This window comes from Bartonella sp. AA97HXZ (genome assembly GCF_042196985.1).
In the GTDB taxonomy this organism is placed as follows: Bacteria; Pseudomonadota; Alphaproteobacteria; order Rhizobiales; family Rhizobiaceae; genus Bartonella.
Genome location: NZ_JBHIRC010000005.1, coordinates 57,672 through 115,342, shown reverse-complemented (window position 1 = coordinate 115,342; position 57,671 = coordinate 57,672). Strand labels below are relative to the sequence as shown.

At 37.9% G+C, this 57,671-nt stretch carries 50 protein-coding genes and 1 other RNA gene (2 of these 51 cut by a window edge); 33 read left to right on the top strand and 18 right to left on the bottom strand.

The features are described 5' to 3' along the window. The 11 genes from ACFINE_RS04580 to gshB all read right to left on the bottom strand — a co-directional run. Positions 1-839, bottom strand: the 5' portion of a protein-coding gene (locus ACFINE_RS04580) for a M20/M25/M40 family metallo-hydrolase (protein WP_375611787.1). Its footprint begins 556 nt before the window's first position; only the first 839 of its 1,395 coding nucleotides appear in the window; its start codon is at positions 837-839; the stop codon falls past the left edge of the window. A gap of 84 nt (positions 840-923) precedes the next feature. After that, positions 924-1,799 carry a bifunctional DNA-formamidopyrimidine glycosylase/DNA-(apurinic or apyrimidinic site) lyase gene (gene mutM, locus ACFINE_RS04575; protein ID WP_375621213.1) on the bottom strand — a complete coding sequence of 292 codons (876 nt, stop codon included), beginning with the start codon at positions 1,797-1,799 and terminating at the stop codon, positions 924-926. A 271-nt stretch (positions 1,800-2,070) separates the two neighbouring features. Then, the gene (locus ACFINE_RS04570; RefSeq protein WP_375621212.1) at positions 2,071-3,318 is read right to left on the bottom strand and encodes an aminopeptidase; all 1,248 of its coding nucleotides are present in this window, start codon (positions 3,316-3,318) and stop codon (positions 2,071-2,073) included. 177 nt (positions 3,319-3,495) lie between these two features. Next, positions 3,496-4,329 (bottom strand): cell wall hydrolase, encoded by an 834-nt coding sequence (locus ACFINE_RS04565; protein ID WP_375621211.1) that lies wholly within the window; start codon positions 4,327-4,329, stop codon positions 3,496-3,498. Positions 4,330-4,558: 229 nt separating this feature from the next. Then, entirely contained in the window at positions 4,559-4,789 is a 231-nt protein-coding gene (locus tag ACFINE_RS04560) for a hypothetical protein (protein WP_375621210.1), read from the bottom strand. A gap of 87 nt (positions 4,790-4,876) precedes the next feature. Then, entirely contained in the window at positions 4,877-5,599 is a 723-nt protein-coding gene (gene phoU, locus ACFINE_RS04555; RefSeq protein WP_375621209.1) for a phosphate signaling complex protein PhoU, read from the bottom strand. A 21-nt stretch (positions 5,600-5,620) separates the two neighbouring features. Continuing rightward, on the bottom strand, positions 5,621-6,379 hold the full coding sequence (gene pstB / locus ACFINE_RS04550; protein WP_375621208.1) for a phosphate ABC transporter ATP-binding protein PstB: 759 nt from the start codon (positions 6,377-6,379) through the stop codon (positions 5,621-5,623). 51 nt (positions 6,380-6,430) lie between these two features. After that, positions 6,431-7,720, bottom strand: coding sequence for a phosphate ABC transporter permease PstA (pstA, locus tag ACFINE_RS04545; protein ID WP_375611793.1), 1,290 nt, complete (start codon positions 7,718-7,720; stop codon positions 6,431-6,433). Continuing rightward, positions 7,717-9,177 (bottom strand): phosphate ABC transporter permease subunit PstC, encoded by a 1,461-nt coding sequence (pstC, locus tag ACFINE_RS04540; RefSeq protein WP_375621207.1) that lies wholly within the window; start codon positions 9,175-9,177, stop codon positions 7,717-7,719. Before pstC ends, pstA begins: the two co-directional genes overlap by 4 nt. A 75-nt stretch (positions 9,178-9,252) precedes the next feature. Further along, entirely contained in the window at positions 9,253-10,299 is a 1,047-nt protein-coding gene (locus tag ACFINE_RS04535) for a substrate-binding domain-containing protein (protein WP_375613323.1), read from the bottom strand. A 133-nt stretch (positions 10,300-10,432) separates the two neighbouring features. Further along, the gene (gshB, locus tag ACFINE_RS04530) at positions 10,433-11,380 is read right to left on the bottom strand and encodes a glutathione synthase (RefSeq protein ID WP_375621206.1); all 948 of its coding nucleotides are present in this window, start codon (positions 11,378-11,380) and stop codon (positions 10,433-10,435) included. Between the two features lie 87 nt (positions 11,381-11,467). Between gshB and ACFINE_RS04525 the strand changes: the two genes are divergently transcribed. Continuing rightward, positions 11,468-12,262: a molybdopterin-synthase adenylyltransferase MoeB gene (locus tag ACFINE_RS04525; RefSeq protein ID WP_375621205.1), complete on the top strand. Its 795-nt coding sequence runs from the start codon at positions 11,468-11,470 to the stop codon at positions 12,260-12,262. Between the two features lie 925 nt (positions 12,263-13,187). On the opposite strand, the gene ACFINE_RS04520 is transcribed toward ACFINE_RS04525, so the two are convergent. Next, on the bottom strand, positions 13,188-13,751 hold the full coding sequence (locus ACFINE_RS04520) for a c-type cytochrome (RefSeq protein WP_375611798.1): 564 nt from the start codon (positions 13,749-13,751) through the stop codon (positions 13,188-13,190). Between the two features lie 125 nt (positions 13,752-13,876). Here ACFINE_RS04520 and ACFINE_RS04515 point away from each other — a divergent pair, with 125 nt between their 5' ends. The 24 genes from ACFINE_RS04515 to truB all read left to right on the top strand — a co-directional run bounded on the left by ACFINE_RS04515 (position 13,877) and on the right by truB (position 39,898). Continuing rightward, a complete protein-coding gene (locus ACFINE_RS04515) occupies positions 13,877-14,608 on the top strand; it encodes a 3-deoxy-manno-octulosonate cytidylyltransferase (protein ID WP_375611799.1) in 732 nt (243 codons plus the stop codon). After that, a complete protein-coding gene (locus tag ACFINE_RS04510; protein WP_375611800.1) occupies positions 14,605-15,468 on the top strand; it encodes a prephenate dehydratase in 864 nt (287 codons plus the stop codon). Before ACFINE_RS04515 ends, ACFINE_RS04510 begins: the two co-directional genes overlap by 4 nt. A gap of 537 nt (positions 15,469-16,005) precedes the next feature. Next, positions 16,006-16,413: a hypothetical protein gene (locus ACFINE_RS04505; protein WP_375621204.1), complete on the top strand. Its 408-nt coding sequence runs from the start codon at positions 16,006-16,008 to the stop codon at positions 16,411-16,413. Positions 16,414-17,999: 1,586 nt separating this feature from the next. Further along, positions 18,000-18,097: signal recognition particle sRNA small type (gene ffs, locus ACFINE_RS04500), an RNA gene on the top strand. A gap of 223 nt (positions 18,098-18,320) precedes the next feature. Next, the gene (locus ACFINE_RS04495) at positions 18,321-20,261 is read left to right on the top strand and encodes a DNA polymerase III subunit gamma/tau (RefSeq protein ID WP_375621203.1); all 1,941 of its coding nucleotides are present in this window, start codon (positions 18,321-18,323) and stop codon (positions 20,259-20,261) included. A 14-nt stretch (positions 20,262-20,275) separates the two neighbouring features. Then, on the top strand, positions 20,276-20,599 hold the full coding sequence (locus ACFINE_RS04490; protein ID WP_375621202.1) for a YbaB/EbfC family nucleoid-associated protein: 324 nt from the start codon (positions 20,276-20,278) through the stop codon (positions 20,597-20,599). Positions 20,600-20,629: 30 nt separating this feature from the next. Beyond that, on the top strand, positions 20,630-21,235 hold the full coding sequence (recR, locus tag ACFINE_RS04485; RefSeq protein WP_375621201.1) for a recombination mediator RecR: 606 nt from the start codon (positions 20,630-20,632) through the stop codon (positions 21,233-21,235). Between the two features lie 69 nt (positions 21,236-21,304). Further along, complete coding sequence (locus tag ACFINE_RS04480) at positions 21,305-22,333, top strand: YeiH family protein (protein ID WP_375621200.1); 1,029 nt, start codon at positions 21,305-21,307, stop codon at positions 22,331-22,333. 735 nt (positions 22,334-23,068) lie between these two features. Next, positions 23,069-23,755 (top strand): tRNA (adenosine(37)-N6)-threonylcarbamoyltransferase complex dimerization subunit type 1 TsaB, encoded by a 687-nt coding sequence (tsaB, locus tag ACFINE_RS04475; protein ID WP_375621199.1) that lies wholly within the window; start codon positions 23,069-23,071, stop codon positions 23,753-23,755. Then, on the top strand, positions 23,755-24,246 hold the full coding sequence (gene rimI / locus ACFINE_RS04470) for a ribosomal protein S18-alanine N-acetyltransferase (RefSeq protein WP_375611805.1): 492 nt from the start codon (positions 23,755-23,757) through the stop codon (positions 24,244-24,246). The genes tsaB and rimI overlap by 1 nt, the downstream gene beginning before the upstream one ends. Positions 24,247-24,277: 31 nt before the next feature. After that, the gene (gene miaB / locus ACFINE_RS04465; RefSeq protein ID WP_375621198.1) at positions 24,278-25,654 is read left to right on the top strand and encodes a tRNA (N6-isopentenyl adenosine(37)-C2)-methylthiotransferase MiaB; all 1,377 of its coding nucleotides are present in this window, start codon (positions 24,278-24,280) and stop codon (positions 25,652-25,654) included. A gap of 159 nt (positions 25,655-25,813) precedes the next feature. Further along, positions 25,814-26,938, top strand: a complete 1,125-nt coding sequence (locus ACFINE_RS04460) for a PhoH family protein (protein ID WP_375621222.1) — start codon at positions 25,814-25,816, stop codon at positions 26,936-26,938. Further along, on the top strand, positions 26,935-27,402 hold the full coding sequence (gene ybeY / locus ACFINE_RS04455; protein WP_375621197.1) for an rRNA maturation RNase YbeY: 468 nt from the start codon (positions 26,935-26,937) through the stop codon (positions 27,400-27,402). Before ACFINE_RS04460 ends, ybeY begins: the two co-directional genes overlap by 4 nt. Positions 27,403-27,511: 109 nt before the next feature. After that, complete coding sequence (locus ACFINE_RS04450) at positions 27,512-28,537, top strand: hemolysin family protein (protein WP_375621196.1); 1,026 nt, start codon at positions 27,512-27,514, stop codon at positions 28,535-28,537. Then, positions 28,500-30,134: an apolipoprotein N-acyltransferase gene (gene lnt / locus ACFINE_RS04445; protein WP_375621195.1), complete on the top strand. Its 1,635-nt coding sequence runs from the start codon at positions 28,500-28,502 to the stop codon at positions 30,132-30,134. Before ACFINE_RS04450 ends, lnt begins: the two co-directional genes overlap by 38 nt. A 148-nt stretch (positions 30,135-30,282) precedes the next feature. Beyond that, the gene (locus ACFINE_RS04440) at positions 30,283-30,696 is read left to right on the top strand and encodes a helix-turn-helix domain-containing protein (protein ID WP_375611810.1); all 414 of its coding nucleotides are present in this window, start codon (positions 30,283-30,285) and stop codon (positions 30,694-30,696) included. A gap of 130 nt (positions 30,697-30,826) precedes the next feature. Further along, positions 30,827-32,095, top strand: a complete 1,269-nt coding sequence (gene metK, locus ACFINE_RS04435; protein WP_375613312.1) for a methionine adenosyltransferase — start codon at positions 30,827-30,829, stop codon at positions 32,093-32,095. Then, positions 32,092-32,793, top strand: coding sequence for a tRNA (guanine(46)-N(7))-methyltransferase TrmB (locus ACFINE_RS04430; protein WP_375611812.1), 702 nt, complete (start codon positions 32,092-32,094; stop codon positions 32,791-32,793). The genes metK and ACFINE_RS04430 overlap by 4 nt, the downstream gene beginning before the upstream one ends. A gap of 127 nt (positions 32,794-32,920) precedes the next feature. Further along, positions 32,921-33,571, top strand: a complete 651-nt coding sequence (gene rimP, locus ACFINE_RS04425; RefSeq protein ID WP_375611870.1) for a ribosome maturation factor RimP — start codon at positions 32,921-32,923, stop codon at positions 33,569-33,571. Between the two features lie 47 nt (positions 33,572-33,618). Then, a complete protein-coding gene (nusA, locus tag ACFINE_RS04420) occupies positions 33,619-35,250 on the top strand; it encodes a transcription termination factor NusA (protein ID WP_375621194.1) in 1,632 nt (543 codons plus the stop codon). Beyond that, a complete protein-coding gene (locus ACFINE_RS04415; RefSeq protein ID WP_375611814.1) occupies positions 35,251-35,886 on the top strand; it encodes an RNA-binding protein in 636 nt (211 codons plus the stop codon). Next, complete coding sequence (gene infB / locus ACFINE_RS04410; protein ID WP_375621193.1) at positions 35,883-38,402, top strand: translation initiation factor IF-2; 2,520 nt, start codon at positions 35,883-35,885, stop codon at positions 38,400-38,402. The genes ACFINE_RS04415 and infB overlap by 4 nt, the downstream gene beginning before the upstream one ends. Positions 38,403-38,523: 121 nt before the next feature. Next, positions 38,524-38,931, top strand: a complete 408-nt coding sequence (gene rbfA / locus ACFINE_RS04405; RefSeq protein WP_375613309.1) for a 30S ribosome-binding factor RbfA — start codon at positions 38,524-38,526, stop codon at positions 38,929-38,931. Positions 38,932-38,935: 4 nt separating this feature from the next. Beyond that, positions 38,936-39,898 (top strand): tRNA pseudouridine(55) synthase TruB, encoded by a 963-nt coding sequence (truB, locus tag ACFINE_RS04400; RefSeq protein WP_375621221.1) that lies wholly within the window; start codon positions 38,936-38,938, stop codon positions 39,896-39,898. A 459-nt stretch (positions 39,899-40,357) separates the two neighbouring features. Here truB and ACFINE_RS04395 read toward each other — a convergent pair whose 3' ends face one another. Next, on the bottom strand, positions 40,358-41,986 hold the full coding sequence (locus ACFINE_RS04395) for an MFS transporter (RefSeq protein WP_375621192.1): 1,629 nt from the start codon (positions 41,984-41,986) through the stop codon (positions 40,358-40,360). A gap of 314 nt (positions 41,987-42,300) precedes the next feature. On the opposite strand from ACFINE_RS04395, the gene rpsO reads away from it, so the two are divergent. The 3 genes from rpsO (at position 42,301) to ACFINE_RS04380 (ending at position 46,079) form a co-directional block, all read left to right on the top strand. Further along, entirely contained in the window at positions 42,301-42,570 is a 270-nt protein-coding gene (gene rpsO / locus ACFINE_RS04390; RefSeq protein WP_375611819.1) for a 30S ribosomal protein S15, read from the top strand. Positions 42,571-42,818: 248 nt separating this feature from the next. Continuing rightward, the gene (gene pnp / locus ACFINE_RS04385) at positions 42,819-45,011 is read left to right on the top strand and encodes a polyribonucleotide nucleotidyltransferase (RefSeq protein ID WP_375621191.1); all 2,193 of its coding nucleotides are present in this window, start codon (positions 42,819-42,821) and stop codon (positions 45,009-45,011) included. Between the two features lie 72 nt (positions 45,012-45,083). After that, positions 45,084-46,079, top strand: coding sequence for a class I SAM-dependent methyltransferase (locus tag ACFINE_RS04380; RefSeq protein ID WP_375621190.1), 996 nt, complete (start codon positions 45,084-45,086; stop codon positions 46,077-46,079). Positions 46,080-46,098: 19 nt separating this feature from the next. On the opposite strand, the gene hslU is transcribed toward ACFINE_RS04380, so the two are convergent. Together hslU and hslV are read right to left on the bottom strand one after the other, a co-directional pair. Further along, positions 46,099-47,409: an ATP-dependent protease ATPase subunit HslU gene (hslU, locus tag ACFINE_RS04375; protein ID WP_375611822.1), complete on the bottom strand. Its 1,311-nt coding sequence runs from the start codon at positions 47,407-47,409 to the stop codon at positions 46,099-46,101. Beyond that, the gene (gene hslV, locus ACFINE_RS04370) at positions 47,410-47,991 is read right to left on the bottom strand and encodes an ATP-dependent protease subunit HslV (protein WP_375611823.1); all 582 of its coding nucleotides are present in this window, start codon (positions 47,989-47,991) and stop codon (positions 47,410-47,412) included. Between the two features lie 221 nt (positions 47,992-48,212). On the opposite strand from hslV, the gene ACFINE_RS04365 reads away from it, so the two are divergent. From ACFINE_RS04365 to ACFINE_RS04350, 4 genes are all read left to right on the top strand, one after another. After that, on the top strand, positions 48,213-49,202 hold the full coding sequence (locus tag ACFINE_RS04365; protein ID WP_375621189.1) for an asparaginase: 990 nt from the start codon (positions 48,213-48,215) through the stop codon (positions 49,200-49,202). A gap of 122 nt (positions 49,203-49,324) precedes the next feature. Beyond that, positions 49,325-50,323, top strand: a complete 999-nt coding sequence (gene coaA, locus ACFINE_RS04360) for a type I pantothenate kinase (RefSeq protein WP_273790598.1) — start codon at positions 49,325-49,327, stop codon at positions 50,321-50,323. A 13-nt stretch (positions 50,324-50,336) separates the two neighbouring features. After that, complete coding sequence (locus tag ACFINE_RS04355; protein ID WP_375621188.1) at positions 50,337-51,707, top strand: M17 family metallopeptidase; 1,371 nt, start codon at positions 50,337-50,339, stop codon at positions 51,705-51,707. Between the two features lie 152 nt (positions 51,708-51,859). Continuing rightward, a complete protein-coding gene (locus tag ACFINE_RS04350) occupies positions 51,860-52,747 on the top strand; it encodes an NlpC/P60 family protein (RefSeq protein WP_375621220.1) in 888 nt (295 codons plus the stop codon). An 887-nt stretch (positions 52,748-53,634) separates the two neighbouring features. On the opposite strand, the gene mutT is transcribed toward ACFINE_RS04350, so the two are convergent. The 3 genes from mutT to ACFINE_RS04335 form a co-directional block, all read right to left on the bottom strand. Beyond that, on the bottom strand, positions 53,635-54,048 hold the full coding sequence (gene mutT, locus ACFINE_RS04345; RefSeq protein WP_375621187.1) for an 8-oxo-dGTP diphosphatase MutT: 414 nt from the start codon (positions 54,046-54,048) through the stop codon (positions 53,635-53,637). A 125-nt stretch (positions 54,049-54,173) separates the two neighbouring features. Further along, positions 54,174-55,406, bottom strand: coding sequence for a bifunctional glutamate N-acetyltransferase/amino-acid acetyltransferase ArgJ (gene argJ, locus ACFINE_RS04340; RefSeq protein WP_375621186.1), 1,233 nt, complete (start codon positions 55,404-55,406; stop codon positions 54,174-54,176). 129 nt (positions 55,407-55,535) lie between these two features. After that, entirely contained in the window at positions 55,536-56,489 is a 954-nt protein-coding gene (locus tag ACFINE_RS04335; protein WP_375621185.1) for a peptidylprolyl isomerase, read from the bottom strand. 435 nt (positions 56,490-56,924) lie between these two features. Here ACFINE_RS04335 and secA point away from each other — a divergent pair, with 435 nt between their 5' ends. Further along, a protein-coding gene (gene secA / locus ACFINE_RS04330) for a preprotein translocase subunit SecA (RefSeq protein WP_375621184.1) crosses the window boundary here: on the top strand, positions 56,925-57,671 show its beginning. It continues 1,971 nt past the right edge of the window; 747 of the gene's 2,718 nt are visible here — the first part of the coding sequence; its start codon is at positions 56,925-56,927; its stop codon lies beyond the right edge, outside the window.

The following is a 57,671-nucleotide window of genomic DNA, read 5'->3' as shown; positions in this document are numbered from 1 at the left end:
GGACCAAGAAAATTTTCAGCAGTACAATTAAGTGCATTCCATGATTGTAAAATCTGTGGAGGTGTTTCTTCTACGCCATCATAAAAACCAGGAAGTGTTGCCCTATTATTTTCATCGTGAAGTCCTGCTAAGATTTTCGTTAAAATACGAATGGGGTTAGCTGCTACTCCTCCAAAATAACCAGAATGCAAATCACGATTCGCTGCTGTGATAATAATCTCTTCTGCCATAATTCCCCGAAGAGAAAGAGCAATAGATGGTGTATCCGCATCCCACATTGACGTGTCACAAACCAATGCATAATCTGCCTTAAGTTCATCTGTATTTGCTTTTAAAAAAGGAATAAGGGAAGGAGAAGCACATTCTTCTTCTCCCTCAAATAAAACAGTAACTTTAATAGGAAGCTGCCCTGTTTCTTTCTTAAATGCACGACATGCTTCAATAAAAGTCATCAACTGACCTTTGTCATCTGAAGCTCCACGAGCACAAATAACTTTCTCTCCATCTCTCTCTTTTAAAGAAGGTGTAAATGGATCATCCTCCCATAAACTCAATGGATCAACAGGTTGAACATCATAATGTCCGTAAAACAACACATGCAAACAATCATCTGAAGGTCCAGGATGATGCCCAACAACCATTGGATGCCCCGGCGTATCACGGCGTGAAGCCTCAAAACCGATGCTTTTTAAATCCTCTACTAACCAATCAGCTGCTTTACGACATGCATCCTTGTAAGCCGAGTCTGTAGAAATCGATTGAAAACGTAAAAGAGAAAAAAGGCGTTCAAGGCTCTTCTCTATATTTCCATCAAGATGTGTTAGTACTTTATTCAGCATAAAAAAAACCTTTCAAGCCTTGTGTAATTATATTATAGATGCGATGACTTTAAGCCTCTTGTAAGATTTTGCAAGACACCTTATTCATTTTTGACATTGTGAGCAGTAAAAACTTGAACGTCCAGCCTGTAAAATGCGCATAATAGGCGCTCCACATTCCAAACATTGCTTGCCTTCTCGTCCATAAACTGAAAAAGCATGCTGAAAATAACCAAGCGAACCATCTATATGCATATAATCACGTAAAGAAGAGCCACCAGACAAAATGGCTTCAGAAATCACATTGCGTATATTTTGTGCTAAAGAATCTGCAAATTCACGTGCACGTGCCGTTTTTGATGCCAATGTAAATGCACCACGTTGTGGAGACAAACGACTCCGCCAAAGTGCTTCACAAACATAAATATTCCCAAGACCTGCAACAATAGACTGATCAAGTAAAACACCCTTGAGAGACATTTTTTTATTAACAAAAGCCTTTTGTAAATAACGACCAGAAAACGAATTACTCATAGGTTCAAGACCTAGCTTATTTAAAAGTGGATGTTCATAAAGCTTATCCGTATCGACTAAAAGCATAAACCCAAAGCGACGCACATCATTATAAATAAGACGATAAACGTCACCATTCTTTGTCTGAATATCCATGACAAAATGATCATGTTTAACTAATTTACTTGACGCTGAACAAGCTTTTCTTAAAAAATCATTCTCTATACGCCATGAACCAGACATTCCTAAATGGCTTAAAATCGTTTCATCCTGAGAAAGATGAAATAATAAATATTTCGCACGCCGACCAAGTTCTATAATTGTTCTGCCAATAAGGCGCTCAGAAAAAGCCTCAGGAAAAGGAAAGCGCAAATCTCTACGATTAAGTTTGACAGATACTATCTTTGCATCAGTTACAACGGACTCAAGTCCACGACGAACTGTCTCTACTTCAGGAAGCTCAGGCATTACTCTTCTTTAATAATTATACACTTTCCAATCGTATCACTGATAAATTGACTTATTCCCCCCTCAAAAAACGAAGACTTCCTCTACATCTACTAAACAAATTCTTGATGAGTCGATTTTACTTGGATTCCTACTCATGTGAATCATTTAACTAAAGGCTTTATGGACAAACCCTGCCTTGAATATATACCACACACTCTAAAATACTTAACGTATCAATAAAGCTTACATCCCACCCCACCTCAAATGACCGTGTTTTATGGTAACAAAATTAAGCCCATTCACCCTTACGAAATACAGGAACTCTTACACCATCTTGGGTAATGCCATCTATGTCAATTTCACCAGAACCAATCATCCAGTCAATATGAATGACACTTTTATTCCCACCACGTGCTGCAATCTCTTCTGACGTCAATGATGCCCCATCTAAAAAGCATTTGGAATAACACTGCCCTAAAGCAATATGACATGCAGCATTTTCATCAAATAAGGTATTATAAAAAAGGAGTCCACTCTTAGAAATTGGTGAAGAATGGGGCACAAGGGCAACTTCGCCCAACCGGCTTGCACCCTCATCACTTTGCAAAACCTGCTGTAAAACTTCTTGGCCTGTTGATGCACGAGCCTCAACAATACGCCCGGCTTCAAAACGTACTTCAATATTATCAATCAGAGTTCCTTGATAGGAAAGGGGCTTTGTTGAGCGAACGAAACCTTCAACCTTATGAGCATGAGGAGTCGTGAAAACTTCTTCTGTCGGAATATTCGGATTGCAAATAACACCATTTTGAGCAACGGATGCACCACCATGCCATTCATGATCATCTGCCAAACCAACAGTTAAATCAGTCCCTGTCCCTGTAAAGTGTAAGGCAGAAAAACGCTGCTCATTAAGCCAAGATGACCGTTTCTTCAAATGTGCATTATGAACAGTCCACGCCTGCACCGGATCTTCTCCTGTAACACGTGAAGCAGAAAAAATTGCATCGGCTAATTTTTTAATCGCCTCATTAAGTGGTAAAGAAGGAAACATTGCCTCAGCCCATCCTGCTGTTGGATAAGCAACAATCGACCAATTCATAGCAAAATTTGATATTTGCTTGAGTGCCGGCTGGTAAGCTATTGAAGTGGCTTTATTTAAACGTGAAACCTTATCAAAATCCTGATTGGAAAGGAGCAAAGGATTATCACCAACAATCGCTAAACGCGCTGCCCCATTTTCAAAAGCCTTTGCCATTCCCTCATAAAGCCAAGAAGGGGCACAATCAAAACTAGCTGTATGGGCATTTTCAAACCGTGTAAGCGATAACATATCATCACTAAAAATTGGTGTAATGACACCAGCACCAACCTTATAAGCATGATATGCAATACGCCGAACAAAAGGTAACGCTGACACTGGAGCAGTTAAAACAAGATCCTGCCCCTCTTGTAAATTCAACCCCACTTTCACTGTAATTTCTGCAAGACGATTAAGCATTTCAGGCAAAATTGTCTCATGAATATCAAAGTACATTACCAATACCCTTCTTTAAATAGAATGCGTTCTTTATGTCGTCATATTATAAATTGTTTTTCAGATCCTTTGAGTTCGCTTTCTCTACGTATATTTATGCGTATCATTATCGCTAAAATTCACTTAATTCATAAATCGCAATGGGTATATCATCCTTCTTTGGTCATGAAAAACTTACTAGTTCCTGTGTCGTTTTTCTAACATTGCAACAATTGCATTTAACTGATCAGATGAAGGTAAAGCCATAATCGTTTTATTTTCCTCTTTCCTAGCTAGATGTTGAGGTGCATAGGCAGGGATAGGAACTTTATCAAGCTGTACCATAGCAAAAGGCGCAGGATGTGCCATCTTGGACTGTGCTACTTCTGTCGAAGGAGATGTACTTTTCTCTGCCTTTACGCCCCTACTCTCTAAGCCTTCATCTATAAAGCTTGGCGCATGACCAGAACGTTCTTGAGCAAAAGCATAAGCAACATCATAAGGGCGATTATTTGTAGGAACTTGAAGTTCTCCATCACGTGATCGTTTTTCATAAAAAGCATTTCCCCCTGCAACCTGAACATAATGCATGTTTTTATACGGAAAAGACAAACCAGCGGTATGAAAAAACTTAGCGTGTTTAACTTTCTTATCTCGTTCACCTCGTAAAACGGCATCAGCCGCCTCTCTTACACGAGCAACAGATGCTTTCTCCGTCATAGGACGCGTTAAAACACCAGGAGCAAACTGCCTATATTGACCAACAACACCACAAATCGTCTTAGGATAGGCGGTTGAATTAACACGATTCATAACAACCGTTCCAACGGCAATCATTCCTTCACGGCTTGTGCGATTTGATTCAAAATACATCGCTCGCATAAGACATTGACGCTCTGTCAATGGATATGTAACCATTTTTGTCTTATTATTATTTATTTTTCCAGCATCTAAATGACTTGAAGCACATCCCACAACAACTAACGGCGCTACACAACAGGTAACAAAAACATTCCAACGATTTTTTTTCATCTTATGCAACACATTCCTATAATCTCTGAGATATTCAAGTCTTGAAATGAGCTTTAAATGTATCTCTCAATAAAGTACATAGCTAATTGTTACCACTCAGTAAAATTTTAATACAAGAGGTAATCAAAAAGTATCTATGCAAAATAAAAAATAAAAAACTCTTAATTTACAGATCGATATTGTTATTCTTCATGGTTCAATATAGGCTATAATAACCCACACATTTCAATTACAATAAAGTAACACTATCCACTTCTTCTACATACGAAAAAATAATACAGATATCCCCTTTAATATAAAATTTTAACAAAATGATCTGAAAGGAAATTCCCCTAGAAAACTCCCCTCCTGCCACAATACGAGTGATGATATCATCTAATATACAAATGTCAAACCAAGAGTTAACAATCTGCCATGCTTCTCTGAAAAAACTCTTTGTTGCTTCTTTGTGCTTTTCCATAAGATGGTTATCTTATTCTTTCTATAGCTGCACTTTAAGAAAATACTCATATATCTACAAACTTATTTTATACATATAAGAAAAATTTTAATCTATTTTCTTCTCACCTACCCCAACTTTATAAGTAAGGTCATCGCGAGGACGATCAGAGGACATATGGTAACCCGTTATGATATAATGCAGCATTTCAGCAATATTAGTAACATGATCACCAATTCGTTCAATATTCTTTAAACAAAACAGTAAGTGCGTACAAACCGTAATATTGCGCATATCTTCCATCATATACGTCAAAAGTTCACGAAAAAGAGAAGTATACAAAGCATCAATCTTCTCATCACGCTCACGCACCGCGTCAACACGCTCTAATAGGCGACTCGTATAAGCATTTAAGACTTCTTTTAATTGATTGAGTGCTAAAGCTGTAATTGTTTCAAGCCCATGATAAACAGAAGCAGATTGACGTATTTCTGAAAGTGCAACAGTCCTTTTAGCAATGTTTTTTGCCATATCCCCAATCCGTTCAAGATCAGAAGAAATACGAATGGCTCCAATAATTTCACGCAAATCGACAGCCATCGGTTGGCGTTTGCAAATAATAGCAACCGCTTTTTCATCAATGTCACGTTCTGCTTCATCTAAAAACACATCATCGACAATCACTGTCGTTGCAAGTTGAAGATCACTACTCACAACCGATGCGACAGAACGTTCAATCATCCTTTCTGCATGGCTCCCCATTTCTGTAATCCTTACTCTTAAATATTTTAGTTCTGCATCATAAGAACGGACAGTATGTTTCATAGACATATCTTATACTCCTCAATTCACCTATCCAAAACGCCCCGTAATATAATCTTGCGTCCGTTGCTCTTTTGGTGAGGTAAAGATCATTTCAGTCGCACCAACTTCTACCAAATGCCCTAAATGAAACATAGCCGTATGTTGAGAAACACGTGCGGCCTGTTGCATGGAATGCGTTACGATAACAATTGTATAATTTTGCCGTAACGCATCGATAAGCTCTTCAATCCGTGCTGTCGCAATAGGATCAAGAGCTGAACATGGCTCATCCATCAAAATAACTTCAGGACTAACCGCAATAGCACGTGCAATACACAAACGCTGTTGTTGTCCCCCTGATAAACTTGTTCCAAGATCATGAAGGCGGTCTTTTACTTCTTCAAACAAACCTGCCTGCCTCAAACTCTTTTCAACGACATCATGCAATTCAGAGCGTGTTGTTACCAAACCGTGAATACGTGGACCATACGCAACATTCTCAAATATAGATTTTGGAAAAGGGCTGGGCTTTTGAAAAACCATTCCAACACGAGCGCGCAATTCTACAACATCAATCCGTGTGTCATAAATATTCTCCCCATCTAAGGTAATAAGACCAGTTGTTTTAGCGCCTTCAATTGTATCATTCATACGGTTAAAACAACGCAAAAAAGTTGACTTTCCGCATCCTGATGGACCAATCAAAGCAGTTACTTGATGTTCAGGAATATCAAGTGTAATACCGTGGAGTGCTTCTTTATCTCCGTAAGAAACCTTCACATCCTGACCGCGCATTTTAATCTTCATTACAAAAATTCACCTTACAAAAATCTTATCAAAGCTGTTGTTTTATTAAAATTACTGGCGGCGTTCAAATCGTCGACGTAAAAAAACCGCAGAAATATTCATGATCGCAAGAAAAATCATCAATACAATAATAGCACCTGATGTCTTTTCAACAAAAGCACGCTCTGCTTCACCCGCCCACATAAAAATTTGAACAGGCAAAGCCGTTGCTGGATCCATGGGGGTCGTAGGAATATTAACAACAAAAGCAACCATTCCAATCAAAAGCAAAGGAGCTGTTTCACCCAAAGCCTGAGCGACTCCAATAATTGTGCCTGTCAAAATGCCAGGCGCAGCTAAAGGAACAACATGATGAAAAATCATTTGTGTTTTTGATGCTCCCAACCCCAAAGCTGCAGAACGAATAGAGAGAGGAACAGCACGCAGAGCAGAACGTGTTGCAATAATGATCGTGGGAAGAGTCATGAGCGCTAAAACAAGACCACCAACAAAAGAGGCTGAACGTGGTAATCCTAAAAAATTAACAAAAAAAGAGAGTCCTAAAAGACCAAACACAATTGAAGGAACAGCTGCAAGATTATTGATATTAACCTCTATAAAATCTGTAAATTTATTTTTGCGTGCGTATTCTTCTAAATAAAGAGCCGTTGCTATGCCTATCGGAAGGGAAACTAATAAAACGATGCCTATCATATAAAGAGAACCAATGATCGCAACACCTAATCCCGCAGTCTCAGGACGACTTGAAGCGCCAAATGTAAAAAAACCAATATTAAATGTTTTATAAAGCGTACCATCATGCGCTAAACGCTTTATCCATTCTATTTGTCGATTAGAAACTTTACGGTTTTTTTCTGCTACACGCAGATCAATCTGTCCCTTATAAGCAGAATCAATATCCGCAGATGCCAAAACTTTAACTTTTTGCATTGTGCCAATCAGTTTTGGATTCTTTGTCACCATTTCACGCAGTTGAACACGGACACCATTTGAAAACATCCGGTTAACGTCCAAAAGAGAGGCTCGATCATTTTGATTGATATTAAGTTTCTTCGCTAAAGCATTGCGTACAAGAAGTGGATAATTCGCCGTCATGAGCACTTGTGGTTTTGTTTTACGTTGACCACTTGGATCAATGATCTTTTCATCCAAATAAATTGATAATGTCATTTCACTTTGAAAAAAAGCTGTATAACCCTGACTAATGATAGACCATAAAAGCGTAAATAAAAAAAATAAACCAATAAAAATGGCAATCAAACCATAGGCACGAAAACGACGTTCAGCCCAATACCGACGCTTGAGACTAATATTGCGACGAGGAAAAAAATCTTCATTCATTCATATTGTTCCCGATATTTACGCACAATATAAAGAGCTAGAATATTCATCAAAAGTGTCATAACAAAGAGCGTCATCCCTAAGGCAAAAGCCACCAGAGTTTGTGGAGAATTAAACTCAAAATCACCGGTCAATTGATTAACAATCTTAACAGTCATCGTAGTCATTGCTTCGAAAGGATTGAGTGTTAAGTTTGCTGCAACACCTGCCGCCAAAACCACAATCATTGTTTCTCCAATTGCACGCGATGCCGTCAACAAAATGGCCCCCATAATCCCTGGAAGCGCTGCTGGTATAACAACTTTTTTAATTGTTTCAGATTGCGTTGCGCCTAAACCATAAGAACCTTCACGTAAAATGCGTGGAACAGCCGTAATAACATCATCCGATAAAGAGGAAACAAAAGGTATCAACATAATTCCCATCACAACTCCAGCAGTCAAAACACTTTGTGCCATAATAAAACTAACCCCGTCTGAGAGAGAAGCAGAGAGATCTCGTAAAAATGGTCCCACAACCTTCAAAGCAAAAAAGCCATAAACAATCGTTGGAATGCCAGCAAGAACTTCTAACAATGGCTTCACAATTGCTCGCAATCGCGCAGAAGCATACTCCGCCATATAAAGAGCTGAAAATAGTCCTATAGGTACAGCAAAAAGCATGGCAACAAATGCAATATAAAGCGTACCAGCAAGAAGCGGTATTAAACCAAATTGTCCTACTTCATCGCTGGAACCGCTCGCGGAAAAACGCGGATCCCAAACTGTTCCTAAAAAGAAATTTGAAAAGGATACAGACTGAAAAAAGCTTACTGTCTGAAAAAGCATAGAAAGCGCAATGGCTATTGTTGTCAAGACTGCAACAATAGATGCACAAATCAATCCAATAATAATAAAAGATTCAACCTTATTACGGGCACGTTGATGAGGCGCAATTTGCATCATTCCACAGATAAAACCAAAGGACGCAATAGCAAAAAGAAAAACATAACCTATAAACTTAAGCTTTTCAGAAGAGAATACCCACGACTGTGCTATTTTGAACACATCATCCGATGCTTCATCGGATAAAATCAATCCCTTCGCGAGTAATTGTGCCTGCACTTCCTTATAGGAAGCGCTAGAAAGATTCCCCTCAAAGCGATGAATCTTTTTGACGAGACTTCGAAGTGTCTCCCAAAGTAGATCGTGATTTACAGGCTCTGTTACATGCGCACTATACGCCTCAAGCTCTCGAGAGGCATTATATTCTAAATAAATTGTACTCCCAGCATCCCAAACAATTAAAAAAATAAAAGCTGGAATAACAGTAATCAAAAATGTCCACCAGCCATAATAATACGCACGAGAATGCATTTTATGTTGTCTGTATTCAAGAATGCGTGCTCGCATATAAGAAATACAAAAACCACAAAATCCAAAAGTCAATAATAACAAAATAATAAAGGAAATGCGCATTTTATCTTTCAGTTTTTATAAAAAAATAGCATCCAAATTCCCTATCCCAGAAATCCAACAAATTTTCCCTGCAAATTATTTCAATGTCATTACTCGACCAGCAGAAAAATCAGAACGCTGTGCTTGACGCTCCTTTTCAGGAGAAACAATCAAACCATATTCAGCCAAAGGACCCTCTGGACCAATCATTTGATCAGAAAGAAAAAAGTCAACATACTCTCGCAAACCTGAAATAATACCTAAATGTGCTTTCTTAATATAGAAAAAAAGCGGACGAGAAACCGGATATTGTCCACTAGAAATCGTCTCAACTGTTGGCGCAAAACCGTTAATATCGGCAACCTTTAGTTTATCAGCATTATTTTGATAAAAAGACAAACCAAAAATACCAACCCCTGTTTTATTAGAAGTTAGACGCGCAAATGTTTCAGAATAATCACCATCAATATCAACCGCTTTTCCATCCTTACGTACCGCAATACAAGCAGTGTGTATCTCCTTATCATCCATTCCTAAAGACTTCATCACCTCAACTGCCCCACTCTCTTTACACCCCTTAGTAAGTAATTTTTCCTCAAAAACTTCACGTGTCCCATGCTTCTCCCCAGGAATATACGCTGCTATCGTCCAATCAGGAAGAGCACTATTAACTGCACTCCATTTCAAAACATTATTCGGTTGCAACTTTCCGTCTATAATAATTCGAGCAGCAAGGGCTTTATAAACATCTACTGGCTGTAATTTCCAATCAGGTCCCTTAATATCAGTTGCAAAAACAATGCCATCATACCCAATACGTATTTCCTCAACATCTTTTACACCAGCATCAAAACAAGACTGTAATTCACTCGGTTTCATTGCTCGCGAAGCATTAACAATATCAACAGTGTTCTCCCCAATACCACGGCAGAATTCCTTAATACCAGCTCCTGTTCCTCCCGATTCGATAACAGGAACCTTAAAATGGGGATAAATTTCTCCAAATGTTTCAGCAACAATCTTTTGATAAGGTAAAACTGTAGATGAACCAGTAATCTGTATTTGATCGCGCGCATTGCCTCCATTTGCTGACAGCAGTAGCGCAAAAATCAATCCCACTCCAATTGATAATACTTTGTTCATCTATAAACTCCCTAAAAATCGAAAACAAAGCCTCTTAACTTATATTATACGGTCATTCTAGTTCACATTTACAACATAACAAATATAAAAAACAACATGGATCATTTTTTTAAAACCATGTTTTTGTCCTCTGTCAAATAAATTCATTTGAACGCTTGAACTCAATAACATCCCAAAACAAATGAGCAACATCTGTACCGCAGAAGCGTTTAATTTCACGAATTCCCGTAGGAGACGTCACATTAATTTCTGTTATATAATCTCCAATCACATCAATCCCCACAAAAAGAAGACCGCGTTCCTTTAAGGCTGGACCAATGCGTTCACAAATTTCATAATCACGTTTTGTTAACTCCACATTTTCCGCGCGACCTCCAACATGCATATTAGAGCGCACATCTGTTTCTGTCGGAATTCGATTAATAGCTCCAACAGGTGTACCATCAAGCAAAATAATCCTTTTATCTCCTTTTCGTACTGCCTCTAAATAGCGCTGAACAATAAAAGGTTCGTGATAAATTTCTGCAAACATTTCTAACAATGATGCTAAATTGCGATCATCTTGTTTTAAATAAAAAATACCAGCACCCCCATTTCCATAAAGTGGTTTAACAATAATATCGCCAAATGTCTCTCTAAAAGCTGTTATTTCTTCAATATCTTTGGTAATTAATGTTTCTGGCATCAGATCAGAAAATTCAGTAACAAAAATTTTTTCTGGACTGTTGCGTACCCATGCCGGATCATTCACAACGAGTGTTTTAGGATGAATACGCTCTAACAAATGAGTTGTTGTGATATAATTGAGATTAAAAGGTGGATCTTGGCGTAAAAGAACCACATCCATATCTGTTAATTCCGTACGAGCAGGCTTTTCTAATCGATAGTGGCTTCCCTCTTTATCATGTACAATCAATGGCTCTAGTCGTGCAATCACACAACCATCGTATAGAGATAAACGATCTGGTGTATAATGGAAGAGAGAGTGTCCACGTTCTTGGGCTGCTAAAGCGAGTGCAAATGTCGTATCTCCTTGAATCCGAACTGTTGAAATATGATCCATCTGAATGGCAATTTTCATAAATAAATCCTCTCTATCCTAAAAGCAGACTGGTCTATGCATCATAAACTTAGTAAACAATAAAAGAACTATGACAAGAGAAAATTTATGACACAAGAAACAGATATAGAATTAAACAACAAAGAAATCGAACGCTATGCACGCCACATCATTTTGCCTGAAATTGGTGGTACAGGGCAACAAAAGCTAAAAAAAGCACGCGTTCTTGTTGTAGGCGCTGGTGGTCTTGGTGCTCCTGTCTTAACCTATTTGGCTGCCGCAGGTGTTGGAACTCTTGGAATTGTCGATAACGACATCGTTTCACTTTCCAATTTACAACGCCAAGTTATTCATAAAACAAATGCAATCAACAAAAGCAAAACAGACAGTGCTGAAACCACTATAAAAGCAATAAATCCCCATGTTGTAGTTGAAAAACACACCCTACGCTTAGATAAAAGTAATGTGGATAAACTGCTCAATGCTTACCACATCATTGTTGATGGAAGTGATAATTTTACCACTCGCTATCTTCTCGCTGATCACGCTGCCCAATGTAAAAAACCTTTAATAAGTGGTGCTGTAGAACGTTTTAATGGCTCATTAACCGTCCTTATGCCGTATAAAGACAATAATCCTCACTATCGCGATTTATTTCCCACCCCTCCTGCTCCCGATACTATTCCAACATGCGCTGAAGCTGGAATCATCGGTGTTTTACCTGGCGTTATTGGAACCCTACAAGCAATGGAAGTTATTAAAATGATCACAAACATCGGAGAGCCATTAGTAGGAAAGATTCTTCTCTATAATGGATTATTAGCGCAATTTAATATTATTACTTATAAACGCTCAAATTATAAAGAAAATACCATAGTTATTAAGAAGCTTGGAGAATCATGATTATGTCCTCTCTTCCACTAATTTTTAGCACTCTCGCAATATGTATTGAAATACTAATTAATTTTATCGCAAGTCATCGAAACATTGTAACCAATGAAACCTATTAAATTTATCACAAATATGGAAAACCTTTTGTGAAAAAATAATTCTCTATAATGGATTATCAGCATAATTTCATGTCATCGTCTATAAATGGACAGAGACTCGTGGGAACATAGCTGCTATCAATATTCTTGTGTAAAAAATTTTCGACGTAGATAAAAATACAATCAGCAGAACTCTATTCAACTATTTTAATATTCACACATAAAAATTGTTTCACATGAAAGTGCTTACTTCAAACCATAACCTATAAATAAATAATCTAAGTCACATTTTAGTGATCGATACTATAAAAGGTTAATGATCTGTCAGTACATCTCTAACCTCAAGAGAAAACGTCTATTCATCGAGCATCATAAAATGCAGCTTAGGATTATTGCACGTATAAGAACAATCAATTGTCTCTGTTCATAAGAAAAATACATGGGAATTGATGTAAAAGTACATGGGGATTTGTGTATAGAAGGATTGAGATAAACCTCATGGAGAGCTTTAATTATATAATTATTGCATTTAGAAGCAGAAAGCTGCGGCTCATAAATTGATAATCCTTCAGCAATAATTTCACAGACAAGTATATGTAGAAAAAGTGAAGCACACAAATCTTGAAAACCAATCCACAGACGACAGCGTAAAGAGTGCATTTTTATAAAAGATCTCTTTAAAATAAGCGAGTAAATATGCAATGTTAAATATGTTCTGTTTTGCGTGAGGGGCGTCCCCCCCTAACAAAACATCAATAAGAGCTCTTTTTATAAAACTGTGAAACTAAAATTACAAAAAAAATCAGACTTCTTTCTAAAATTAACATCTATGGTATAAGTTAATTTGGCTCGTTCGCTTTATTATTATCCATTGGTAAAGGAACAGGATGATCGGATAAACTGCGTAAATAAAGCAAGAGATCGGCACGATCTTGGTCATTTTTAATTCCACGAAAAGACATAATGGTCCCAGGAAAAGCTTCACGTGGAGAATGTAAATAACGATCTAACGTTACAAAATCCCATTTTTGATCAGAATGAGCACGTAATGCCCGTGAATAAGCAAAACCTGCTGCTGATGCCAAAGGGCGGTTAACAATCTCCCAGAGAACTGGACCAACACGCCCTGCTTCATTGCGTCCAGATGTGTGGCATATGGCACATTGGCGAAAAACTTTACGGCCATTTTCAAAATTGCCTTGTTGAAGGCGGCTATTTAGTGATAGGGAAACATCAGGTGCTTTTTGTTTTTCTTGAAATATATCATTCTTGGCAACTGTATGATGATATTGGACTGATGTAGGATGATCGTAAACTATATTGCTGAGTGTGAAAATCCCCACAATAGCGACCAGCACACATAAACAAGCACAAATAAAATAAATAAATCTCGAGCGATTCATAAAAACTCAAATGTTCACGATTTTATTACCATTTTTAGTTTAAGCTTTTTCTTTATAACACACAACATCTTCTTTATAACACACAACATCATAAATGCATCACAGATGACATTGGGAATCTTACAATGGCTCTTGAAACAATTATTCTTATTCCTGCCCGTATGGGCTCAACCCGTCTTCCTCAAAAAGCTCTCGCTGAAATTGGCGGAAAACCGATGATTGTTCATGTCGCAGAACAAGCCAAAAAAGCTGGAATAGGACGTACAATCGTTGCAACAGATCATAATGATATCGCTAAAGCTGTTGCAGATTATGGGCATGAATATATCATAACACGAGGTGATCATAAGTCTGGATCTGATCGTATTTATGAAGCTTTAGTGCGCATTGATCCTGAACAACGCTACAACGCCATTTTAAATATACAAGGTGACTTACCAACAATCATGCCTCGTGAAATCATTCGTGCGCTACGCCCTTTAGAAAATAGCTTTACTGATATTGCAACCTTGGGTGCCAAAATCATTGAAGAAAATGAAACAAGAGATCCCAATGTTGTCAAAATCATTGGTACACCGCTTTCTCAAAATCGCCTTCGTGCTCTTTATTTTACGCGCGCCAAAGCACCTTATGGAGAGGGTCCTCTTTATCACCATATTGGAATATACGCCTATAGGCGCGAAGCACTTGAGAAATTTGTATCATTCAAACCCTCACCACTTGAGAAACGTGAAAAACTTGAACAATTACGTGCATTAGAAAACAATATGCGTATTGATGTGGAAATAGTCGATACAATTCCCTTAGGTGTAGACACACAACATGATCTCGATAGAGTTTGTGAGATTTTAGCATGAAAATACTTAAAAAAACCAATAAAATTTCTTTCCAAGGAGAATACGGCGCTAATTCCCATATTGCTTGCTCCAATATGTTCCCCAATATGGATGCTGTTCCCTCTGCTACTTTCGAAGACGCCCTTAATTTAGTGGAAAGCGGGAAAGCTGATCTTGCTATGATCCCTATTGAAAATACCCTTGCGGGACGCGTTGCAGACATTCATCATCTTTTACCACAATCATCTCTTTATATTATTGATGAATATTTTTTACCTATCCATTTTCAACTCATGGTTTTGCCCGGCGTTACACATGACGAAATTAAAACCGTCCACAGCCATACGCATGCCCTTGCACAATGCCGAAAAATCATACGAAACAACGGTTGGAAACCTGTTGTTTCTGCTGACACCGCTGGAGCTGCAAAATTTATTAAAAAAAATGCTAAACGTTCACAGGCTGCCTTAGCACCTTTAATCGCAGCAGAACTCTATGGACTTGATATTATTGAAAGAGATGTTGAAGATAACCCTCATAATATTACCCGTTTTGTCATCCTTTCACGCTCCAAACGACATGTCCCCAAACCTCAAAATGGCGAAAAAATCATCACCAGTCTTCTTTTTCGAGTGCGCAATGTCCCCGCTGCTCTCTATAAAGCTATGGGAGGATTTGCAACGAATGGTATCAATATGACAAAATTAGAAAGCTATCAAATTGGTGGAAATTTCAATGCAACACAGTTCTTTGTTGATATTGAAGGACATCCTGAAGACCCGATGATGAAACTTGCCTTAGAAGAATTATCTTTCTTTTCTGCAGAACTGCGTATTATCGGTACTTATCCAGCACAAAACGATCGAACATCGTATATATAAAAGCAATTAAGCTGCTATCATTTTTTGTTGATATCAAAAAGCATCGTAAAAATTTCATAATGCAACGCATCTTGAAAGGGCTCATTTTTTCTACTCAACACCCTTCATAAACACTGAAGAAGAAAAAACAGCTCGTAATAGAATATATAAATTATTTTCATAATATTTTCTCACAAATTATATCATGATAAACCGCAATTCAACTCGTATAAAAACCAGTGTAAAAAAACACAGTAACCAAAAATAAAAACGCTTGTACCATCTATTTCCCTTTATATATTCAAAGAGAGCCTCTTGAGAAAAGTCATTTCCTCTGACAATATTCCAATAAAGATAACGAACTTCTAAATTAGCTCTCAAAACAATTCAAATTATTATACATAATAGAGCATTCGAATCTTTTAGATTAATATCATTCTAAACATGGTTTAAAACTAGAAAATGCAACTTAGCCCTGATTTTAGCGTTAAGTTTGAACTTGTATCTTTATAAAAACTGATTTATGATTCACCTCACGTTAGAAAAAAGGAGAGGATAATGAAAAAAGTCTTCACGCGAGGATTATTAGCCGCAAATATTCTCGCCTACTCTAGTGTTGCATTTGCTGGCTTTGGTGAAAAAAAATGGAATTTTGCGCGGGATGAAAGTGTTGTGATCACACCATCCTATACATTCCAGCAAGGAGTTGAATACTCTTGTAATACCTTTAAACCGAAGAAAGTATCCTTTACTTTATCATACTCTGCCCCTTCTGATTTAAACAAATTGAGAATTTTTGTTGATGATGAAAAGAAAATAACCCATGATAAAGAAAAGAAAATCTTTACCCTAAAAAATATAAAATCTCTTCATATAAGTTTTCCTTGGTCAGGACATTATATTTTTAAAAATATTACGAACAAAAAAGTTGTTGGAACAGATTGTGACACAGGAGGTTATGATTAACAATATTTCTATAACATCTAAATTTGAGTAGAGTTATTCTTTTTTTCAGGTGTTTTTTTCAAAATACGGCATAATGAGCTATTAAAACTAATCGCTGAAGAGGTATTTTATCCTAATATGACAAACCTTAAGCTGCTTATAAGGTTAGATATTAAAGAACTTTTGCGAAAACTAAAAGACTAAACTTAAATTGTTCTGTATTTTCTACTATCAGAACTATTTTTTTAATAAGAATATAACTTCTATCTTCGCAACTGCTTTATTTTAAGTAATATAAAGCACACCATACCCAAATCACTTAGATAAACAGAAAAGTAAAATTTGCTCTACAGATGCATTCCTCTCTGCACTTTAAGTCGTACTCATTCAGCTTTTTATAAAAATTATCTCGCTTTTCCCTCCTTATTAAAGAATATAATTATCTGAAACTATAAAATGTCGCTTATATCGAATAAGAACCATTTTTATGCTTATAAAATCAGTACCCCCTTATTTCTATAGCGTTTAATGTTGCATCTTCTCTTGCATGAGTACAGTCTCTTAAAAATATATGAAACCTTTTTCTCAAATAATGAAAATTCATATATTGATCCATCTTGTGATAAACATCAATGTTTTTTAATTAAAAGAACAAGCACGCAAAAAAAGAGCGATAACATCTACTCAGTATTTATATACGTTAAAAGAAAAAATATTACATATTTGATATTCTCATTCACTATAGAAATGAGGTGGTTCTCTTATAAGATATTTAATATATTGACTTATCATTATAAGAGTTCGATTTTTTATACTGAATTACAACCACAAATAAAGTAAGATCCTCCCATCTTAAATCTCATATTGAATCAATTAAAATCATTTCCTTGAAAGTTACAAATGGGAGTGATGTGTGAGTAAAAACGATTAAAAAAGGAATAAAAATGCTTCTTATAAAGCCTCTCAAGTGCAAGGGATCGCAACATTGGGAGTTGTTAAGTAGTATGAGGGCTAAAATTTATACTTTGTATTAAGCATAAAGAGGGTAGCGCAACAATAGATTTATAACTCAAGGGAAGCATGTATACTATTTATGAGTGGCGTTTGAAATATAGTTAAGAGTATTGAGCAATCGCTCTTTAAAAAACCTGTGAATGTATAACATTAAATGTATTCTGTTTGGGATGTTCTGTTTTGTATAGAGGAGCAACATCATTAAAGCAATATTTTATAATTATTTAAATAGCACTCTTCCCCCTAACTTTCGCATGTTAGCCAATTACATGATCTATATACTTTATTTGCTTCTTTAACTGTTGTAAATTTTTGATGATCCAATTTCGTAGTTTTAGAACAGATGTATCTATCCTAAAACTCTTACATGTTTCAGCGAATGAGATAATTATACATTCAGACTATCTTAAGCGAAAAAATATTTTCATACCAAATAAATATGCAGAGCTACTGCTATAAAAACTGGTAAATCCACAATCTCTTTGTTGTTTATATATCAATAAATTAAATGCAAAGGAAAATTCTTCGTCGTTCTTAGGATATTTTTCGTTTCTGATCTTGATTTTTCATTCCAAATCGACAATATGAGCTTGGGAGGTTGGTGGTGGACGAACTACTCGCCAACTGGGTCAGGTCTGGAAAGAAGCAGCCCCAACGAGTTCTGGTACGGGTCATCGTTCCAACCTCCTATTTTGCTGAAAAAATTATTTTTTATGCTGTCTTTTAGCGAGGTATTTTTAATCTTCAGAGCAGCATTTGTATGCAGTAAATAAAGGGGTTTTGTTATTTTTAAACAAATTGTCCCATAAATAATTTGATTAAGAAAAAATCCTTTTATATGAGACTACAGTATTGATCTATGCTTTTGTATTATCAAAATGTACGCATAAAGAACTTCGAAGTTGGAAATACTCATGGAAAATTTACCGGTAGAAACAGCCTATCGTGTTCTTGCTCGTAAATATCGACCCCAAAACTTCTCTGACCTCATTGGTCAGGAAGCTATGGTGCGTACTCTCACCAACGCCTTTGAAAAAGGTCGTATTGCACAAGCGTGGATGTTAACAGGGATTCGTGGCGTAGGTAAAACCACAACAGCACGTATTTTGGCACGTGCACTTAATTATAAAACAAAAGATATTGACCAACCAACAACTGTATTGGACTCTCTTGGTGAACATTGCACACAAATTATCGAAGGACGCCATATTGATGTTATAGAAATGGATGCCGCTTCTCATACGGGCATTGATGATATTCGTGAAATTATTGAACAAATACGCTATCGTCCTGTTTCTGCACGCTATAAGGTTTATATTATCGATGAAGTACATATGCTCTCAACACAAGCCTTTAATGGTTTATTGAAAACTCTTGAAGAACCACCTTCCCATGTGAAATTTATTTTTGCCACAACAGAAATTCGCAAAGTTCCTATTACAATTCTTTCGCGTTGCCAACGTTTTGATTTACGACGTATTGACTCAAAAGCTTTGAGTGCACATTTGCGTCAAATTGCGAAATATGAAAAGGTAGAAGTAGAAGATCAAGCACTTTCTATGATTGCCCGTGCTGCAGAAGGATCTGCACGTGATGCATTATCCATTTTTGATCAAGCAATCGCCCATAGCAATGGCAATGTTAATGCTATTGCGGTGCGTACAATGTTAGGATTAGCGGATCAAGCACGTATTATTGATCTTTTTGAATTTATCATGAGGGGCGATGTTGTCAATGCGTTACATGAATTACGCAGTCAGTATGAAGCAGGTGCTGATCCTCTTACTATATTGACAGAACTAGCCGATTTTAATCATCTGGTCACACGTTTACGTTTTACACCAGAAATAGTGGAAGATTTTTCTCTGACTGAAGAACAACGTTTAAGAAGTTTAGACTTTTCAAAAAAACTTTCCGTTCCTGTTTTATCCCGAAACTGGCAAATGTTACTCAAAGGTTTACAGGAAGTTAATCAAACTGCACGTCCTCTTCAAGCCGCTGAAATGCTTTTAATTCGTCTTGCTCACACGGCTGACTTACCAACTCTTGATGAGGCTTTAAAAAAGCTTACGCAAGAAAAAACGCCTCTCACACTGGTTCAAAACTCTTCTCATCAAGAATCTACAAATGCAAATAATATAACAAAAGAAACAATGGTCGGAGCCCATGCTTCCTCGAGCGTTTCAAATACATTAGCCGATCAATCAGATTTAAAAACATCTTTGAAAAACCAATTAGATCATTCCTTACAACTAGAAAATTTAGTTAAAAATCAAAACCATGACAAAATCAGCGCTCAAGAAGTAACAGAAATTCTAGAAACTTCTCAATCTACTGATCTTTCTGAAAAGATTGCAAATTCATCGTATTCTGTCATGCAAAAAACAGAAAAGATTACTGAACCTAAAACTCTCGTGATTAATTCTTTGCATGATATTGTTCAATTAGCCGAACAGCATAATGACGTTCCTTTCAAACTCCTTGTTAAAGAATTTGTTCATCCTGTTTCTTTTGAAGCTGGGCATATTACCTTGAGACTTTCTGAAAATACCCCACAATTTCTTGCTCATGATATAGAAAAAAAGATATCTCAATGGACTGAAAAACGCTGGACAATAACTTTTGTTAATGAAGGAGGTGGCCCAACCTTACAGGAGGAAAGTATAGCGATTCAAAAGACTCTTTTTTCCAATGCAGAAACAGATCCTGATATCGCGAAAATCCTCAATCATTTCCCAGAAGCAAAAATTGTCGATATTCGACTTAATAAAGAAGAAAATGATCTTGATTTACTCCCCAATACCTTTAAAAATGCTGATATTTTTAAAAATAAAAATGATATCAATGATGAATAAGGATACCTATTCCTATGCGTGAAATGATGAGCATGATGAAAAAAGCCAAAGAAATGCAAGAAAAAATGCAGAAGATTCAAGAAGAAATAGCTAATCTGCAAGCTGTGGGCACTGCAGGGGGTGGTCTCGTCCATATCACTTTAAATGGCAAAAATATTATAACAGCAATTCAAATTGATCCTTCATTACTCAAACCTGAGGAAGCTGAAATTCTTGAAGATCTCATTATGGCAGCTTATAATGAAGCAAGAACAAAAATCGAAGTCGCAATAGAAGAAAAAACCAAAAGTATGACGGCAGGGCTACCACTCCCATCAGGTTTCAAGCTTCCATTTTAATGAAACGGATTTTTCCCGTGGGACAAAAATATGTCTAAATACATTGCAGGACCTGAGATTGAACGTCTCATTCAGATTTTATCACGGTTACCAGGTCTTGGTCCACGTTCAGCGCGTCGTGCTGCGCTTCATCTTATCAAAAAAAAAGAGACATTGCTAGAACCTTTAGGAGCAGCTATACAAGTAGCTATAGAAAAAGTCGGCATTTGTTCTGTTTGTGGAAATGTCGATACCATTGATCCTTGTTCAATTTGTACAGATTTGCGCCGCGATGATACAACAATCATCGTTGTTGAGGATATTGCTGATCTGTGGGCTCTTGAACGCGCAAAAACTTTAGCCGCACGTTACCATGTGTTGGGTGGACGACTCTCCCCCTTAGATGGAATAGGTCCTGACGAACTCAACATTGCCACCTTAATACAGCGTGTTGTACAAAACCCTATTACGGAAATTATTCTTGCTGTCAATGCGACTGTCGAAGGTCAAACAACTGCTCACTATATCACCGATCAGCTTTCCCATTTTCCAGTTAAAATTACGCGACTTGCTCATGGTGTTCCTGTAGGAGGCGAGCTTGATTATCTTGATGACGGAACTTTAGCAGCAGCTGTACAAGCAAGAACAAATCTTTAAAAATTTCTTTCTCTTACTTGTTATCTCGTTTTATTTACTATTATTTCTTTGTATAGGGAAAATATTCAAGTGATAAAGAAAAAACTCTCACTTTTAAACGACTTTGGTCCTGGTATTCTAGTATGTTTACTCATATCAGCCTTAGCTTATGGCTTAGAAGTCGTAGAAAAACAGCTTTTTGGACAAGCATGGCTTGAAAGCCTTGTTTTGGCAATTCTTTTAGGATCGATTATCCGTAGTTGTTTTCCTTTGCCAACATATTTTCAAAAAGGTATCACCTTTTGTGCAAAAACACTTCTCGAAATTGCTATCGTTCTTCTAGGAGCAAGCATTAGCATTAACGCAGTCCTTTCAGCTGGTTGGAATTTGCTTGCTAGTATCATTTTCGTGATATTCGTAACGATTATCCTGAGCTTTGCCATCGGCCGACTTTTCGGGCTTTCTACACATTTAGCAATGCTGGTCGCTTGTGGGAATGCTATTTGTGGCAATTCAGCTATTGTCGCCGTTGCACCTGTCATAAAAGCAAAACATGACGATGTAGCCGCGTCAATTGCCTTCACTGCTCTTTTAGGAATTCTTATTATTTTATTTCTACCCTTTTTACATCCATCTCTGAATTTGTCATTTAGCCAATATGGTGTGCTTGCTGGCATGGTTGTGTATGCTGTACCACAGGTTTTAGCAGCAACAGCATCTGTCTCTTTTCTAAGTGTTCAAATTGCAACAATTGTCAAATTAGTACGGGTTCTCATGTTAGGCCCTGTTATTTTTACTCTATCAATCATTTATCGCCGATCAGCACAAACACGCTTGCGTTTACATACCCTCGTCCCATGGTTTATCATTGGCTTTATTATCATGATGCTTGTTCGCTCAAGTGGTCTTATCCCTGAAAAGGCTATCAATCCCATCAAATTTATTGCCCAATTGTTTACTGTTATCTCAATGGCTGCACTAGGATTAGGTGTTGATATCCGATCACTAAAAAAAGCAGGATGGCGCGTCATTTTGGCTTCAACCTGCTCCATAATTATTCTCGGTATTTGTAGCCTTATCATGATACAATTGAATGATTTAAATCATATAACATTTTAAATGTACATTGATTATTATTTTTTCAACGTAGTATGCAATCAACCCAAAGTCCTCCTTATTATTAAAATCAGTTCTTTCATAAACCAGAAAAAATTCTAAAATACTGCTCATTATTCTATACAAAAAATTGAAAGAGCTGATATTTAAGTGAAAACTGTTAAATTTGCTTTTCAGTCCATAATGATTTGCAACGGGGTAGTATCGAAATACGTAACTCATGCAAAACAATGCCATTTCTTTCATCTGCTCTCATTACGCTGAGGTTTTTATATAAAGACGGATAAAATATATTCTTATTTGGAAAAAATGTGGGGTCATAACTTTTCCTCTTTTAAATTACTTTTACTTACTATGTAATACAAGTGGCATCATCGTACTATTTGATAGCTTAAAAGTTGTGACAATCCTTACATTTAAACGATTCGTGAAAGGAGTTTTTATTCTTTTCTTCAACAGTTTTGATTCATACGCTAACTCCGCTTGTAATATACAAGCTAATAACTTTAATTGTTTCACCATAAGTAGATTTAAAATAAGAGAATCTTACAATACTCAAGATACTCATTCAAAAAGTGATAAAAATAAGGATTAAATCAACATCTCGTTCTATCCCATAAAAAGATATTGTTGCTTATTGGCACTAGTAACTTTCTTACAAATGAAATATACGATAATGAAAAGATTAAAAATACAGCAGGACTTTTATTTATCGTTTTATTCAACTAAAATATTTTTATGCTTATCCTTGCTATAGATACTGCTTCAATTTATTGTGCTGTTGCGCTTATTCGTCATAAATCTGTTATTGCGCGTATCAATGAGCGCATGAACAAAGGACATGCTGAAAAACTTATTGGGCAGATTACACAAATAATGAAACAAGCCAATATGACGCTTGATCAAGTTGAGCGTATTGCTGTCAATATTGGACCTGGATCATTTACTGGTGTACGTGTCGGTGTTGCAACAGCGCGCGCTTTGGCATTAGCACTTGAAATACCTGCTGTTGGAGTGAGTGCTCTTGAAGCGTTAGCAGCACAAGTCATAAACAATAAAAGTACAGCATCGGCAATTACTGTTGTCATTGAAGCAGGGAGAGGGATGTTCTACCATCAAAATTTTCATAATGATCTCACACCTTTGGGAGAGCCGGGATTAAAAACAATTGAAAATATCCTCGAAGATTTGCCCAAAAAAACCCGACTGACTGGCCCAGCTGCTGATGTCGTTGTGGAGCATATTAAAAACCATAAAATATACGAAAAAATTGTCCTAGAAAAAATCCCCTGCGAAGCGGCCGATATTGTAAACTATGCTTATCTTGCTGCAAACAAACAATCAAAAAATTCACCTCGCCCACTCTATCTACGCAGCGCTGATGCAAAACAACAAACCAATTTTGCTTTACCACAAAAAAAATAATGCCCAAATTTTCATTGACAAAAAAGAATTTTGGAATTGCTCCGCTACAAGTTAATGATAGTGCTTCTCTTCATCAAATTCATCAGCATTGTTTTACCCCTTCTTGGGAAAAACAAGCTTTTGATAATTTCTTAACAGATCACTCTATCTTCGGATACAAAGCTTTTCTCATTGATCACTCTGATCAAATTTTAGGCTTTTGCCTATGCCGTCTCATCCTTGATGAAGCAGAAATCATCACAATTGCTGTTCATCCTCATTATCGTCAAAAAGGAATTGGTACCTTTCTTATCGATCGTACAGTTCACCATCTTCACGACAAGGGCGCCATAAAATTATTCTTGGAAGTAGAAGCCACAAATCTTTCTGCTTTGAACCTTTATCAACGCTTTGAATTTCAAAAAATTTCTGAACGTCTTGCCTACTACGCGTCAAAAAATGGTCGTGGTGATGCAATTATCATGCAAAAAACTTTTAAGCAAATAGATTGAGATTTGTGTAAAAAACATTTACACATGCGCTATGAATAAAGTAAATCCTAAAAATACGCCTCCTGTTGCTCCTAAAAAGGTTTTTATCAAAACCTATGGATGTCAAATGAACGTTTATGATAGCCAACGGATGACTGATAGCCTCAGTTCGCAAGGCTATGTGACAACACAAATTCCCAATGATGCCGATCTTATTCTTGTTAATACCTGTCATATTCGTGAAAAAGCAGCAGAAAAACTTTATTCTGATCTTGGTCGTTTGCGCGTTATGCGTCAAGAGCGCACACCTGATAAACCCCTGATGGTTGGTGTAACAGGTTGTGTTGCACAAGCTGAGGGAAGTGAAATCTTGCGCCGTGCTCCAACAGTGGATCTTGTTATTGGTCCGCAAATGTATCATCGCTTGCCAGAATTGTTAGAAAAAGCCAAACAAGGGAAAAAAATTATCGAAACAGACTATGCTGTTGAAGATAAATTTGCTCATTTGCCGCCCCATAATAAACATGCAGTAAGAAAACGAGGTGTTAGCGCATTTTTAACAGTACAGGAAGGTTGCGATAAATTTTGCACTTTTTGTGTTGTTCCTTACACACGCGGTGCTGAAATATCACGGTCTGTCGAGCAAATTACCGAGGAAGCCCTTCAACTCATCGAAGCGGGTGTCAAAGAAATTACGCTGCTTGGACAAAATGTCAATGGTTGGCATGGACAAAGTGCTGATGGCAAAACTTGGCGTCTTGGTGATCTTCTTTATCATCTCGCAAAACTCGATGGTTTAAAGCGTTTGCGTTACACAACCAGCCACCCACGTGATATGGATGATAGCCTTATTGCCGCGCATCGAGATCTTGATATGTTAATGCCTTACCTCCATCTTCCTGTTCAATCAGGTTCAGATCGCATCTTAAAAGCCATGAACAGACAACACAAAAGCTCTCATTATCTTCATCTTATCGAAAAAATTCGAACCGTACGGCCAGATATTGCCTTTTCAGGCGATTTTATTGTAGGGTTTCCAGGAGAAACAGATGAAGACTTTGAAGAAACCATTAAACTTATTCAACAAGTACAGTACAGTTCAGCTTATTCTTTTAAATATTCCCCCCGTCCTGGAACAGTGGGAGCCACAATGAAAAATCATGTTGATGAATCTGTAAAAGATGCCCGACTTCAACATTTACAAGCCCTTCTCCTTGAGCAACAAAATGCGTTTTTGCGTTCTAAAATTGATCAAAAAACGAACGTTCTCATCGAAAAACCTGGACGTCACTCAGGGCAAATGGTAGGGCGTTCCCCTTGGCTTTTACCTGTTGTTGTCGATACAGAAGCCTCTACAGGTAGCGTGATAGAAATTCATATTAAAAATGCAAGCTCAAACAGTTTTGTTGGTGAAGTGACAAATAGATAAACATGCCTCTAATACCTTGTTCAAAAATAAATATTTTGGAAAACTCTTTTATTTTAAAAGCAAATGATTACATCTAAAGCGTGCACTTTTTGTAAAAATTGTCTTTTATAAAGTTTACTTAACAAAATGTGCAATATTTATGTAGATATGGAGAATAGGCTGAAAGCTTCAACCGAAAAAATAAAGCGTATTAAAGAAAAAGTAAATACGTCCCTTGAAAAGGCTGATACCTTGAAACAAACAAGCGCTTCAGATGTGAGCCAAGTTGTTTTGATTTTCGAAAATAATAAATATGCAAAAGCAGTTTTTGGTAAATTTGACGAAAATCTCGCTTATATCGAAAAAAAACTCGAACTTAGTATTCATCCGCGTGGTAATGAAGTCTTAATCCGTGGAAATGTTTCTGTTATAAAACGTGCGCAATATGTATTGCAGCAGCTTTATGAACGTGCCAAAACACATCAAGAGCTCACTTTATCAGATATAAAAGGAGCGATTGCTATGGCAAATATACCAAAGAAGCAGAAAGAAGACACAATAACACACAAATCTGCAACGAAACGTATACCAGCTCGGTTGAGTACCCATAAAAAAATAATTCATGCAAGAACTCCAACACAAGACGCTTACATAAGTGCTATGGAGCATACTGAACTTGTGTTTGGTGTAGGACCAGCAGGAACAGGAAAAACATATCTTGCTGTTGCTCATGCTGCAATGCTTCTAGAACGTGGTATCATTGAGCGAATTATTCTCTCACGTCCGGCTGTTGAAGCTGGAGAACATCTTGGTTTTCTTCCCGGTGATCTCAAAGAAAAAGTCGACCCATATTTACGACCACTTTATGATGCTCTTTATGATATGATGCCCGCTGAAAAAATAGAACGCATTTTAGCCTCTGGTGTCATAGAAATTGCTCCTCTCGCCTTTATGCGCGGACGAACACTTGCCCATGCTGCTGTTATTCTTGATGAGGCACAAAATACTACGCCCATGCAAATGAAGATGTTCCTCACACGTCTTGGAGAAGGAACGCGTATGATCGTTACCGGTGACGTGAGCCAAATTGATTTGCCTACAGGGCAAAAATCAGGTCTCATTGAAGCAATTCGCATTCTTTCAAATGTAGAAAATATTGCAATTGTGCATTTTGATGAAAAAGATGTTGTACGCCATCCACTTGTTGCTGCTATCGTTCGTGCTTATGATCTTGATTCCGAAATACAAAATAAAAAAAAATCATTCGCATGCGATGCATTAAAAAATGAATTTGATTCATCATGATTATTATTGATATAATGATTAAAAGCGCAGGGTGGAATGATGAGAAAATGCTTTATAATATCACTGAAAAAGCATTAATGGCAACTATGTATCATGTTTCATTGGAAAATGTTGTAAGCGAGATTAGCCTGCTTTTTACGGATGATGAACATATGGCACAAATCAATGCACAATGGCGCAACAAAAACAAATCTACTAATGTATTATCCTTTCCTGCTTTTCCACTTAAAGCTGGAAATCGACCTGGTCCCATGCTCGGTGATATTATTATTGCCCGAGAAACTGTTGTTTTCGAAGCAGAGAAAGAAGGAAAAACATTTCAAGACCATTTAATACATATGATTGTTCATGGTATCTTGCATCTGCTTGGTTATGACCATGAAACTGATGATGAAGCATATAAAATGGAAAAGCTCGAAAGAGAAATTCTTCAAAAGCTTTCCATAAAAGATCCTTACGCATAATTGTCTATCAATGATAAAATTTAACTTTTAAAATCAATATTACCAGCATACCATTTAAAGCCTCTTATTTATCTATTATAAAAAAGAAAGTCTAAAAGATTTCAAAACCATGGCAAACAAAATAAATGCACAAAATAATAATCAAGCATCTTCTAATAATGAAAAAGACCCCTCTCAGCAGACGAATCACACAGAAAAATATTCCCTGATGAATCATTTGTTTTCATTCTTACGGGGTCGAAATTGTGCATCTACGTCACTGCGCGATGATCTTACCGTTGCACTCACGACTAACAATGAAAAAGATACCGCCCTCTTCTCACCTGAAGAACGTACTATGCTGCATAACATTTTACGCTTACGTGAAGCACGCGTGGATGATGTTATGATACCTCGTTCTGAAATCGAAGCATTAGAAATAAACACCTCTCTTGGAGAAACCCTTCAATGTTTTGCAAAAATTGGTCATTCTCGTATCCCCGTTTATGCTGAAACTTTAGATGATCCGCGCGGCATGATCCATATCCGCGATATTCTTAACTACATCACTCGCTTTATTATCAACCCAACAAAAACCGAACAAAAATCCGATTTGCTTCAATTAAACCATACAGACTTGCATACTCCAATCGGTGAATTGGATTTGATCCGAACAGTTCTCTTTGTTCCCAGTTCTATGCTTGCAAGCAAATTATTAACACGGATGCAAACTACACGAACTCAAATGGCTTTAGTTATTGATGAACATGGAGGAACAGATGGTCTCGTTTCAATGGAAGATATTGTTGAGTTAGTCGTTGGAGATATCGAAGATGAACATGATAATGTCGAAAATGCTATCGTACGTGAACCAAATAATAAATGGCTCGTTGATGCAAGAACTGAACTAGAAGATGTGGAGAAAGCTCTTGGTCCTGATTTTATCGTAGGAGAATATGGTGATGAAGTTGATACTATTGGTGGTTTGATCGTCTCCATTCTTGATCGCATTCCTGCCAAAGGTGAAATTGTCGAAGCTGTACCTGGCTATAGATTTCGTATTTTAGAAGCTGATAAACGCCGGATCAAACGGTTGCGCATTTTTCGCATTCCCAAAAATGAAAATCTTGAAAACAATGCCATCCCTAAAGAATAGTCCAACGTTTTTTAACAATTTCATCGTTTTTTTGTTCTCTGTTACAGGCTGGAAGCGCCAAGCATGGATATTTCTGTGTGGTGCTCTTACTTCTTTTGCACTTCCACCCTTTTATTTAACACCTCTTTGCTTTTTAACTTTCCCTCTCTTTATTGTTTTACTTGACTCAATACGGGCCACCAAAAACAATAAAAAACATTTTTTTACTTACGCTTTAAGCTGTGGAACCTTTGGTTTTAGTTATTTTATTTGCGGCCTTTGGTGGCTATGCAATGCTTTATTAACAGATCCAGATTCTTTTGGTTGGGCAGTCCCACTAGCCATTTTATTCCCTCCACTCTACCTTTCTGTTTATTGGTTTTTTTCTGGTTTCATTGTCGGTTTATTATGGACAAAAGGAATAGCACGCTTTTTTGTTTTAGCCTTTGCATTAGGATTATCCGAGTGGTTGCGTGCGTTTTTATTCACAGGATTTCCATGGAATTCTCTTGGCTATACAGCCATGCCAACCCCAATGTTCATGCAATCTGATGCAATCGTAGGACTTTACGGAATGAATATTCTTGCTGTCTTAGCCTACAGTTTGCCAACTGTTTTATTAACGGATGAAAAAAAGAAAGTGGCACTTTCTCTTTGCTTATCACTTATATTCATTCACTGTGGTTTTGGATTTTATCGCCTCCATACTATAGAAAACACAACTGAAGATCAAAAAAGAAGTTTTTGGGTGCGCATTGTTCAACCGTCCATCCAACAAAATATAAAATTGCGTGATAATACACGAGAATCTATGTTGGAAGCACATATGAAGCTAAGTGCAACGCCAACAACCGATCAAAATTCAGAACCCGATTTTATCGTATGGCCTGAAGCTTCCGTTCCTTACCTTCTCTATGATAATTCATCTATCACAATGCGCATTGCCTCTCTTTTAAAACCTAAACAATGGGCTATTGTTGGAGCAATACGCGCCAGCAATGATCTACCTCATTCCCAAACACAATATTTTAATACAATTGCAGTCATTAATGCTCAAGGTAATATTTTAAATACTTCCGATAAACTTCATTTGGTTCCTTTTGGTGAGTATCTTCCTTATCAGAGTTTATTGGAAAAAATTGGATTGCGTACCCTTGCTGATAATATTGGTGGATATAGTGCTGCAAGTGTGCGCAAAATTGTTACAATGCCAAACGGATTTTCTTATCTACCCTTGATTTGTTATGAAGCAATATTTCCCCATGAAATGACTTTCAAAGGCTCCCCGCCTCAAGCAATTATTAATATTACAAATGATGCATGGTTTGGTGTAACACCTGGACCCTATCAACATCTTCAACAAGCACAGCTTCGTGCCGTTGAACTGGGAATCCCCCTCATACGGGCCGCCAATAATGGCATATCAGCTGTTATTGATTCTTATGGACGAATCGTTGTAGCTCTTCAACAAAATGCTGTGGGCATTATTGATTCACAAGTTCCATCATCCATTACCCCTATAGGAAGCAATGAATACAGAACTTTCTCTACTTTTATCTTATTCATCCTTATGCTATTGTGTCGTATTGGTTTTGGTTTTACAAAACAGCTTAAATGATTCAAGTGCCCTTTGTACGGTATTGTGTTGCGTGTACCAGTGATATTGGGAAAAAATATTACATATTGTTTTAATTATATGATAAATCAACTGCGCATAAATATGATGTTGGTTTAGAAGAAAAATGCTGGAAATAAAGAGTTGCATTATGACCGAAACTAGAAAAAAACCTGACCCTATAGATATCTATGTTGGAACTCGTATCCGTTTACGTCGTAATATTTTAGGACTCACTCAAGAGAAACTAGGTGAAAAATTAGGAATTACTTTTCAGCAAATCCAAAAATATGAAAAAGGAACAAACCGTATTGGTGCCAGCCGTCTTCAAGCGATAGCGGAAATTATGGATGTTCCTGTTTCTTACTTTTTTGATAAAGGTATTACCTCCCAACAAGTAGAGGGTTTTGCTGAAAGTGAACACAATTTTATAGACTTTTGTTCTAGCAGCGAAGGGATTCAGCTCATGCGCGCTTTTACAAATATATCTGATGCTAAAGTGCGTCGAAAAATTATTGACTTGGCAAAAGCACTTTCTGAGGAAGATTTGACAAATAAATTATAAATTAAAATTATATCTTTTCTCTTTTATTCATATACATTTGCATTGACTATTTGCTGTAGAATTAGCAAATGGTGACGGCTTTAGTAAGCAATTGATTAAATCGTTGGTTTTCTTTTTTGAAGGAGTTCCTATGCCGCATCAAGATTATCTTTTTACGAGCGAATCGGTATCGGAAGGACATCCTGATAAAATTTGTGATCGTATTTCCGATGAAATCGTTGATATGATCTATAAAGAAGCTGAAAAGACTGGTACTGATCCATGGTTAGTACGCGTTGCCTGTGAAACTCTCGTCAGTGTCAACCGTGTTGTTATCGCTGGTGAAGTACGTGTTCCCGATACGCTATTAAAAAAAGATAAAAATAAAGAATTCATCTATGATGAAACTAGCTTTCCACTCATTAATCCTACACGTTTTCGTACAGCAGCGCGCCGTGCTATTCGTACCATTGGCTATGAACAAGCAGGTTTCCATTGGAAAACTGTTAAAATTGATGTTCTTTTGCGCCCACAATCAGCTGATATAGCAAGAGGGGTTGATAATGCTACGGATCGGCATGGTGAAGAAGGAGCGGGTGATCAAGGTATCATGTTTGGATATGCTTGCCGTGAAACACCTGATCTCATGCCTGCGCCAATTTATTATGCGCATAAAATTCTCAAACTTCTTGCCGCAGCTCGTCATAAAGGAGAGGGAGAAACTGGAAAATTAGGACCAGATGCTAAAAGCCAAATAACCATACGTTATAAAAATGGAAAACCGATAGAGGTCACATCCATTGTTCTTTCAACGCAGCACCTTGATGAAAGCTGGGATTCCAATAAAGTACGTACAGTGGTTGAACCTTACATTCGCCAAGCTTTACATGACATTCCCATTGCAGCTCAATGCAGTTGGTATATTAACCCAACAGGAAAATTTGTCATTGGAGGCCCTCAAAGCGATGCCGGATTAACGGGACGCAAAATTATTGTGGATACTTACGGAGGTGCAGCACCCCATGGAGGTGGTGCTTTTTCAGGAAAAGATACAACAAAAGTTGATCGTTCTGCTGCCTATGCGGCACGCTATCTGGCTAAGAATATTGTTGCTGCTCATTTAGCAGAAAGATGCACCATTCAACTCTCCTATGCAATTGGTATTGCACAACCTTTATCTATTTATCTTAATCTTCATGGAACAGGAAAAGTCGATGAAAAGGTTATTGAAGAAGCCATCCGCAAAATAATGGACCTTTCACCTACCGGCATTCGAAAACATCTTGACCTCAATAAACCTATTTATGCGAAAACAGCTGCCTATGGTCACTTTGGTCGTAAACCAAAACACGATGGTTCGTTTTCATGGGAAAAAACTGATCTCGTGAAAACGCTTCAAACAATGATCCAAATCCCATGATTAAACATAATATACGTAAGAGTGAAGCATTTTTTGGACGCCGACAAGGAAAACAACTTCGAGACAGTCAGCTTACACGTATACAAATGCTTCTCCCCAGTTTGAATATTGATTTAAATGTCCCTCCTCCCTTAAACCTTACATCCTTATTTTCAAGCAAAGTAAGAGAAATTCGACTTGAAATCGGTTTTGGTGGAGGTGAACATTTACTTCATGAAATGGAATATTTTCCAAAAACCGGTTTTATCGGCGTCGAGCCCTTTATCAATGGCATGGCAAAAATATTATCGTCTCTTGAACAGCATCAAAACCATCAAAATCGTCTTCGCCTCTATAATGATGATGCTACACGCCTTCTTGATTGGCTCCCTGATAACTCGCTTGATGGAATAGACCTCTTCTATCCTGATCCTTGGCCGAAAAAGAAACACTGGAAACGACGCTTCATCAACATAAAAAATCTTAACCGTTTTGCTCGTGTTCTTAAAATAGGGAAATTTTTGCGCTTTGCTAGCGATATAGACAGTTATGTAAACTGGACTTTGTACCATTGTGCACAACATGATCACTTTGAATGGAAAGCAGAAAGCCCTCAAGACTGGAAACTCCCTTATCCACTATGGAGCGGAACCCGCTATGAAGCAAAAGCTTTACGCGAAGGACGAACGCCTGCCTATCTTACCTTTATCAAGAAATAAATGATCAAGCGCTTTTCTCATAAACAACTTGAAAAATTTTGAATTTAAGAGTATCAATAGTTAAATTCTTGGTCTTATGATGAAGAGTGGGCCGTTGGACCCGCTCTTTTTTAATATCATAAAACTGATGAAACCAACTTGGATAAAATGTATGAACGAAGCTGAAAAAATAAGCAATCTTGACGAACCGCGCCTGTTTGAAGAAGATGGTATCGAAGCACAGGTTGCTGCTCTTGTCATACCACTACTTAAACCTTTAGGTTTTCGTTTGGTTCGTGTGAAACTTCTTGGTCAAAATGGTTTAACACTTCAAATTATGGTTGAACGTGCCGATGGTTCTATGACCATAGAAGATTGTGAAACTGTTAGTCGAACAGTTTCTCCCCTCCTTGATGTACAAAATGTTATTGAACGCAAATATCATTTAGAAATCTCATCACCTGGAATTGATCGTCCATTGGTAAGAAAATCTGATTTTTTTCATTGGCAAGGGCATCTTGCAAAAATTGAAACCAAAATAACAATTGATGGGCGCCGAAAATTTCGTGGGACACTTACAAATATCACGCAAGATGGATTTATTTTAAACACTGATAAAGCTGCTTATGGAGAAGCCATGTATACCCCTATTTCCTTTTGTGATATCATAAATGCGCATTTAGTGCTTACCGATGAGCTTATTCGCGATGCATTGAAACAAAATAAAGATTTAAGTCAACAATTCATTGCCGAAGAGAACGCTAACGACTCTATACAGACGCTCAATTTCAAAAAATAATATCACTGGGAAATACCCATCGTGTGGCACAAAGAAGGAGAAAATTGATGGCTACAAGCGCTAACAGGCTTGAGATTCTGCAAATTGCAGATGCTGTTGCACGTGAAAAGTCAATCGACCGTGAAATTGTCATTTCTGCGATGGCTGATGCTATTCAAAAAGCAGCACGTTCTCGTTATGGTCAAGAAACCAATATTCGTGCTGAAATCAATTCTAAAACAGGTGAAATTAAATTACAGCGCCTGCTTAAAATCGTTGATGTCGTTGAAGACTATACAACGGAAATTACTTTGTCTGATGCTCTCAAACGTCAAGCAGAAGCAAAAATTGGTGATTTTTTTGCTGATCTTTTACCTCCTATGGATTTTGGACGTATCGCAGCACAATCTGCTAAACAGGTTATTGTACAAAAAGTACGCGATGCAGAGCGCGATCAGCAATATGAAGAATTCAAAAATAAAGTTGGTGAAATTATTTCTGGTACAGTTAAGCGTGTGGAATATGGTAACGTCATCGTTGATCTAGGACGCGGTGAAGCTATTGTTCGCCGTGATGAATTAATTCCTCGTGAATCATTCCGCTATGGAGATCGCATTCGTGCTTTTGTCAATGATGTACACCGTGAAACGCGTGGTCCGCAAATTTTCCTTTCACGCACACATCCCCAATTTATGGTAAAACTTTTCACTATGGAAGTACCAGAAATTTATGATGGTATTATAGAAATCAAATCTGTTGCTCGTGATCCAGGTTCACGGGCTAAAATCGCCGTTGTTTCACGTGATGGTTCCATTGATCCTGTTGGAGCATGCGTTGGAATGCGAGGAAGTCGTGTACAAGCTGTTGTTGCTGAATTACAAGGCGAAAAAATTGATATTATTCCTTGGTCGCCTGATGCGGCAACATTTGTCGTTAATGCACTGCAACCTGCTGAAGTTTCTAAAATCATCCTTGATGAAGATGCTGAACGGATTGAAGTTATTGTGCCAGATGATCAACTTAGCCTTGCTATTGGACGACGTGGGCAAAATGTTCGCTTGGCTTCGCAACTAACAGGATGGAACATTGATATTTTAACGGAAAAGGAAGAATCTGAAAATCGTCAAAAAGAATTTACTGAACGGAGTAAATTGTTTATGGAAGCCTTAGAGGTTGACGAAATGATCGGACAGGTTATGGCATCAGAGGGTTTTTCTTCTATTGAAGAAATCGCCTATATTGATCTTGAAGAAATCGCTTCTATTGATGGTTTTGACCATGATACCGCCGCTGAAATTCAAAGTCGTGCCCGCGAATATCTTGATCATCAAGAAAAAGAACTTGATGAAAAACGCAAAAAGCTTGGAGTTTCTGACGAATTGCGAACACTTCCTGGAATGACAAGTGCTATGTTGGTTGCTGTAGGTGAGGATGGTGTAAAAACAATAGAAGACTTTGCTGGCTATGCCGTTGATGATTTAGCTGGTTGGAGAGAACGTAAAGAAGGTCAAACACAGAATTTTTCTGGTATTTTAACCCCTTTTGACATTACACGCGCAGATGCAGAAGCTATGATTTTAGCCGCACGTGTACAAGCAGGCTGGATAGACCAAGCTGATCTTGTTACAGAAAATCCTGTAGAAGATGAAAATTCTGCAGAAAATGAAAAAACAGATGATTTGGATGTGGATACACTTTAAATGAATGAACGGACTTGCATTGTGACCCGAAAAAATGCTTCAGCACAAACGCTGATCCGTTTTGTTATTGGTCCCAATAACCAAATTGTTCCTGATCTTAAAGCGAATTTACCAGGGCGTGGCGTTTGGATTTCTGCCCATCACGCTGTTATTGAGAAAGCAATCAAACAGAAAGCTTTTCATAGAAATTTTAAAACAGATGTTGAGGTTGCACCAAATCTTGTGCATGTTGTTGATACGCTTTTACTAAAAGCCGCTCTTTCAAGCCTTTCCATGGCACGAAAAGCGGGAGCAATTGTTATGGGAGCAACAAAGGTTGACGCTGCTATCCGCTCTGGTAAAGTTATTCTTGTACTTCATGCTAAAGAAACAACAGAAGATGGGAAACGAAAAATTGCACAGGCCATCCATTCAATACAACAACAAACAAATCGGACTATAAAAACCATATCTTTATTTACAAGTGATGAAATGCGAGTGGCTTTTGGCTCTAATCCTGTAATGCACGCGGCCTTACTGGACACAAAAGCTGCTGAAGGATTTCTCAAAACAACATGTAAATTGATCAGCTATCGTGACGACAAGCATAGTAAGTCTAGTGAGATGACGGCACAAGCCGTGAAGGAAGTACAATGAGTGAAAATAACAACGACAAAACAACCGTCAAGAAGACACTAACTCTCAAGAGGTCTGTCTTGGAAACGAGCACGGTTAAACAAAATTTTAGTCATGGCCGTACGAAGGCTGTCGTTGTCGAAACCAAACGGCGTAAAATTACGCGACCTGATGAAAAAGCTGAAACCCTACAGCCCATTACAAAGCCGCATGTGGCCCCCCAGCGTTCTAAACCGCGTTTTGAGGGGAAAAAGCCTCAAGAATCTGTGACCAAAAGCAATCTTTCATCAACTGAAATGGAAGCGAGACTTCGCGCGTTAGAAGAAGCACATATCCAAGAAAAAATAACGCGAGAACAAGCCGAAGAAGAAGCAAGACGCGCTAAAGAGCGTGAAGAAATTTTACAGCAAGAAATTAAAGAAAAAGAAATACATCTCCAACAAGAAGAAGAAATATTGCCAGTACAGACTCCACCTGTTCCCCCTATCATTGAACAGACAGATATTCCTATTGCGCCTAAACACACAACCGTGGTTGAAAAACGCAAAATAGATGACAATAAAGAGGAAGAACGGCATAGTCGACGTGCTAATCCTGCTAAGTCAGAAATACGTGTACCAAAAGTTGTCAAAGGAGCTGATGAGAGGAGACGCGGAAAGCTAACTCTGAATAGTGCACTGGATGAAGAAGGAAGCGCACGTGGGCGCTCAATGGCTGCAATGCGGCGTAGACAGGAAAAGTTTAAGCGTGCACAAAATCAAGAACCAAGAGAAAAAATTTCTCGCGAAGTTGTTCTTCCTGAAACGATTACCATTCAAGAGCTCGCACAACGTATGACTGAGCGTTCTGTTGATGTGATTAAATTCTTGATGAAACAAGGACAAATGATGAAACCTGGCGATGTTATTGATGCAGATGTTGCCGAACTCATCGCTGTTGAATTTGGCCATACTGTTAAACGTGTTTTAGAATCTGACGTAGAAGAAGGTATTTTTAATATAATAGATAATCCTCAAAACATGCAGCAGCGCGCCCCTGTTGTAACCATTATGGGCCATGTTGACCACGGAAAAACTTCTCTTTTGGATGCTATTCGTAAAGCAAATGTTGTTTCTGGCGAAGCAGGAGGTATTACGCAGCATATTGGTGCCTATCAAGTAGAACAAAACGGTCAAAAAATTACCTTTATTGATACACCAGGTCATGCTGCATTTACCGCTATGCGTGCACGCGGAGCTCGTGTTACTGATATTGCTGTTCTCGTTGTAGCCGCTGATGATAGTGTTATGCCTCAAACGATTGAATCAATCAATCATGCGAAAGCTGCTGGTGTACCTATCATTGTTGCTATCAACAAAATTGATAAACCAGCTGCGAATGCACAAAAAGTGCGTACAGAACTTCTACAACATGAAGTGTTTGTTGAAACTATGGGCGGAGAAACTTTGGACGTTGAAGTTTCTGCTAAAACTGGTCAAAATCTTGATAAACTTCTCGAAGCTATCCTTCTTCAAGCTGAAATGCTTGATCTGAAAGCAGATCCTCAACGAACTGCAGAGGGCGTTATCATTGAAGCCAAATTGGATCGCGGACGTGGGTCTGTTGCAACAGTTCTTGTTCAAAAAGGTACATTACACCCTTCTGATATTATAGTTGCTGGAAATGAATGGGGTCGTGTACGTGCTTTGATTGACGACCATGGCCGCCATGTCAAAGAGGCCGTTCCCTCTACACCAATTGAAATTTTAGGCATGCAAGGAACACCACAAGCCGGAGATCGTTTTGCTGTTGTCACACATGAAGCAAAAGCGCGTGAAATTTCTGAATATCGGCAACGATTAGCACGTGATAAAGCTGTTGCGCGGCAAACTGGTTCGCGTGGTTCTCTTGAACAGATGATGACAAAATTGCAAACGACTGGTGTTAAGGATTTTTCTCTTATTATAAAAGCAGATGTTCAAGGATCAATTGAAGCAATCGCTTCAGCATTGGAAAAACTCGGAAATGACGAGGTTCGTGCGCGTATTGTACATTCTGGTGCTGGAGGAATTACCGAAAGTGATATTTCTCTTGCAGAAGCTTCTAACTCTGCTGTAATTGGCTTTAATGTTCGAGCCAATAAGCAGGCACGTGATTTTGCTAAAACACAAGGAATTGAAATTCGTTATTACAACATCATTTATGATCTTGTTGACGATATCAAGGCTGCTATGTCTGGATTACTCTCACCAGAACAGCGTGAAACTTTCCTTGGTAATGCTGAAATTCTAGAAGTCTTTAACATTACAAAAATTGGAAAAGTTGCAGGATGTCGTGTTACAGAAGGTAAAATAGAACGAGGAGCCGGTGTTCGCCTTATCCGCGATAATATCGTTATTCACGAAGGAAAGCTGAAAACACTCAAACGCTTTAAGGATGAAGTCAATGAAGTGCAAAGTGGTCAAGAATGTGGGATAGCCTTTGAAAATTATGAAGACATGCGTGCAGGAGACATCATTGAAACCTTCCGTATCGAACATATTAATCGCACATTATAAAATAATCCAATAACTTTACTCTGTTGTGAAATGAGAAAAGTTATTAGGTTTTATACACAATATCTCTTTTTCCTTATCTAAATGGTCAAAAAAGAGATCTTGTAGCAAGGATAAAACTTTGATGAAAAATGCAGGGCCATCACAACGGCAACTTAGAGTAGCAGAGCAAGTACGTCATGCAATAGCGCATATATTACAGCGTGATATTTTGCTTGATGATATCTTAAAAGATATTGTTATTTCTGTCTCTGAAGTACGCATGTCACCAGATTTAAAAATTGCTACTTGCTTTGTATCACCTCTCAGCACTCTTAAAAATGCTTCTCATACCGATGTTGTTGATACCCTCAATAAACATAGTCGTTTTCTCCGTGGAGAAATCAGTCATGCGTTGCGACAAATGAAATATATGCCAGAACTGCGTTTCCGACTTGATAATAGTTTTGATAATTTTTCAAAAATTGATGCCCTCCTTCGCTCGCCTGAGGTTGCGCGCGATCTTCACCATAGTGATACAGATGAGGATTAAAGATATGGCGCGGCAACACAAGAAAAAGGGGCGTCCTGTTTCTGGCTGGGTCATATTTGATAAACCAAAAGGAATGAAATCAACAGAAGCTGTCTCACAAATCAAATGGCTCTTCCATGCTCAAAAGGCAGGACATGCGGGTACACTTGATCCTCTTGCTTCTGGTCTCCTTCCCATTGCATTGGGCGAAGCAACCAAAACCGTCCCTTACGTGATGCAAGGCAAAAAAACTTACCGTTTTCATATTGCTTGGGGGCAAGAGCGCTCAACAGATGATTTAGAAGGAGAAATAACGAAAACTTCTCTCATACGTCCAACACAAGAAAAAATACTTGCTCTTCTTCCTCAATATACAGGTGTTATTTTGCAAACACCTCCACAATTTTCAGCAATCAAAATTGCTGGAAATCGTGCCTATGATTTAGCGCGTGAAGGGGAAGTTGTTGAAATTCCGCCCCGTGAAGTGGAAATAGAAACTTTCAAGTTATTAGAAATGCCTACTAAAGAGCATTCTGTCTTTGAAATAACCTGCGGAAAAGGAACTTATGTGCGCTCTTTAGCACGCGATATGGGACGTGATCTCGGTTGCTATGGGCATATTGCTGATTTAAGACGTATTGCCGTCGCACCTTTTGATGAAGAAGATCTCATTACATGGGAGGAACTAAAAGCGGCCATTCCGCCAAATAAAAACACTACAGATGAAAATAATCGTTCTTTTGAAAAAAACTTCTCAACACTCGATGGGCTCTTAATTGACACAAGCGCCGCATTAGATTGCCTCCCTCACTATATCCTTAATGAAACTCAAGCACAGAGAATTATAAGAGGCCATTCTATCCTCTTGAATCATCACAAAGCACCTCTTGATGAAGAGGAAATTTGTGTCCTCTATAAGGAACAACTTCTTGCTATTGGCACTCTCGACAAAGGTCTATTTAAACCAAAGCGGATTTTCACAATTTAATCGATTCTTTTCCCAACCTCCTTTTGCGGAAAGATATTTTTCTCTATCAATTAAGAAAAATATGGTGCTTTTCATTGTCTATATTTACCGTATTCATATCAAAATTTAAGTCAGTGCTATAAGCTAACACCACCACACACTTTTTCCTCTTAATGTCGCAACAATCCTTGCATTTAAAGGATTCATAAAAGGCTTTTTATTTCTTTTTCAATCGTTTTTTACTCATACTTTAGTCCTCGTTTATAATGTACAAGCAAAGATATGGACTGATTTACTCTAAATAGATTTGAAACGAGAAAAGCTTAAGATTTTCAGAATCTATCACTCAACATGAAAAATGAAAAATAACCATTATAAATCAATTCATTAAATATTGAAACAGCAATTTTTTATGATTACGCTAACAAATTGATCGAAATAATATTAATATATGTAATATTTACAAAAACTGTTTTAACCCTAAGGGAGATGATCAGAGGAAACTTTTAAAAGCATCTCATTGGCTTGAGGTATTGTTTGGCGTTCAATCATGCGGTGCACTCTTATACCGTTAGGAGCACAATTTAAATGACGCAGACGCTTATTGACTTCTGCATCCGCTTTTGTGCGACGATGATTATGGCGTAAATAATCTACCCATGTTGGCATATGATAAGCCTCTGTCCAATATTCAGGTCTTTCAAGATCTCGTAAAAGAACCCACTGACGCGCACCATCACGTAATCGAATATGGCGTCGACGCGACATCACTTTGAGAAACTCTTCAAGATCATTTTCATGAATTTTATAATCGATCATTATCATAATCGGGCCACTTCTTGCTTTGAGGTCGAGTAATAATTCCGGCTCTCTAAAATGATCAAGAGGATTTAAATCTATCTGAGGAATTTCTTGAATTCTAAATTTTACCCCCGCAAGAGCACCAAAAATCAAGAATAGAGAACAAACGCTCAAAGCAATTGTTGGAGAATAACCATCAGCCAAAACTCCCCAGATTGCACTTCCAATAGCCATCCCCCCATAAGATGCCGTTTGATAAAGAGCTAAAGAACGTGCAACAACCCAGCGTGGTGTAGAGAGTTGTACAGATGTATTAAACAATGATAAGGCCAAAACCCAACATAACCCTGCAGGAAATAAAGCAATATGGCTTATAATCAGTGAACGGCTTATTCCCAATAAAAAGCAAGAAAAGGCAAAACCAATAAATGCACTTGCAATAATTGTTTCTGAACGAAAATGATGCCGTACAACTGCATTAATAATACCTGCTGTCATGGCTCCTAACCCAAAACAACCGAGCAATGTACCATAAAGAAGGGCACTTCCTCCAAGAACTTTGTGCGCAACAATTGGCAAAAGTGCTAAAATAGAAATTGCTCCTATACCAAAAAGGAACGCTCGAACCATAATACTCAGCAGATTAGGTGACATCGCAACATAACGCAAACCATCTGAGACAGCTCCTAACAGCCTTTCTCGTGGCAATGAGTTGTTTTCATAATTCGACTTCCAGAAAAACAACGCACCAATAAGAGGAATATAGCTTATAGCATTAAACAAAAAAGCAGCAGATGCCCCCAAAGTTGCAATGATGGCACCACCAATAGCAGGACCAACACTCCGCATCAAATTAAAGCCGACACTATTCAAACTAACAGCAGCAGGAATATTTTCCCTGCTCACAATATCTCCTATCGTTGCTTGCCAAGAAGGATTATAAAAAGCTGTACCACATCCAATCAAAAACGTAAAACATAACAAAAGCCAAGGTGTTAGAAATCCCATATAGGCTAAAACAGATAAACTCATCGATATGACCATCATCATAATCTGCGCACACAACATAATTTGACGCCGATTAAAATTATCAGCTAATGCCCCTGCCATCAAAGAAAACATAACAAGTGGTAATGTTGTGGCACTTTGAACTAGCCCAACCATGGAATGCGAAGAACTAATCAACGCCATTAACCACCCTGCTCCAACAGCCTGTATCAGCCCCCCCAAATTAGAAATAAGAGTAGATGACCATAAATTTCGAAATACCGAATTACGAAAAAGTTTTAATGTTGAAATGCTCTGCATCTTTTTCCTCCAAATCGGTATTTATCACTTTTGTTACCACATACACGCTCATAATCTTTGTATCAAAAGGATGCATAATTCTTTAAAAAACTTCTCATAAAACTCTATTTAAATCAATATTTCAAAACAAAAGCTTTTATTTAAAGAAAGACTTCAAAATGCTGTCAAGGACTAGTATTTTAACCTTCTTTCCTATATAAGAACGAAAATGGGTAAGAGTCTTCGACTTTTCCTGTTTTCTCACAGACCCTTGCTGAACGACATCTCGGCTATGGGTGGCTTTATGTTTCTTCGTTTTTGGAAAGGATAATACGATGTCGATTACAGCTGAACGTAAAAAAGCTCTTGTCGCAGAATACGCAAACAAAGTTGGTGATACAGGATCACCAGAAGTGCAAATTGCTGTACTTTCTGAACGTATTTCTAATTTAACAAACCACTTTAAATCTCACAAAAAAGATAATCATTCTCGTCGTGGTCTTTTGAAGATGGTATCTCAACGTCGGCGTCTTCTTGATTATCTTAAAGGAGTTGACCAAAATCGTTATCAGACACTTATAAAGAAATTAGGTTTGCGTCGCTAAAAGAAAAATGGAAGTGGTATTTAAAAAACACCCATTTTTTCAACGTGTTGCTTTTAATTAAAAATTTTAAAAACTGATAAGTTATTATGGGATAGAACTGCTCATCGTTTCGCATTTAAGCAGTTTACTTCTCTTTTCTTGCAACAAAGATAAAAAGTATGTTGTCCACCCCAGATCTTGGAAGTATGCTACGCAAAACCAGAATGTGAGCAATCAAAGATTTAAACACTGGTCATTAAGGATAAAAAATGTTCAAAACGCACAAGATAGAAATTGAATGGGCCGGGCGTCCGCTCACCCTTGAAACAGGGAAAATAGCGCGTCAAGCTGATGGTGCAGTGATTGCTACCTATGGAGAAACGATTGTCTTAGCTACCGTTGTATCGGCCAAAATCCCAAAACCAGACCAGGACTTTTTTCCACTCACCGTTAATTATCAAGAAAAATCCTATGCTGTTGGTCGAATACCTGGGGGCTATTTAAAACGTGAAAGTCGACCAAGTGAAAATGAAACTTTGGTTGCACGTTTGATTGATCGCCCAATTCGTCCCCTTTTCGTTGAGGGATATAAAAATGATACACAAGTTATTGTTTCCGTTATACAGCATGATCTCGAAAACAATCCCGATATCCTTGCGATGATTGCATCTTCTGCCGCATTGACCCTGTCAGGTGTTCCTTTCATGGGGCCTATAGCTGGTGCCCGCGTTGGCTATTGTAATGGACAATATATTCTTAATCCTCATATCGATGAAATGCCTGAATCAAAACTTGATCTTGTTGTTGCTGGAACAGAAAGTGCTGTTTTGATGGTTGAATCAGAAGCACAAGAATTACCAGAAGATATCATGTTGGGGGCCGTAATGTTTGGTCACAAAGGCCTTCAACCTGTCCTTGATGCCATTATAAAGCTTGCTGAAGTTGCTGCAAAAGATCCTCGTGATTTTGTTCCTGAAGATCTTTCTGAGCTTGAAAAAGCGATGCAGAAAATGGCAGAACAGGATATACGAAAGGCTTACACAATTACTGATAAGCAAGAACGTTATGCTGCAATTGATGCACTAAAGACAGAAATCCTCAATAAATTTATGCCAGAACCAGAAAAAGACTGTCAATTTAGTGCAGATCAAATTGCAACCGTATTTAAACAGTTGCAAGCAAAAATTGTTCGCGGAAACATTCTTGATACCCAAAAGCGGATTGATGGACGCAATCTTTCTACCGTACGCCCTATCCAATCAGAAGTAAGTATTTTACCCCGCACACATGGATCAGCACTCTTTACCCGCGGAGAAACACAAGCGATTGTCGTTGCAACATTGGGAACTGGTGAAGATGAACAATATGTTGATTCTTTGACAGGAATGTATAAGGAAACATTCCTTCTCCATTACAATTTTCCACCATTTTCAGTGGGTGAAACGGGACGCCTTGGTTCTCCAGGTCGTCGTGAAATTGGACATGGCAAATTGGCATGGCGGGCAATTCACCCCATGTTACCAACGAAAGAATCTTTTCCTTATACCATTCGTGCTGTCTCAGAAATCACTGAATCCAATGGCTCTTCTTCTATGGCAACGGTTTGTGGAACCTCACTTGCTCTTATGGATGCTGGTGTTCCTCTAGCACGCCCTGTTGCTGGTATTGCTATGGGCTTGATTAAAGAAGGAGAACGCTTTGCTGTTCTTTCTGATATTTTAGGGGATGAAGATCATCTTGGAGATATGGATTTTAAAGTCGCAGGAACAGAAAATGGTATTACTGCCTTGCAAATGGATATCAAAATTGATGGTATTACCGAAGAGATTATGAAAATCGCGCTTGAACAAGCCAAAGGTGGACGAATCCATATCCTTAATGAGATGGCGAAAGCTTTAACCAGTGCACGTGCTGAGCTGAGTGAATTTTCTCCACGAATCGAAGTTATGAATATTTCTGTCGATAAAATCCGTGATGTTATCGGCTCTGGTGGTAAAGTTATTCGGGAAATCGTGGAACAAACTGGAGCAAAAATTAATATTGAAGATGATGGTACCATTAAAATTGCTTCTGCTGATGCTAAAACCATTGAAGCAGCAAAACGTTGGATCCATTCTATTGTCGATGAGCCTGAAGTTGGTGCTATCTACCAAGGAACAGTTGTAAAAACTGCAGAATTTGGTGCATTTATAAACTTCTTTGGTTCTCGTGATGGACTCGTTCATATCTCTCAGCTTGCATCAGAACGCGTCACCAAAACAACAGATATTGTAAAAGAAGGTGACAAAGTTTGGGTTAAATTAATGGGCTTTGATGAGCGTGGAAAAGTTCGGTTATCAATGAAGGTTGTTGATCAAACAACCGGAAAGGAAATCACCGGTGATAAAGCGATGAATGAAGAAAAGTGCGTGGATGAAAAAAAACAACCTGAAAATAAGCGCCGCCGTAAGAAAGAAGAGTAAGTTTTTCCTCTTATCGTATCATGAAATGCCATCCCAACATTGGAGTGGCATTTTTCTTTGAAAGAGTCATATGTGTTATTATTTTTGCCTTTTGAAAATCATGAACTCCCGTATCCTGATCCAAACCAGTGTTGGCTAAGTTTTGGTTTAACAGAAATCCCAGCTCCAGAATGGGCACAAAATTTAAAAGTTATTACGCCTTGGCGACCAGATTTTTTAAAATTTGTCGATACTCAATTTCACTGCTCTCCTCAAATAGATAAAACTTTCAGCTATGATGGTGCATTTTTACATTTGAGCAAATATCGTGGTTTTAACCAAAATTGTTTTCTTGATTTATTAGAGTGCGTTAAACCCAATGGATGGATTGTAATCAGTGGGGATAAAATTGCTGGTGCTGCTTCAATGATAAAATGGGTCAAAACAATTGTTCCCATCACCAATAAATTGTCTAAAAATCATGGTCTTGTATTTTGGTTGCAAGTTCCTCAACAAATTGAGAGACATAACATTGCGCAATTGCGCTCACCACCGCTCACTTTTGGTAAATTTCAAACCACTTCTGGTATGTTCTCACACGGACGTATTGATCCAGGATCTGCTGCGCTTGCTTCTTATATGCTCAAAATTATTTCTGGAAAAACGGCTGATTTTGGTGCTGGATGGGGTTATCTTTCTCACGTTGCGCTTGAAAGAAGTGAAAAACTCACCGCTCTCGACCTTTATGAAGCAGACTACAATGCTTTGAGAGCAGCAAAACAGCACCTTAAATCCATAACAGCTCCTTTTCCAATTCATTTTTATTGGCATGACCTTGTACATGAACCTATCACAAATCTATATGACACAATCATTTCAAATCCACCGTTTCACACACAACAAACAACAGATGTTTCATTAGGAAAAAATTTTATTATAAATGCTGCAAAGTGCTTAAAGCCAAGCGGCAGTCTGCTTTTTGTTGCAAACCGCCACCTGCCTTATGAAACATTATTAAAAAATATTTTCCGCACAGTGTTGATACATGAACAAGCCCATGGTTTCAAAATTATCGAAGCACGCAGATAAACAGAACAAGCAATAACTTTCAAAGAATAAAACGTGAAAGATCGATATCAGCAGCAAGCTCGCCAATAGATTTTCTCACATAAGCAGCATCAATTTTAAACGATGTTCCAGCTTTATCAGGTGCAGTGAAAGAAATCTCATCCAAAACGCGCTCCATCACTGTTTGCAAACGACGTGCCCCTATATTTTCAATCCTTGCATTTAAATCTACAGCAATATCTGCTAAAGCATCAATTGCATCATCGGTAATTTCCAAATGAACCTCTTCTGTTGCCATAAGAGCAATATATTGTTTAATCAAACTAGCTTCTGGTTCCGTTAGAATGCGCCGTAAATCTTCCCTTGTTAAAGGGTTCAGCTCCACACGGATGGGCAAACGTCCTTGAAGTTCCGGTAATAAATCAGATGGCTTGGAAACATGAAATGCACCTGAGGCAATAAAAAGAATATGATCTGTTTTGATTTGCCCATATTTTGTAGCAATTGTTGTTCCTTCAACCAAAGGCAAAAGATCCCGTTGAACGCCCTCACGCGAAACCGCAACACTTGCTCCACCATCCCTAGTTGCAATTTTATCAATCTCGTCGATAAAAACAATACCGTCATTTTCAGCAACACGAAGCGCCTCTTGAATAATTTGCTCCTGATCAAGGAGTTTTTCAGATTCATCATCAATGAGCGGTTTAAAAGAATCCTTTACTGTCGTCTTACGGACTTTTGTACGACTGCCCATTTTGCCCAAAATATCTGATAAATTCATAATACCCATTTGTGCCCCAGGCATACCAGGAATATCAAAGGTTGAAGCACTATTGCTATTATTATCGGCGACTTCAATTTCAATCTCTTTCTCATCCAATTCACCTTCACGCAATTTTTTACGAAAACTATCACGGGTAGCAGGACTTGCTGTTTTACCAACAAGGGCGTCTAAAACCCGCTCTTCAGCATTCACGTGAGCCTTTTCTTTTATTTCATCCCGTTTCTTTTCACGCACAAGAGAAATGGCAATTTCAACAAGATCTCGAATAATTTGCTCAACATCACGTCCCACATAACCAACTTCAGTAAATTTCGTCGCTTCTACTTTCACAAAAGGTGCTCCAGAAAGTTTTGCTAATCGACGTGCGATTCCTGTTTTACCAACACCTGTTGGCCCTATCATTAAAATATTTTTTGGCATAACTTCTTCACGCATCGGCTCATCAAGCTGTTGCCTACGCCACCGATTGCGCAATGCAATAGCTACAGAGCGTTTGGCATCATTTTGGCCAATAATAAAACGATCAAGTTCAGAAACAGTCTCACGAGGGGAAAATACAACACACATTTAAATAGCTTTCTCTAAAGAAGATAATTCTGCATCCAATGTTTCAATCGTAAAATGATCATTGGTGTAAACACAAATTTTAGCGGCAATAGCCATAGCTTTACGAGCAATAGTTTCTGCATCTAAATCCAAATCCATGAGTGCACGCGCTGCTGAAAGAGCAAAATTTCCTCCAGAGCCAATTGCCATAACCCCATCTTCTGGTTCTAAGACATCACCAAGCCCTGTTAGAGCCAAAGTTACTTTCTTATCAGCCACGAGCATCATTGCTTCGAGACGACGCAAATAGCGATCTGTTCTCCAATCTTTTGCAAGTTCCACACAAGCACGCATAAGCTGATCAGGATATTGTTCAAGCTTTGTTTCCAATCTCTCCAGTAATGTAAAAGCATCTGCCGTAGCACCAGCAAAACCAGCAATAACCACTCCGTTCTTTCCAAGACGACGCACTTTACGTGCATTGCCTTTCATAATTGTCTGTCCAAGAGAGACCTGACCATCCCCGGCCATCACGACTTGTCCACCTTTTCGTACCGTAATAATTGTTGTACCATACATTATGTCTGGCTTATGTTCTGTCATAAGGAAACTCCTTAATATTAACTTTACTTTTTAATATTGATTTCTTTTCATACAATGTAAAACTCAATTACTATTGTCCTATTTAAGAACATATACAGCAAAACACAATGATTCAGCATAACTCAATTTGTTGAAAATTGGAAAAATGATATCATTGTTGTCAATGTAAATTACTGCTAAATAGCTTTATATAAACAGTTTGTGCTTTTTAGAGGAAAATTATGAAAAAAATAGCCATAGGGACCTTAGGTGGAACAATTGCAATGACTGCTGATAGTTTTGGTCACATGCAACCGACTTTAACTTCAGATAACCTCATAAAAAGTGTTCCTGATTTAAATAACGTTGCTGATATTCATGCACAAACATTAATGCAAATACCAAGTGGATCTTTATCGTTTCAAATGTTTTTTGAAATAATTAAGTGGGCAAAACAACAAATAAACGCTGGTGCAGAAGGTATTGTTTTAACACAAGGGACTGATACTCTGGAAGAAACAGCTTTTTTTCTTTCTCTTTATTGGAAGGAAGCCGAACCACTCATCATAACCGGCGCTATGCGCATGCCTCATGAAGCAGGCGCCGATGGCCCCGCAAACATTTTAGCAGCCACTCGTGTCGCAGCAGCCACACAAAGTCGTAACAGGGGCGTTCTCGTTGTCATAAATGATGCAATTCATTCACCTTATTGGCTCTATAAAAGCCATACCGTCAAAGTCGAAACATTTCAATCAGGTCTTGCAGGTGTTTTAGGAACTATTTTAGAGGGAAAACTTATTTATTTCAATGATCGAAAATTTTTTCCGACAACGTTTGATCTTCCCCAAAACCATGACCATCAAATTGCACTGCTCTATTCCTCTTTATCATCTGGTGCACAATTAATGAAACTATGCCTTGAAAGTGGGTATTATGCTGGAGTTGTTATTGCTGGTTTTGGTGCAGGACACTGTAGTTTTCAAGAAGCAGACCTTGTACAACAATATGCACAAAAAATACCAATCATTATTGCTAGTCGTTGTTGTAATGGCTCAACAACTCGTATAACTTATGGCTATAAAGGCTCCGAAATTGATATGATTGCTTCTGGTGCTCTCATGTCTGGTTATTTATCAGCCGTAAAAGCGCGTCTACTTTTATGGGCTTTTTTGGCGCAAGGGCACTCATTAGCACAAATCCGTGCAAACTGGAATGACTGGACTATAAGTTAATGAAAAATGATCTATTATCTTAAAAGAAGAGAGCATGCAAAACAAAATTTATATGAAAATAAAGCCGCTCATCTGTCTACTCTTAATCAATTGCTGCTGCAAAAAAATCTCGACAAATACAAATGATTGATACGACTATACAAAAAATTAATCAGAAAGATAATCTGGTCAAATCCGTTTCTGACCGATATTCACCCTATCGTGTTTTTACTGCACAAGAATGGTCAGAGTTTCGTGAAGACACACCTCTTACTTTGACTTTTGATGAAATTAAGCGTTTACGCTCTATTGATGATCCTATCGATCTTAAAGAAGTCCAACGCATTTATCTTTCTTTATCGCGTCTGTTATCATGCCATGTTGAAGCAGTACAGGAACTTTTTCACAAACGTCAGCAGTTTCTCCATCAAGAAGAGAGTAGAAAAACGCCCTTTATTATTGGAATTGCTGGTTCTGTAGCTGTAGGAAAATCAACCACGGCTCGCATTCTTCAAGAACTGTTGAAACGTTGGACATCTAGTCTTAAAGTTGATCTAATCACAACGGATGGTTTTCTCTATCCTAACGCAATCTTACAGCAAAAAAATCGTATGAATCGTAAAGGATTTCCTGATTCCTATGACATTAAAAAACTGCTGTGCTTTCTTTCGGCTATAAAAGCAGGTATCGGAAATGTTCGTGCCCCACTTTACTCACATATGACCTATGATGTTCTAGAAAATCAGACAATTACCATTGATCGTCCTGATATTTTAATTGTTGAAGGTATTAATGTATTACAAGTCAGTGATCTTCCTAAAGATGGAAAAGCTATTCCTTTCGTATCAGATTTTTTTGATTTTTCAATCTATGTCGATGCCGAAACAGAAGTCATTCGTCACTGGTATTTGGAGCGCTTTAAACGTTTGCGTAAAACAACTTTTCAAAATCCTGAATCCTATTTTCATCGTTATGCCCACCTCAATGAAAAAGAAGCCTCAAAAATCGCTGAGGATCTTTGGCAAACGATTAATTTAAAAAATTTACAGGAAAATATATTGCCAACACGACCACGGTCCAATCTCATTCTACGAAAGGGAAAAAATCATTTGGTCGAATATGTCGCACTTAGACGACTATAAGGATCTCATAACTATGCACCACCACATTCATTTTACCTCAACGCGTATCGATAACAGTTGCCCTATCATATTGGTAAACCAAAGAACTCTTGCCAACTTATCACTTGATGCGTCAACAACAGCATGGATAAAAGTTAATGACTTTACTGGTAAAGCAGGACAAATACTCTTTATTCCTCACGAAACGGGGCATTTAAAAAAAGTTTTATTTGGAATTGGCAATGGTAACGATCCTTTTATCACAGGACTGCTTGCTCAAAAGCTTCCTGCTGGTCAATGGCATTTAGAAGGTACAACCTCTGATGAAATAAATACCTATCTTGGATTGGCATTTGGTAGCTATCAATTTAATCGCTATCGTCAAAATTCTTCTTTCAAATCATTATCTATCCATGTCAATGAGGCGATTGATCTCAATGAGCTCCAACGAATTTATGAAGCTGTCTTTTTCGTCCGTGATCTCATTAATATTCCAGCCAATGATATGAACCCTGATACTCTCGAAAAAGAAGCTCGAAAACTAGGAAAAACCTACGGTGCTCATATCAAAAGTATTTGTGGAGACGATCTCTTAATCCATAACTTTCCGATGATTCATGCTGTAGGACGAGCAGGCAGCACTGCACCACGACTGATTGAGTTACTCTGGGGGCAAGAACATCATCCTAAAATAACGTTGGTGGGCAAAGGCGTAACTTTTGATACTGGAGGTCTCGATATTAAATCAGCCAATAACATGTTACTTATGAAAAAAGATATGGGGGGTGGAGCAAACGTTTTGGGATTGGCTAAACTTATCATGGATGCAAAATTGCCTTTCCGTTTACGCGTTTTGATTCCAGCTGTAGAAAATGCAATTTCTGGGAATGCTTACCGACCAGGTGATATTCTCAAAAGTCGTAAAGGTTTAAGTGTTGAAGTAGGTAATACAGATGCTGAAGGGCGCCTTGTCCTTGCCGATGCACTCGCCTATGGTGATGAAGAAAGTCCACAATTCATGCTTTGTATGGCTACTTTAACAGGGGCAGCGCGTATAGCACTAGGACCAGATCTTCCCGCATTTTATTGTAATGATTCAATATGGGCACAACAAATTTCTGAATCTGCTCACGCTGTCTTTGATCCTCTTTGGCAAATGCCCCTTTGGAAACCTTACCAAGAGATGTTATCATCACCAATTGCTGATCTTAACAATGTAACTGGAAACAGCTTTGCTGGTTCTATAACAGCTGCTTTATTTCTTAATTCTTTTGTTGAAAAAGCTGAACATTTTGCGCATTTTGACCTTTATGGATGGGTTCCAAAAGAAAAACCAGGATACCCTATTGGTGGATCAGCACAAACTATTCGTGCCCTTTATAATATTTTTAAAAATGAATTTTGACACAAATATCCACAAAAATGGACAATTTTGCAGCTTAAAGAATAATTGGTCTTACACTGTGTTCTTAGTTTTGTTTGAGGATAAAAACCTTACCAATAGAGTTTTCATGAGTTTGTTTAAAGGTAAGAAGTAACAAAATGGAAAGCAAAAAGATGATCTCTAAAGACCCAAGACTTCATGCATTCAGAGATGATCTAGCAGATCAACGTCTTGAAACAGAAATTACAGCTCAACGCTTTGTTCAAGGTGAAAAAAGACGTGTTAATACAGCGGTCGCTGGACTTTTTAAAGAAAATAGTAAAAAAAGTGAAAGACAAACAGAATGCTTATTGGGAGAAGAACTTCTCATTTTTGAACAAGGGAAAACATTGTCGTGGGGACAATCACTCAAAGATGGTTATGTCGGTTATATTGATACAAAAGTTCTTTGTACATCAACCATAAAACAAACGCATGTGGTTTCAGTACCACGCACATTTAAATATTTACACGCTGACTTACGTGGACCAATAGTATCCCCATTATCTATGGGAAGCAAAGTCAGTGTTGTTGATGAAATTGAAGTCCGTGACACAATGTATTCTATTCTTGAAAATGGAACAGCAATCATTACGAGTCATCTCAACCCCATTGGACGCGTATATGAAGATTATGTCACAGTTGCAGAAACCTTTATCCGTACACCTTATCTTTGGGGTGGTGTCAGCGGTTTTGGAATTGATTGCTCGGGACTCATTCAGCTCTCTATGATGATGACCGATCAAATAGTTTTACGTGACACCGATATGCAGCAAGAAACTATAGGCAGTCCTCTTACAGATACTGATAAACTTCAACGAGGCGATTTAATTTTTTGGAAAGATCATGTTGCTATTATGGTTGATCACGCAAATATTATTCACGCAAATGGTTTTTCTATGGACGTTATGATTGAGCCCTTGGAAAAAGCAATTACGCGTATCGCTAAAAAAAATCAATATCCCATCGCAAAACGCCGTCCAATTCAAGAAACTTCATACATGCCTCCTATAAAAAATTAATTGAATGTTTTATTATTACAATATATTGATTTATAAGGATAATTATCCATCATTCACTCTGCGTCAAGCATTCTAAATATCGTAAGATTTTTTATTTCAAATCTGTTTTTATGTTGGATCAATCAAAGCCGCTTGTCTGTTCATCACAAGCGGAATTGATGTATAAGTAAAAATGATTACGAAAAGAAAAATATCCCTTCTGAATGCCCTCAAATGCCAAGAGCTATCGTAACTAACATTGGAACTAGCTTACTCCTTCATAAGCGTAAAGATAGTGGCGCTCAATAGATTTTATCTTATAAAGCTTTACCATTATACCATTCACGAGTGCCGGCACGAAATGGGCTTTGGAATATTGCGAGATGCCTCTTTTAAACAACCCCGCAAATATGCAACACAATGGCGTTCTATATTACGTAAGCGATATGCCCCTCTTAATCAAAAGCAACATTTTTTGAAATTTTTCCTATTATCGATATCTTATGAAATAAATACTCCTAATATCTCTCGGTGCCTCCAAGACAATCTCTCAATAATAATCGCGAAAAGTATAAATCCATTATCTACCACCATTTTTATGCTTATGAAGCGTGCAAAGGCATCATTATACACTTTGCCAATTCTCAATGTTGCGATAACCCTTGGCTATTGGAGAGTGTTCTTTCAGCACGTATTTTATTTCTTTCTTAAATAATTTTATCCACATGAATCTCCCCGCTTGGAACGTGCAAAAGAATGGTTTTGATTAATTTAACATAAAACAGACTTGAAATGAGAAAAATTTTTACGACTCTGGACTTCCCCATGCAACATAAAAAAATTATAAATTATCATTATAACTCAATATATTAATTTATATTTAAACAATATTTCCTTCTTATAACACATTAAAGAAGGTGATTTTTCAATACCTGAACCAATGGTTTATCAGCATCAGGCATAGGGTATTTATCAAGATCATTAATAAAAACCCATTCTAAATTTTGCCCTTCTCGTCCTTGCGCAACGCCCTCATAATGGTCACAAAGGTACAATGGCATTAAGAGATGAAATGTTTTATAGCTATGGCTCGCAAACGTTAAAGGGTGTAAATTATTTGGTTGAACATAAATACCAAGCTCTTCCTCTAGTTCACGAATTAATGATGCTTCCGGAGTTTCACCTTGCTCAACCTTGCCACCAGGGAACTCCCATAAACCAGCCAGTGATTTTCCTTCAGGACGCTGTGTAAGCAAAACACGATTATTCTGATCTAACAGTGCACATGCAATAACAAGAAGAATGGAACTTTTCATACACATATCACTCCCCAATAGGGAACATAAAGATAACTGACTTTTCTATCATATCCCCTCTGCTCCTAAAAGAGCTCACATACCCCATTTGCTCTGAAAAATAATAAACTGTTAAATATAAAGTGCATCCATTAACTTCTGTAATCGCTATTGATCATAACGTACTCTTTTGTTAAATCGCAAGACCAAACCGTCGCCGTACTCTTACCCAAACCGATATCAACACGAATCGTGATGTGCTTACCTTGCATATAAGTACCTATTGTCTCTTCACAATACTCAGGATCTCGTACGCCATTCACGGCCACACGATGCTCACCAAACCAAATCGTCAATAGATCACGATCGACTTCAACACCGGCCTTCCCAACTGCCATAACGACCCGCCCCCAATTCGCATCTTCACCGGCAATAGCCGTTTTTACGAGCGGTGAATTTGCAATTGATAAAGCAATAGTTTTAGCTGCATTATTTGTTGTAGCACCCACCACATTAACCTCAATTAAATGACGAGCACCTTCACCATCACAAACAACTTGTAGTGCAAGTTCATGCAGAAGTGCACTCAATTGTTTCACAAAAACCCCATAACGCGGATCAGATTTACTTGTAAGACATGGAACATGTTCTTTCCCTGTCGCAAACAACATAAGCGTATCTGAAGTTGAGGTATCGCTATCAACAGTAATTGAATTGAAAGAACCCTCAACTGCCTCTAATAACATGGATTGGAGTGCATCCGAAGAAATGGTAGCATCACTAACCACAAATGACAGCATTGTCGCCATATCGGGTGCAATCATACCAGCACCTTTTGCAATTCCATTAATGGTAACACGCTCTCCCCCACAGTCAAAAGTGCGCGTCGCAAGTTTTGGAAATGTGTCCGTTGTCATTATGGCTTTTGCAGCTTCCAACCAATTTCCCTCTTCTGCTGTCTCTGTCATACTTGGTAAAAGATTGACAATACCCGATGCATCCATTGGCTCACCAATAACACCCGTAGAAGCTATAAAAATTTCATCTTCTCTAACCTTTAAAGCGTTCGCTGCTGCACAAATAATTGCATCGGTTGTGTGCTTTCCTTTGCTTCCTGTAAAAGCATTTGCATTTCCAGAATTCACAACAACACCCCTTGCAACCCCATGAGGAAGCGATGCACGACAATGCTCTACAGGTGCAGATGGACATTTTGAACGAGTAAAAACACCGGCCACACTCACTGGCTTATCGAATATGATGAAAAGAAGATCTGTACGATCTTTATATTTAATCCCAGCTTCAGCTGTTGCTATCCGTACACCAGATAATGGAGAAAGCTCTTGGATCTTTTGAGGCGACAAAGGAGAGATTTTCAAAACCACAATATGCTTTCTATAAAAAAATGAAATGATTGCAGATCAATAACCTCTCATAGAAAACTGCTAGGCTTTTTGAACAAAACTAACCTAGCAAATTATCTATTAAAGAGGCTATCTACTTATTTTTCCTAGCTATTCCGTATCTTCTTCATCAGATGTTTCATCGGGAAGTAGCGTCCCATTTTGATGAAGCGATTCCATGATTTTTGTAACATTAGGATCAGGGTATTTCACATCTATCTTGCTACGCAAATCAACAATCAGTTCTTGATAGCGCTTTTTTATTAGCTGTGTCCGCAACATCTCTTTAACATCATCAAATGCAGGCGGTTGTTTTACACGACGATCTTCTAATTTAATAATATGCCAACCAAAAGGACTTTCAACGGGTTGTTTTGTGTATTCGCCAACTTTCAAACCAAATGCGGCATCTTCAAAAGGCTTGACCATTTGACCATGGCTAAAATAACCAAGATCACCCCCAACGGCAGCAGAACCATCTGTTGAACTTTTCTTTGCAATCTCTTCAAAATTTTCGCCTTTATTTAAATGCTTAATGATAGCTTCTGCTTCTTTTCTCGTTTTGACCAAAATATGACGCGCTTTAACCTCATCCTCTTTAGGTAAAGCAGCAACTTCTTGCTTATAAAGAGCTTCCAAATCAGTATCCGATATTTTATCAACAATCGCCTGTTTAAAATAAAGCTGTTGAAGAACATTGTCACGCATGACTGCCATACGTTTATCGTAAGCTTCTGTCTTATCAAGACCTTTGCTTCTTGCTGCTTTTGCGAGGGCCTGCATATCTAAATAAGCTTTTAGAACCATCATACGGCGTTGTTCATCAGGAAAACGTGCTAAATTAGGATTTATTTCAAGCGCTAAATCATCCAATTGGCCTGCTGTAATATTTTTCCCATCAATAACCGCCATAACATGAGAAGGAGAAACGGCTTTTTCAGAAGTTTTCTCTAAAGTCTTTAAATCACTCGACGATGAATTCAAACCTTCTTGAGCACTCACCCCTAAACTTGTACTTGCCAATAAAGTTGATGCTAAAAAAAGCGTGATAAAGTTAAATTTCATAAATATACTCCTTAAAAATGAAGGCAGGTTCAAGATTCCAATTTTCTTTACCATAACACTTTAATCTTTAAACATAGAGAAATAAATTAGTAATTTTATTTTAAAAAAGTATAAAATTATCCTTTTATCTCAGTTTCTCCAATCCTATCTAATGCAGATGAAAAACATGATAATAGAGAAAAATGACATATTGTATCTTAAATTACTTTGTATTGTATCAGTTAAATAGCATACTTAAAGTTGACATAAAGCGCTTAGCCTCTTATCTCTACTTTACAATTAGAGTGAAAAATTGCACACCAGCAAGTATAATGGTACCATCTGCATTTCATGATGTCACTAATGATATCAGATAATTTGAAGAAAATGTAGAGTATGGGGAGAGCGTATGAATTACCCAACAAGAGTGACAACAATTAAAAGAAAGGGCCAGAGATGGTCAGTTTAGGTGTTTTTGCCCGTAAGTTTTTTGGTTCAGCTCATGAGCGACATCTCAAAGCACTCCGCCAAAAAGTTGCACAAATTAATGCTTTGGAAGAACAATTCGTAAAATTAAGTGATGAGCAACTTTGCCAAAAAACAGATGCCTTTCGTAAACGTCTTAGTGAAGGTGAGGGTGTTGATTTGCTCTTACCGGAAGCTTTCGCGACTGTTCGTGAAGCCGCAAAACGTGTTTATGACATGCGTCCTTTTGACGTACAACTTATTGGTGGAATGGTCCTTCACGACTGCGGCATAGCTGAAATGCGTACTGGTGAAGGTAAAACATTAATGGCAACTCTACCAATTTATCTCAATGCATTGGAAGGTAAAGGCGTTCATGTTGTGACAGTAAACGATTATCTCGCCAGTCGTGATGCTGAAACAATGGGGAAAATTTTTAGTTTTCTAGGGCTTACAACAGGCGTGATTCTTCATGATCTTGATAGTGATGCCCGCCGAGAAGCCTATGCATGCGACATCACCTATGCCACAAATAATGAACTAGGTTTTGATTATTTGCGTGATAATATGGCTTTCGATCATAGTCAAATGGTCCAACGTGGACATCATTACGCAATTGTTGATGAAGTTGATTCGATTCTTATTGATGAAGCCCGTACCCCCCTTATTATTTCTGGTCCTCTAGAAGATCGTACTGACTTCTATAACCTTATTGATACATTTATTCCTGCCTTAACT

Coding starts and splice junctions, on each gene's coding strand:
- ACFINE_RS04495 (WP_375621203.1), top strand. CDS start 18,321: ATGGAAAATTTACCGGTAGAAACAGCCTATCGTGTTCTTGCTCGTAAA.
- ACFINE_RS04490 (WP_375621202.1), top strand. CDS start 20,276: ATGCGTGAAATGATGAGCATGATGAAAAAAGCCAAAGAAATGCAAGAA.
- ACFINE_RS04440 (WP_375611810.1), top strand. CDS start 30,283: ATGACCGAAACTAGAAAAAAACCTGACCCTATAGATATCTATGTTGGA.
- pstB (WP_375621208.1), bottom strand. CDS start 6,379: ATGAAGATTAAAATGCGCGGTCAGGATGTGAAGGTTTCTTACGGAGAT.
- ACFINE_RS04565 (WP_375621211.1), bottom strand. CDS start 4,329: ATGAAAAAAAATCGTTGGAATGTTTTTGTTACCTGTTGTGTAGCGCCG.
- hslV (WP_375611823.1), bottom strand. CDS start 47,991: ATGACAGAACATAAGCCAGACATAATGTATGGTACAACAATTATTACG.
- lnt (WP_375621195.1), top strand. CDS start 28,500: ATGAAAATCTTGAAAACAATGCCATCCCTAAAGAATAGTCCAACGTTT.
- ACFINE_RS04355 (WP_375621188.1), top strand. CDS start 50,337: ATGCACCACCACATTCATTTTACCTCAACGCGTATCGATAACAGTTGC.
- ybeY (WP_375621197.1), top strand. CDS start 26,935: ATGATTATTATTGATATAATGATTAAAAGCGCAGGGTGGAATGATGAG.
- pstA (WP_375611793.1), bottom strand. CDS start 7,720: ATGAATGAAGATTTTTTTCCTCGTCGCAATATTAGTCTCAAGCGTCGG.
- mutT (WP_375621187.1), bottom strand. CDS start 54,048: ATGTGTATGAAAAGTTCCATTCTTCTTGTTATTGCATGTGCACTGTTA.
- pnp (WP_375621191.1), top strand. CDS start 42,819: ATGTTCAAAACGCACAAGATAGAAATTGAATGGGCCGGGCGTCCGCTC.
- recR (WP_375621201.1), top strand. CDS start 20,630: ATGTCTAAATACATTGCAGGACCTGAGATTGAACGTCTCATTCAGATT.
- coaA (WP_273790598.1), top strand. CDS start 49,325: ATGATTGATACGACTATACAAAAAATTAATCAGAAAGATAATCTGGTC.
- ACFINE_RS04570 (WP_375621212.1), bottom strand. CDS start 3,318: ATGTACTTTGATATTCATGAGACAATTTTGCCTGAAATGCTTAATCGT.
- rbfA (WP_375613309.1), top strand. CDS start 38,524: ATGAAAAATGCAGGGCCATCACAACGGCAACTTAGAGTAGCAGAGCAA.
- metK (WP_375613312.1), top strand. CDS start 30,827: ATGCCGCATCAAGATTATCTTTTTACGAGCGAATCGGTATCGGAAGGA.
- ACFINE_RS04560 (WP_375621210.1), bottom strand. CDS start 4,789: ATGGAAAAGCACAAAGAAGCAACAAAGAGTTTTTTCAGAGAAGCATGG.
- mutM (WP_375621213.1), bottom strand. CDS start 1,799: ATGCCTGAGCTTCCTGAAGTAGAGACAGTTCGTCGTGGACTTGAGTCC.
- rimI (WP_375611805.1), top strand. CDS start 23,755: ATGCCCAAATTTTCATTGACAAAAAAGAATTTTGGAATTGCTCCGCTA.
- ACFINE_RS04510 (WP_375611800.1), top strand. CDS start 14,605: ATGAAAATACTTAAAAAAACCAATAAAATTTCTTTCCAAGGAGAATAC.
- miaB (WP_375621198.1), top strand. CDS start 24,278: ATGAATAAAGTAAATCCTAAAAATACGCCTCCTGTTGCTCCTAAAAAG.
- ACFINE_RS04335 (WP_375621185.1), bottom strand. CDS start 56,489: ATGAAATTTAACTTTATCACGCTTTTTTTAGCATCAACTTTATTGGCA.
- pstC (WP_375621207.1), bottom strand. CDS start 9,177: ATGCGCATTTCCTTTATTATTTTGTTATTATTGACTTTTGGATTTTGT.
- infB (WP_375621193.1), top strand. CDS start 35,883: ATGAGTGAAAATAACAACGACAAAACAACCGTCAAGAAGACACTAACT.
- phoU (WP_375621209.1), bottom strand. CDS start 5,599: ATGTCTATGAAACATACTGTCCGTTCTTATGATGCAGAACTAAAATAT.
- ACFINE_RS04535 (WP_375613323.1), bottom strand. CDS start 10,299: ATGAACAAAGTATTATCAATTGGAGTGGGATTGATTTTTGCGCTACTG.
- ACFINE_RS04365 (WP_375621189.1), top strand. CDS start 48,213: ATGAAAAAAATAGCCATAGGGACCTTAGGTGGAACAATTGCAATGACT.
- gshB (WP_375621206.1), bottom strand. CDS start 11,380: ATGAAAATTGCCATTCAGATGGATCATATTTCAACAGTTCGGATTCAA.
- ACFINE_RS04395 (WP_375621192.1), bottom strand. CDS start 41,986: ATGCAGAGCATTTCAACATTAAAACTTTTTCGTAATTCGGTATTTCGA.
- ACFINE_RS04430 (WP_375611812.1), top strand. CDS start 32,092: ATGATTAAACATAATATACGTAAGAGTGAAGCATTTTTTGGACGCCGA.
- hslU (WP_375611822.1), bottom strand. CDS start 47,409: ATGTGTGTTGTATTTTCCCCTCGTGAGACTGTTTCTGAACTTGATCGT.
- ACFINE_RS04415 (WP_375611814.1), top strand. CDS start 35,251: ATGAATGAACGGACTTGCATTGTGACCCGAAAAAATGCTTCAGCACAA.
- ACFINE_RS04505 (WP_375621204.1), top strand. CDS start 16,006: ATGAAAAAAGTCTTCACGCGAGGATTATTAGCCGCAAATATTCTCGCC.
- truB (WP_375621221.1), top strand. CDS start 38,936: ATGGCGCGGCAACACAAGAAAAAGGGGCGTCCTGTTTCTGGCTGGGTC.
- tsaB (WP_375621199.1), top strand. CDS start 23,069: ATGCTTATCCTTGCTATAGATACTGCTTCAATTTATTGTGCTGTTGCG.
- rpsO (WP_375611819.1), top strand. CDS start 42,301: ATGTCGATTACAGCTGAACGTAAAAAAGCTCTTGTCGCAGAATACGCA.
- rimP (WP_375611870.1), top strand. CDS start 32,921: ATGAAACCAACTTGGATAAAATGTATGAACGAAGCTGAAAAAATAAGC.
- ACFINE_RS04525 (WP_375621205.1), top strand. CDS start 11,468: ATGACACAAGAAACAGATATAGAATTAAACAACAAAGAAATCGAACGC.
- ACFINE_RS04520 (WP_375611798.1), bottom strand. CDS start 13,751: ATGAATCGCTCGAGATTTATTTATTTTATTTGTGCTTGTTTATGTGTG.
- nusA (WP_375621194.1), top strand. CDS start 33,619: ATGGCTACAAGCGCTAACAGGCTTGAGATTCTGCAAATTGCAGATGCT.
- ACFINE_RS04350 (WP_375621220.1), top strand. CDS start 51,860: ATGATCTCTAAAGACCCAAGACTTCATGCATTCAGAGATGATCTAGCA.
- ACFINE_RS04515 (WP_375611799.1), top strand. CDS start 13,877: ATGGCTCTTGAAACAATTATTCTTATTCCTGCCCGTATGGGCTCAACC.
- ACFINE_RS04450 (WP_375621196.1), top strand. CDS start 27,512: ATGGCAAACAAAATAAATGCACAAAATAATAATCAAGCATCTTCTAAT.